Source organism: Mycobacterium sp. IS-2888, from assembly GCF_001954215.1.
GTDB lineage: Bacteria > Actinomycetota > Actinomycetes > Mycobacteriales > Mycobacteriaceae > Mycobacterium.
The window spans coordinates 1-57,671 of sequence record NZ_MBET01000067.1; the positions used below are offsets into that span (position 1 = coordinate 1).

Here is a 57,671-nt window from a genome sequence, read left to right on the forward strand (position 1 = left end):
CAGGAGCAGGCCGAGCATGTAGGCCGCGCTGGTCTTCGCCGGTGCGTGCACGACGGCGCCGCCCCGGTTGCCCCGCCGGACCGAGACGAGTCCCTCGGTCTCGAGGATGCGCAGGGCCTCGCGCAGGGAGACCAGGCTGACGTTGAACTGTTCGACGAGCACCTCCTGGCGGGGCAGCAGATCGCCGTCGGCGAGCTCGCCGTCGATGATCTGACGGCGCAACTCGTCGGCTACGATTTCGGCGATCCGCGGCGCCGACAACCGGCGCCTTGCGTCGGTCCCAATTCCCAAGGCGGTCATCCGATCCTCGATACAAGCAACTGGCTGGCTTAGCTATCTTAGCAGTAATGGTATAAATAGCTGGGTGAGTCGCGGATCCGACGCCCGGCCGACACCGCTGCACGACCTGCGTGTCGTCGAGATCAGTGACCGGATAGCCGGCAGCTACTGCGGCAAGTTGTTGGTCGACGCCGGGGCGCAGGTACGGAAATTCGAACCACCGCAAGGGGATTCGTTGCGCCGGTATTCCGCGACCTGTTCGCGGGTGCCAGAGGGCTCCACGTCGCCGTTGTTCAGCTACCTCAACGCGGGCAAACGCAGCATGACCATCGCCGAGGATGCTGAAGATTTGGCGCGCTATCGCGCCGAACTGGCCGCCGCCGATGTCGTGATCGTCACCGCCGGCCGGGCGCGGGCCGCGGCGCTGGGGATCGATCCGGATGCGCTCCTGGCCGACTCGCCGCGGGCGGTCATCGTCACCATCTCCGACTTCGGCTGGACCGGACCGTACGCCGACCGCGCCGCCACCGAGTTCACCTTGCAAGCGTGGGCCGGCTCGCCCGGCTTCCGCGGCGATCCCGCCGGGCCCCCGATCACCATCGGCGGCGACCTCGGCGAGTACATGGGTGGTGTGTTCGCCGCGTTCGGTGCGCTGGCGGTGCGCCGCCGCGTCGAGTGCGGCGGGCCCGGCGAGCATCTCGACCTGTCTATGCTCGAAGCGATGACCCTGATGCAAAGCAGCGAGTGGCTGCACTCGCAGCTGCTGCGGGTCCCTCCCATCAGCCGCACCACCGAGGTCCCGTCGATCGAACCGGCCAAGGACGGCTACGTCGGGATCACCATGGTCACCGGCCAGCAGTGGCTCGACTTCCTGGCGATGGTCGAATGCCCCCGGCTCGAGGAGATCGAGCAGCTGCGTTTTCAGATCGGCCGGTGGGAGTACCGCGACCTGATCCGCGAGCAGATTCACCCGTGGCTGGCCGAACGGACCGTCGCGGAGATCGTCGAACTCGGGCAATTGTTCCGGCTGCCGATCGCGGAGCTGGGCAACGGCTCCACCATCCGCGACATGGAGTACGTGACGCAGCGTGGGGTGTTCGTCCGCAACCCCGCGGGCTTCCATCAGCCCCGCGCGCCGTGGCTGATGGCCGCGTGCGCCCCCGCCCCACCGGCCGCCACCGCTGCCGTCGGCGCGGACAACGACGAGTCACCTTGGCGGAAAAGCGAATTCGATCCCGAGCCTGCGCCCAGGACGCGGCCACTCGAAGGCGTTCGCATCGTCGACCTGACCGCGTTCTGGGCCGGGCCGGCCGCAACCCATTTGCTGGCCGCCTTTGGCGCCGACGTCGTCAAAGTGGAGTCGATACAGCGGCCCGACGGCATTCGTTACTCGGGCGGGATGCGCAAAGACGTGGATGACTGGTGGGAGTACGGGTGGGTGTTCCACGCGATGAACACCAACAAGCGTTCCGTCACACTGGATTTGGGTTCAGATGAGGGTCGCCGCGTCTTCAAGAAGCTGGCGGCCGGCGCCGATGTCGTGATCGAGAACTTCTCGCCACGCGTGATGGACCACTTTGGGCTGACCGCCGAGGTGCTGTTGCAGGTCAACCCCAAACTCGTCGTCGCCCGGATGCCCGCGTTCGGGCTGTCCGGTCCGTGGCGCGACCGGGTCGGATTCGCCCCGACCATGGAACAGATTGCCGGCTTGGCCTGGGTGACCGGGCTGCCCGATGCTGCGCCGGTGGCGCCTCGGGGAGCGTGCGACCCGCTGGCCGGCGTGCATGCCGCCTTCGCCGTGCTGGCCGCGCTGAACTTCGCCGAGCGGACCGGGACGGGACAGCTCGTGGAGCTGCCGATGCTGGAAGCCGCGTTGAACGCCACCGCGGTACAGGCGATCGAATCCGAGGTCTTCGGGGTGACGCTGAGCCGCCGGGGCAACCGCGGGCACTGCGATGTGATCCAGAACCTCTACCGCTGCGCCGGCCCGGACGATTGGATCGCGGTCACCGTGCAAGACGACCGGCAGTGGCGCGCCCTGGTCGAGCTGATGGATCGGCCCGCGTGGTGTGACGCGGGCCTGTGCACCGTCGCCGGCAGGCGCGAGCGAGCCGACGACATCGATCGCCGGCTGGCGGAGTGGTTCGCCGCCCAGCCCCTGGACTCGGCGGTGGAACGACTGGCCGGCGCGGGAATTCCGGCCGCGCCCGTGGTGTCGCCGTCGCTGGTGACCGACAACCTCCAACTCCGTCATCGGGGATTCTTCGAGGCGCTGGACCATCCGAGCACGGGGGCCGGTCTCTATCCGTGCCCACCGTTCGCCGCGCTGGCCGGTCAGGAAAGGTGGCTGCTGCGTCCGCCGCCGCGGCTGGGCGAGCACAATGGGGAGATACTGCGCGATCGGTGCGGGCTGACCGACGACGAACTAAAGAAACTTGCCACCGATGGGGTGATCGGGACCCGTCCCAAAGGCCTCTAGGAGTAAGGGGACATCTGATGCGCGTCACCGTTGACGAGAACCTGTGTGAAGCCAACGGCTTCTGCGAATCCATCGCGGCCGACATATTCGAACTGGGCGACGCCGACGTCGTGCAGATCGCGGACGGCCCGGTGCCGCCCGAGCGGGAGATCGACGTCCGCGCCGCCGTCGATCAATGCCCGAAGGCCGCGCTGCGGCTGCTCGACTGATCTAGCGCTCGGTCAGCGAGACCGCCATCTCGTCATAGATCGACATGTTGGTGATCAGATTCGGATAAGTTACTGTGGCCGGGCCGATTTCGATGTCGTCGCAGCGCAGCAGCAGTTCGTCGAACACCGCGCGAAGTTCCGCGCGCGCCAGCATCGCGCCGAGGCAGTGGTGCGCCCCGCCGCCGCCGAAAGCCACGTGCGGGTTGGGCTGACGGCCGATGTCGAAGGTGAACGGCGAGGCGAAGACCTCCTCGTCGCGGTTGGCCGAACGCAGCATCGATACCACCCGGTCGCCCCGCGGGATGTGCTGACCGTCCATCTCCACGTCGACCTTGGCGGTGCGCGTCCAGTACGCCACCGGCGACGCCCAGCGCAGCACCTCCTCGACGGCGGTGGGCCGCAGTTGCTCGTGCTCGCGATACCGCTGCGCCTGTTCCGGGTTGGCGACGAACGCCTGCAGCCCGATGGCCAGAGCGTTCTTGGTGGTGTCGCTGCCGGCGAAGGTCAACACGAAGAAGAAGAACTCGAGTTCGTTGGCGGGCAAGCTGAACTCTTCGCCGTCGTCGCCGGTGATCACCGCGGAAGCCAGCGTGCTCCAGATGTCGTCGGCGGGATTGCGCCGCTTTTCCGCGGTGAGCTCCATCGCGTACCCGAAGATGGTGGCGTAGAGATCCGTATAGTCCTGCCGGCTCTGTCGCGCCCCTGCCGAGTTGGCCTTCAGGATGCGGTCCAGTGAATCGAAGATCCGCGGCCGGTCTTCTTCCGGTATGCCGATGATGTCGCCGATGACCGTCATCGGCAGCGCATCGGCGACGTCGGAGATCCAGTCCCCGCCCCCCTCTGCGAGCAGGTGGTCGATCATCCGCGCCGCACGCGCCCGGATGCCGTCCTCGAGTTTGGCGATCGCGCGCGGGTTGAACGCGTGCGAGATCAGCTTGCGGCGCTTGTTCAGCCCCGGCGGGTCCATGTTGATGATCGTCGGATACGACGAAAACATGCCGACCGGCTGGATCAGCGGGCCGTCGACCGCGGTGAACGAATCGGTGTCCCGGTGCAGGCGAACCGTGTGGCGATGCTTGGTGGCCACCCAGAAATCGCGCTGAACCGTCTTGACGACGCCCGGCGTCAGCTCGTGGCGGAAAAGCGGCCTGGTGCGCCGCAGCTCGGTAAACAGCTCGTCCGGAAAGCCGTTGCGCCACAAGGCGAGATCGGATAGATCCACCGCCGCAGCCGTCATTTGCAACCTCGCTCTGTCCGGACCTGCCTCGCGCCGCGTTGACGTTCAATGCTTAAGATAGTAAAAATAGATCCAGACGTCGAACCGCGGTCGGCCCAGTAGCGCTCGGCTCCTGCTGGCCAGGCGGGATACGGAGTACTCGTGACGCATACGATTTCAGACCCAACCGAGTCCGATCCGTCGGAACGGGAGTTCGGACAGGGTGGCATCGCGCTGTCGACCTACCGGTTCCCGACGGGCTGGTTCATCGTCGCCTTCGCCTCCGATCTGCAGGCCGGCCAAGTCAAGCGGCTGCACTACTTCGGCGAGGAGCTGGTGCTGTTCCGCACCGAGTCCGGCGAGGTCCATGTGATGGACGCCTATTGCCAGCATCTCGGCGCCAACCTGGGCGTCGGCGGCACCGTCGAGGGCGAGAACATCGTCTGCCCCTGGCATGGCTGGCGCTGGCGCGGCGACGGCACCAACGCGCTGATCCCGTACAGCAAGATCGGCTGCAAGAACAACGTCCGCATCCGCACCTACCCGAGTCAGGAGTGGTACGGCTTCATCGTCGTGTGGCACGAACGTCATGGCCGGGCGCCGTACTGGCAGCCGCCGGTGCTGCCCGAACTCGAAACCAACGAGTACTACCCACTGCACCCGCACACCCAGATGCTCAATCGCGTCAAAGTGCACCCGCAGATGATCATCGAGAACGCGGCCGACCCGTACCACGTGCAATACGTGCACAAGGCCGCCAATCCCGCGACGACGGCCTCATTCGAGGTATCGGGCTATCACCTGCACGCCACCGTCAACGCGCATTTCGGCGGCGGACGGGCGTCGACCTGGTTGACCCCGAACGGGCCGGTGGATGCAAAGATCATCTACGACAACTACTCGCTGGGACTGGGCATCGTACGGTTTCCCAGCGACTTGGTCGGCACCATCCAGGTCACCGGGCAGACGCCGGTCGACGAGGACTACACCGACTACTTCTACACGCAGGCGTCCGTTCGCGAGCCGGGCGACACCGGCGACGTGCCCACCGGCCGTGCCGCCAAATTCCTGGCCCTGCAGCAAGAAGTCATCAAGCAGGACTTCTTCACCTGGGAAAACATGAAGTATCTGGAAAAGCCGAACCTGGCGCCCGAGGAGGCACACGACTACGCCGCCCTGCGCCGCTGGGCGCACCGCTTCTACCCGGGCGCGCAACCCTCGCCGAACGACTTCGGGTACACCGCCGCGGGTGAGCCCGACCCGGCGGCTGCCAAGGCCTGAGACTTGCTCGAGCCTTCCGATTTCGGCGTCGATCGTTTCACCGTGCCGGCCGTGCTGGATCGCCGGGCCGAGCAGTACCCCGACCGGGTGATGATGTCGATCGCCGGCGTCGACGTGACCTTCGAGCAGATGCGCCAACGATCCTGCGCTGCCGCTCATGTGCTGACCGAAATGGGCCTTGGCCCAGGGGAATGCGTGGCGCTGTTCACCGCCACCTGCCCCGAGTGGGTCTACTTCTGGCTGGGTGCGGCGCGCATCGGCGCGGTCAGCGCCGCGGTCAACGCCGCGAACAAGGGCGACTTCCTGCTGCACACCCTGCGGTTGGCTCAGGCGAAGGTGATTCTCACCGACCCCGAGCGACGCCCGCGTGTCGACGAGGTTGCCGACGGGTTGGACACGGTGACTCACGTTGTGGTGCAAGACGATTCACTCACCAATGCGCTGAGGGCCGCGCCGGCGGGCGGCGGTGGTGGTGGGCCCGACGTGACCACAAGCGCCGCCGAGCTGGGATCGCTGTTTTACACCTCGGGTACCACCGGGCCGTCGAAAGCTGTTGCCACCACGTGGCATTACCTGTTCTCGGTGGCGGCAACCGCAGCCGCGGCCTGGGAATTTGGCGCCGGGGAGGTGCTGTGGACCGCGATGCCGTTGTTCCACCTCAGCGCCGCGCCCAGCGTGCTGGCCCCGATGCTGGTCGGCGGCACGACCGTGCTGGCGCAGGCTTTCCATCCCGGCGAGGTGTGGGACGACATCCGCGCCCGCGGCGCCATCGGCTTCGCCGGCGCCGGCGCGATGGTCTCGATGCTGCAGAATCTCCCGGCCGACTCGCGCGACGCCCAGCTGCCGTTGCGGTTCATCTCGGCCGCACCGATCGACGCAAACGCCTACCGTGCCATCGAAAAGCGTTACGGCTGCCGCATCGTCACGATGTACGGGATGACCGAAGCCTTCCCGATCGCCGTCAAGAGCGTGGCCGACGAGGGGGTTCCCGGGACGTCGGGCCGGCCCAACCCCAACTTCGAGGTGCGCATCGTCGACGAGGACGGCAGCCCGGTGCCCGCCGGTGCCGTCGGGGAGATCACCTGCCGGCCCAAGTACCCGCACGTGATGAGCGAGGGCTATGTGACCGAGGGCCTGAAGGTTGAACCCCACCAGGAGTGGTTCCGAACCGGTGACCTCGGCCGGCTCGACGCCGACGACAACCTGACCTATGTGGACCGCATCAAGGATTCGCTGCGCCGGCGCGGCGAGAATATCTCCTCGGTTGAAGTGGAAGCCATTGTCATGCGTCATCCCGCGGTGGCCGAAGCCGCCGCGATCGCGGTGCCCAGCGAGTTGGGCGAGGACGACATCCTGCTGATCGTGACGCTGCGCCCCGGCGCGACACTGGATTACACGGAGTTGCTGGACTTCTGCGCCGCCCGCATGCCGTACTTCTGCGTGCCGAGGTTTGTCGAGACGATGGATGAACTTCCAAAGAACGTCATCGGACGAATACGTAAAGACCTTTTGCGAACTCGGGGATTGAATCCCGACGCCTGGGATCGTGAAAGGCACGGTTATATCGTTGCCCGTTGAATTAAGTTAGCGTTACATACATGCAATTTGCCCCGCGATTTCCCGGAGAGGCTGGAGAGCCAAAATGACCCTGACGTATCAGCAAGAGCAGTTCCTCCACGCCGCGATTGCCCGGGCAGCCATCCTCGACCTGACCGCCCGGCACAACCGGGCCTACTCCGACGGCGACCGGGAGCGCTGGGTCGCGACGTTCCGTCATTCCGGTGGCCGCTACATCCGCGATGGCGAGGTGTTCACCGATCTGCTCGCGGCCTTCGACGGCGGCGACAGCCAGCGCCTGGTGAGCGTCGATCACGAGATCCGCATCGACGGGGTCCACGCCACTCAGCGCTGTGTAGCCGTGCTGTACGCCGCCCACTACGGCGACACCACGCTGCGCGCGACCGGGATGTTCCGGGACCACCTGATCTACGAACGCGGCGGCTGGTATTTCGAATCCCGGGAGCTCTCTTGGGATTCGGTGCCCAGCCGGCACCCGCTGGTGATGTAAGCGGCACCGATACGTGGACTCCGACCTCAGCTATCAGCTGACTTTCGGCACCTACGAGGATGCGCTGCGCATGGTCGGCGCGGCGGGCAAACCGCGAACCGCGAGAACCCCCGTCAGCGGCGCGCGCATCCAATTGTTCGCCGCGATGGTGCACGACGGCAATCGTTCGTACTGGGATGCCGAGTTCGCCCGGCGGAAGTGGGGCGGCCTGCTGGCCCCGCCGGCCCTGTTGATGGGCTGGCTGATACCTCCGCCGTGGGAACCGGGCGGCAGACCGCCGGCGGCGTCGATGGTGCTGAGGGTGCCGTTGCCCGGAACCACATTCATCAACGCGGCCAACGACGTCGAGTTTTTGGAGCCGATTATCGAGGGCGATCTGCTGACCGTCGTCGAGGAACTGGTGTCGGTGTCACCGGAAAAGCGGACTCGACTCGGCGTCGGTCATTTCGTCGAAACGCTGGAGACCTATCGCCGTCAGGACGGGACCGTCGTCGCCACGTGTCGCAATACCCTGTTTCGGTTCACTCCGGGCGGCGCATCGTGACCGATCTGGACTGGAACGACATCAGCGTTCCCGTGGAGCTGCCGGAGGTGGTCGACCACATCAGCTACCAGCGGGTCGTCGAGAACGCCGGAGCAACGTGGGATTACTTCCCGGGCCACTTCGATCCGAACTATGCCCAAAATCAAGGCAACCCAACGATTTACGTCAACACCATGCACCTCGCCGGATTCGCCGACCGCGTCGCAACCGATTGGGCGGGCCCGAGCAGTCGCGTGGTGCGCCGCTCACTGCGACTTGCCAGCCCGGTCTACGCCGGAGACACCATCACCGGCCGCGGCCAAGCGGTCGCCAAACGCCGGGACACCTCGGTGGAGCCCGCACGCTGCCTGGTGGACATCAAGATCGAGGTCACCAATCAGCATGGCGCCCTGTGCTGTCCGGTCGAGCTCACGGTGCAGTTTCCCCATGGCTGACGGCGTGGCCGAACTGCATCTGGCGGTGTGCCGGCGGTTCGGCGAGGCGGTGCGGTCGGCCGATGGCAAATGGGACCACCGCTCCCCGTGCGAGCAGTGGGATGCCAGGGGAGTGCTGGAGCACGTGATCGGTTTTCACGACGTGCTCGTCCTTCGTCCCCTCGGGCTGAAACCCGCCCGCCCACGCGAAGATCCGCAGGCGCGATGGCAACTCACCTACGACTCGCTGACGAAGGCCTTCGGCTCCGGCAGGATCGCGGAGCTCGTCGCGTACAAGCTGATACCGAGCCTTTCCCGCGACGTCTTGGTGCACACCTGGGACCTCGCGCGTGCCGTGGGTGCCGACGACCGCCTCGACTCCGGATGGTGTGAGCTGTTCTACGCCGACTTGCCCGCGGATCTCAAGGCTTTGGGCCCACCCGGAATGTTCGGCGCACCGGTCGCGGTGCCCGACGAAAGCGACGCGCAGGCAAGGCTTCTCGCGCGGCTTGGCCGCGATCCTTCGTGGAATCTGCTATAGCGGTGGCAACTGCCCCTTGCAGACCAACGTCTGCAGCTCGACGTACTCGTGCAGGCCCTCGGGACCGAACTCGCGACCGATGCCCGATTGCTTGAAGCCGCCGAACGGCGCACCGATGTCGAGGGTGTACATGTTGATGCCGTAAGTGCCGGTGCGAACGCCGGCCGCGACCTCGAGACCATGCGCGATGTCGGCCGTCCACACGGAACCGGCCAGGCCGTAGTCGCTCTCGTTGGCGATGCGGATCGCGTCGTCCTCGTCGCGGTAGCGCAGCACGGTCAACACCGGGCCGAAGATCTCCTCCCGGGCGATGCGCATGTCGTTGGTGGCGTCGGCGAACAGCGTGGGCCGCACGTACCAACCGCGATCGGCCGGGCTGTCCTCGCCGCCGACGATGACGCGGGCGCCCTCGCTTTGGCCGGCCCGGATGTAGTCCTGGACGCGGCGTTGTTGCCGTTGGGCCACAAGCGGTCCGATGTCCGTCGACTCCTCGGCCGGGTCGCCGACGTTCAGGCCCGACATCATGCCGGCCAGCGCGTCGACAACCTCGTCGTGGCGCTTCTCGCTGACCAGGATGCGGGTCTGGGCGACGCACGCCTGCCCGTTGTTCATCAGGCCGGCGGTCTTCAGGCCCGCTACCGTCTTGTCGATGTCCGCGTCGTCGAGGATGATCGCCGCCGACTTGCCGCCCAGTTCCAGGCTGTAGCGCTTCAGCTGCTCGCCGCACAGGGTGGCGATGCGGCGCCCGACGGCGCTGGACCCGGTGAACGCGACCTTGTCCACACCGGGATGGCGAACCAGCGCCTCGCCGACGTCGGTGCCGCCCGGGAGTACAGACACCACGCCTTCGGGCAGGTCGATCTGCTCGATCATCTCCGCCAACCACAAAGCGTCCAAAGGCGTTTCGGGTGCCGGCTTGACGATGACCGCGCAACCCGCGATCAGCGCCGGGATCAGCTTGGGCATGATCAGGAATTGCGGCACGTTCCACGGCACGATCGCCGCGACCACTCCGACCGGGGCCCGGCGCAGGTGCACTTCGCCCAGCACCCCCTGGCGGCGTTCGACCCATGGGAAGTCGCGTGCGGCGGCCAGCGCGAGGTGGATCAGCGTCGCCGCGGCCGCCCCCTGGCCCATCCGGCTGAAGCTGCGCGGCGACCCCATCTCGTCGGTGATCAGGTCGGCCATCTCGTCCATGTGGCCGGCGTAGATCGCAGCGAGCTGTTCGACTTTGGCCATCCGGTCCGCGTGGCTCATCCGTGGCCACGGGCCGTGGTCGAACGCGTGCCGCGCCGCGGCGACGGCGACGTCGACGTCCTCGGGTCCGGCCACCTGGACATGGCCGACCGGCTCCTCGGAGTGTGGCGAGATCACGGCGAGCTGCTGCGGGTTGGCGGGCTTGCGCCACTGCCCTCCGATGAACAGTTCGTCATAGGAACGATGGTCGGATTTTCCTGTCATCGGGGCACTTCCTCGGGGATGGGACCGCGACCGCAACTTCGCTATTGACGCTAACATAGCGAAGAAAGCAGGATTGCGCCGTGGCAAGGAAGCGCACACCGTGAGCGACGACTGGCGCGATTATCCGTTTCGGTTGGTGCCCGGCGACAGCCAGTTGGAGTTTCCCGCCGCCGAAGGCGAACACCCCGACCAGGAATCGGACACCTGGTTCATCGCCGGGCAGCTCGACGCCACCGACAGCGACCGCTCGTTCGCCTTCCTGACCATCTTCAACAAGAACCGGCCCGGGGGGACCATCGTCGCGGACTTCTACACGATGGCGCTGTTCGATCTGGATTCCGGCGACTACGGCACGTATACGGATTACGACATGCCACCGGCCAACATGGAACCGGGAGCGCAGCGCAAGCTTGCGATGGCGGTGGGCCATCTGGACATCAGCTATCACTGCAGCACGGGCACCGCGTCGTGGACCGCCTGCCGCGACGCCGACGGCGAATTGCTGCCCTACACCTACCGGGTCAGCCTGGTCGGCGAGGACCACCGCGGCCGGCCCATGCGACTGGATTTGGCCGTAACCCCCACGCGTGCACCGACGCCGGTGGGCGCGTCGACGTACAACGGCAAGATCGTCTGCTTCGGCCAAAGCGATACGTACTCCTACTTCCAGACCGGAATGGCGATGACCGGGACCCTGCGCTGGGGCGACGTTGTCGAGGAGGTGTCCGGCAGCGGCGGGCATGTCGACCGGCAGTGGTTTCCGAAATACGCCGGCGGCGGCGGAAGCGGGGGAGACCCGCGGGCCCGGTCGCACGAATGGCGCACCATCAATCTCGACAACGGTGTGGACCTGAGCATCTGGCGGCAGTTCGACCGCACCAACGGCAATGCGCTGCAACCGTTTACCGGCGCGACGACGAGCTATCCCGACCCGGCCATGCCGCCGGAGTGCGCCGAGGACGTCGAGGTCACCGTCAGCAGCTACGTGCGATGGCCGGAAACGGTGCGGCCCCTGGTGCGCCCCCTTGCGCGGGCCCGATACCTGCCCGATCGGCACCGGATCACCTGCGCCACACTAAAATTGGATCTCGTCGGGGAACCTTTGGTCGCGGCGCCCGCGCACGGCCTGCCGATCGAATACATGGAAGGCCCATACCGCTACAGGGGGACCCTGCGGGGCGAATCGGTGACCGGCTTCGCGTTCAACGAGCGTTCGCTGGCGCTGTACCGGGATTGGGAGCTGGTCGAGGTGCTGGCCACCACCGTCGCGAACGCCGAACCGCCGATCCCCGAGGCGCAGGCGATCGTGGATCAGCTGGTGCCGTTGATAGCCGCGGGAAAGCGCAGCGAAGCGCTGGAACTCCTGGCCGGCGCGCGTCCCGGCCAAAACGATACGCTGACAACCCTTTTCGAAGACCTCGTCGCGGTGCTATCCGACTAACCTGTGCGCCGAGCCTGTAATTTTGCAGGCCTCTACTCGCACTTTCCCTGCAAAATTACAGTTTCGGCGTGGCTGAGCGGGCCAGCGCATCCGCCCAGGCGATGTGGCGATGCTGCAGTCCGGGTTCGTTGCGCCCGAACCGAAGCCGATCGCGCGCGCCCGACTCGAGGTTGGCCTGCAGCCCCTCGACCAGCTTGTAGTCCTCGTCGCGCACGGTGGCGTGCGCGTACTCGAACACGGCCTGCGCGCCGGCGGCCACGGATTCCTCGGACAGGTCCAGCGGTGTCGAGTTCTGGTGCACGGTGATCGACCGGCCCGGTCGGTCGCCGGGGTAGATCCGGAACAGCTCGCCGTTGGCGATCGTCACCGACAGCACGATGTTGGGGAACAGCGCGTAGATGACGACCATGTTGTGGAAGGGGTCCCACTGCTCTTCGGGAAGGTTCTCCAGTTCGAGAATCGTGTTGAGCGGGAAGATCAACCGGTGATGCGGCCCGTACGAGTCGAACACCGTGCAATTGCTGCGCGCGATCCTGGCGAAGGTCTGCTGATGGACGGTGGCGAAATGGTAGTTCTCCGCGAACGTGTCGACCGCCAGCTTCCAGTTGATCGGGCAGTCGAGGACCTTCTCGCCCAGCGGAGACCACCGTCCGATGCCCCACGAGTCGAGTTCGTCCGCCAGCGGACCCAGGTGCCCGGCTACGTCCAGGGTGGCGCCGGAATCCAGTGCCACCCAAAGGAATCCGGCGAATTCGCCAGCCGGAAGCTCCGTCAGGCCGTCGGACTTGGCGGTTACCCCCGGGAAGCCCTCGCGGCCCGGCAGCCCGACCAGCTTGCCGCTGTTGTCGTAAGTCCAGGCGTGGTACGGGCAGGTGAACCGCTTCGCGCTGCCGCATCCCGCCACCACCTGCGACTGGCGGTGCAGGCAGACATTGTCGAACGCCTTGACCGTGCCGTCGGATGTTCTGGTCAGCAGGACCGATCGCCCCATCACCGTCTTGGTGCAGTACGCGCCGGGAGCGGGAAGCTCCGAGGCGTAGCCGACCAATTGCGGAGTGGCCAGCAGCAGGGCCCGGTCGCGGTGGTGTCGCTCGAGCGACGTGTAGTCGGTCGCGTCGACCGTGTGCTCGCCGGGCGCGAGGTCGGTGGTCTTGTCGCGGGCCAGTTTCAGGGCCCGCCGGGTCAGGTCGATGAGCTGGTCGCGATCCATCGTCCCAGTACAGACCTTGCGACGGTTGTAAGGTCAAGGGGTGGCTGAGCAGTTGCTGATCGGCGACGTCGCGGCCTTGACGGGTATCGCCTCGGGTCGCATCCGCCACTACGAGAAGATCGGGCTGCTGCGCGCGGAGCACCTCTCCAACGGCTACCGGGTCTTCGACGTCGAGCAGGTCCTAGACCTCTTGCGCATCGACCTGATGCGGAGCCTCGGCATCAGCATCAACGACATTCAGCGGCTGGTCGACGGTGGGCAGACCACACTGGCCGGCCTGCTCGACGAGCACCGCGCGTTGTTGGTGCGGCAGCGGGATCGGCTTGATCAGCTGATCGCGGCCATCGACGAAGCCACCGGGCCTGGCGCCGCGGCCGTCAACGAACAGATTCTCCGCCGGCTGGCCACCACGCACCGGGACAGCATCGGCGTCATCGGGCGGCTCAGCGCACCGTTGTCGGCGCCCGTCGCCGCGATGTATGCCGACCTGTTCGACGAATGGCAATTGCCCGTACCGGCCCTGTTCGGTCAGATGGTGCTGCCGCCCGCGGCCAGCACCCTGTTGGAAGGGCTCGCCGCGACGCCGGGACGCCGGGTGCTGTTCGACCGACTGCGCAACCTCGCCGGCGACGTCGTTGCGTTGGGCGAAAATCTCACGGCCGCAAAAGAACTCGCGCACGCCTGGATCGATCAGCAGGTGGCCGACCCGCTGCCCGACGACGTGGCCGGCGCGCTGCGCGGCGTGCGACCGCTGCTGGAGCACGACCCGGTGATTGTGCAGGGCTTCCGCGCGTGGGCGGCTTCGATAAACCCGGCGGCCGCCCACTTCATCGATGAAATCGCCATCCAGACCGCGCGGCGCGGGTTGGAGGCGGTCAGTGTCATCGTCCTGCCGGCCTCGGATTCGACCAGCCCCGGCACCGACGTTGCTGCAATGTGATACAGATGTGACTGGTGTGGTCAATGTGTCTGGTGGTGTTTCTGCCGTACCCTGTGGCTTGTGTCATCGGTTTCGCGACGTGACCTGCTCAAATTCGCGGCCGCAACCCCAGCGTTAGTCAGCCTGGGCGTCGCGGCGTCGTCGTTGCGCGCCGCCCCGGCGTCGGCATCACTCGGAACCCTGCTGGACTACGCGGCCGGTGTGATCCCGGCGAGTCAGATCAGGGCTGCCGGCGCCGTCGGGTCCATCAGGTACGTGTCCGACCGGCGTCCCGGCGGCAACTGGATGCTCGGAAAGCCGATCCAAGTCGCCGAAGCGCACGACCTCAACAGCAACGGGCTGAAGATCGTGTCGTGCTACCAGTACGGCAAGGGCAACACCGCCGACTGGCTGGGCGGTGCCGCCGCCGGGCAGCAGCACGCGCAGCGCGGGATGCAGTTGCATGCCGCGGCCGGCGGGCCCGCCAGCGCCCCGATCTACGCGTCGATCGACGACGATCCGTCCTATGACCAGTACAAGAACCAGGTCGTCCCCTACCTCCGGTCCTGGGAGTCGGTGGTCGGGCATCAGCGGACGGGCGTTTACGCCAACTCGAAGACGATCGACTGGGCCCTGCACGACGGCCTGGGCTCGTATTTCTGGCAGCACAACTGGGGCTCGCCGAAGGGATTCACCCATCCGGCCGCAAATTTGCACCAGGTGGAGATCGATAAGCGCAGCGTCGGCGGGGTAGGGGTGGACATCAACGAAATCCTCAAGCCTCAATTCGGGCAGTGGGCCTAGCCGTCGCGCGTCACCCCAAAGGCTTCTCGGCGCGACCATCGCCCCCAGCGGGCACCGACGCCATGCGATCCAGCAAACACTCGTTCGCCGTTCGTTCGGTGCCACGCCCGCCCCGCCTCGCGCCGTGGCCCGCCGCGCACGCCGTCGGATGCCCGCCGCGAGTGCTAAATTTTAATATAACGATTTGATAACAATACTGCGTTAACCAGCGCAGTTATAGCTACTCGACCGTAACCACCTGCATGCAGGACGTTTGATTGCGGCGTTCGCGGCCGCGGTTGCGCCGGGTGTTACCCATGACACGGTTACCCGCGCGTAGAACTCACCAGTAACTGCTCAGCTTGCGAAAAGGGGCTTGATTCTTATGACACTCTTAGTACAGCCGATGCAGTCCGTCGCGCCGCTCGGATCCATCTCGGTTCAAGGGGGCGGCCCGCCGACAAGACACCGGTCAGCCATTTCTTGGCTTGCGATTCGACGCGGAATCGCCTGGAAGCGACAGGCCACGCGCGCCGGTGCAGAACCGGCCAGCGAACCGAGACGTAAAGACGCATACAGGGAGAAATAGAAGGTGACGATCCACGAGCCCGACCGGGTGTCCGCTGACCGCGACGGGAACAGCCCCCAGGCCACGCATGCTCTGGTCGACCGACTGACGGCTGGCGAGCCGTACGCCGTCGCCTTCGGCGGCCAGGGCAGCGCCTGGTTGGAGACCCTGGAAGAACTGGTGTCGTCGGCCGGGATTGAAACCGACTTGGCGACGCTGGTCGGTGAGGTGGAGCTGCTGCTCGAGCCCGTGGCGAAGGAACTGGTCGTGGTGCGTCCGATCGGTTTCGAGCCGCTGCAGTGGGTGCGTGCGCTGGCGGCCGAAGATCCGATTCCGTCCGAGAAGCACCTGACGTCGGCCGCGGTGTCGATACCCGGCGTGCTGCTCACCCAGATCGCGGCCGGGCGTGCCCTGGCGCGACAGGGCATGGACTGGACCGCGACACCCCCGGTGGCCGTCGCCGGGCATTCGCAAGGCGTCCTGGCCGTCGAGGCGTTCAAGGCGGCTGGCGCGCGTGACGTCGAGCTGCTCGCGATAGCCCAGCTCATCGGCGCGGCGGGCACCCTGGTGGCCCGCCGGCGCGGCATTTCCGTGCTGGGCGACCGTCCGCCGATGGTGTCGGTCACCAACGCCGACCCCGAGCGCATCCGCCGCCTGCTCGACGAGTTCGCACAAGATGTTCGCACCGTGCTGCCGCCGGTGCTGTCGATCCGCAACGGCCGGCGCTCGGTCGTGATCACCGGGACCCCGGAGCAGTTGTCCCGATTCGAGCTCTACTGCCAGCAGATCTCTGAGAAAGAAGAGGCCGACCGCAAGAACAAGATCCGCGGCGGCGACGTCTTCGCTCCCGTCTTCGATCCGGTGCAGGTTGAGGTCGGCTTCCACACGCCGCGGCTGGCCGACGGCATCGACATCGTCGGAACCTGGGCCGAGAAGGTCGGCATCGATGTGGCGCTTGCGCGGGAGCTGACCGAGGCCATCCTGGTGCGCGGCGTCGACTGGGTGGACGAGGTCACGCAGGTTCACAACGCCGGTGCGCGCTGGATTCTCGACCTGGGCCCCGGCGACATCCTCACCCGGCTGACCGCGCCCGTGATCCGGGGTCTCGGCATCGGCATCGTGCCGGCGGCGACCCGCGGCGGTCAGCGCAACCTGTTCACCGTCGGGGCCACCCCCGAGGTGGCCCGGGCGTGGTCGAGCTACGCGCCGACGGTGGTGCGTCTTCCCGACGGCCGGGTCAAGCTGTCGACGAAGTTCACCCGGCTGACCGGACGGTCGCCGATCCTGCTGGCAGGCATGACCCCGACCACCGTGGACGCCAAGATCGTCGCCGCCGCGGCCAACGCGGGCCACTGGGCCGAGCTGGCCGGTGGCGGGCAGGTCACCGAGGAAATCTTCGCCGACCGGATCGAGGAGATGTCCGGGCTGCTCGAGGACGGCCGCACCTACCAGTTCAACGCGCTGTTCCTCGACCCGTACCTGTGGAAGCTCCAGGTCGGCGGCAAGCGTCTGGTGCAGAAGGCCCGCCAGTCCGGCGCGGCGATCGACGGCCTGGTGATCAGCGCCGGCATCCCGGATCTCGAGGAAGCCGTCGAGCTGATCGAGGAACTCAACGACGTCGGCATCAGCCACGTCGTGTTCAAGCCGGGCACCATCGAGCAGATCCGCTCGGTCATCCGCATCGCCACCGAGGTGCCCACCAAGCCGGTGATCATGCACGTCGAGGGCGGGCGCGCGGGCGGCCACCATTCCTGGGAAGACCTCGACGACCTGCTGGTGGCGACGTATTCCGAGCTGCGTTCGCGCCCCAACATCACCGTTTGCGTGGGCGGCGGTATCGGGACTCCCGAGCGGGCGGCCGAATACCTGTCCGGACGCTGGGCGCAGGCCTACGGCTTCCCCCTGATGCCGATCGACGGGATCCTGGTCGGCACCGCGGCGATGGCGACGCTCGAGTCCACCACGTCGCCATCGGTCAAGCGCATGCTGGTCGAGACGCAGGGCACAGACCAGTGGATCAGCGCCGGAAAAGCCCAGGGCGGCATGGCTTCCAGTCGCAGCCAGCTCGGCGCGGACATCCACGAGATCGACAACACCGCCTCGCGGTGCGGCCGGCTGCTCGACGAGGTCGCCGGCGACGCCGAGGCCGTCGCGGAGCGCCGCGACGAGATCATCGCGGCGATGGCCAACACGGCCAAGCCGTACTTCGGCGACGTCGCGGAGATGACCTACCTGCAGTGGTTGCGACGCTACGTCGAGCTGACCATCGGCGAGGGCAACTCGACCGCCGACACCGCTTCGCCGGGCAGCCCCTGGCTGGCCGACACCTGGCGCGACCGCTTCGAGCAGATGCTGCAGCGCGCCGAAGCTCGTTTGCACCCAAAGGATTTCGGCCCGATCGAGACGCTGTTCGGCGATCAGGCGCTGCTGGAGAACCCCGACGAGGCCATCGCTACCCTGCTCGAGCACTACCCGGACGCCGAAAAGGTGCAACTGCATCCGGCCGACGTGCCGTTCTTCGTCACGCTGTGCAAGACGCTGGGCAAGCCGGTCAACTTCGTGCCGGTCATCGACAAGGACGTCCGGCGTTGGTGGCGCAGTGACTCGCTGTGGCAGGCGCACGACGCCCGCTACGAAGCCGACCAGGTGTGCATCATCCCGGGCACCGCGTCGGTCGCCGGCATCACGCGGATGGACGAACCCGTGGGTGAATTGCTCGACCGCTTCGAGCAGGCCGCCATCGACGAGGTGCTGGAGAGCGGCGCCGAGCCGCAACCCGTCCGCTCACGCCGGCTGGGCCGCCCCGACGTCACCGGACCCTTGGCCGTCGTGCTCGACGCCGCCGACGTGTTGTGGGCCGGTCGCACCGCCACGAACCCGGTTCACCGCATCGCCGATCCGGCGGACTGGCTGGTGCACGACGGACCCGAAAGCCTCCGTGCCACACACTCATCCACCGGCGCGCGGCTGCAGGTCAAATCCGACGACGGGGCCGGCACCGAGCAGGTCGTGCTCAGCGTGCCGGTGTCCGGCGTATGGGTGGATATTCCGTTTACGTTGCACTCCAACACGCTTGACGGCGGTATTCCGGTGGTCTCCACCGAGGCCGCCGCCACCGCCATGCGCGCGGTGCTGGCGATCGCCGCCGGCGTCGACGGGCCGGAGTTCTTGCCGCGGGTCGCCGACGGGACGGCCACCGTGAGCGTCGACTGGGATCCCGAGCGCGTCGCCGACCACACCGGCGTCACGGCCACCTTCGGTGAGCCGCTGGCGCCCAGCCTCACCACCGTGCCCGACGCGCTCGTGGGACTCTGCTGGCCCGCGGTTTTCGCGGCCATCGGCTCCGCGGCCACCGACGCCGGCGTCCCGGTGGTCGAGGGGCTGCTGAGCCTGGTGCATCTCGACCACGCCGGCCACGTCGTCGGCGACCTGCCGAGCGTCCCGGCCCAATTGACCGTCAGCGCAACGGCTTCGTCGGCCACCGACACGGACATGGGCCGCGTCGTTCCGGTCTCGGTGACCATCGCCGACGCCGACGGGGCCGTGATTGCCACCCTCGCCGAGCGTTTCGCGATCCTCGGTCGCACCGGTGCGGCCGAGCTGGCCGATCCGGTGCGGGCCGGCGGCGCGGTCTCCGAGAACGCGACCGACACTCCGCGCCGTCGCCGCCGCGATGTCACCCTGACCGCGCCCGTCGACATGCGTCCGTTCGCGGTGGTGTCCGGCGACCACAACCCGATTCACACCGACCGGGCGGCCGCGCTGCTGGCCGGCCTGGAATCGCCCATCGTGCACGGCATGTGGCTCTCGGCCGCCGCGCAGCACGCGGTGACGGCCACCGACGGCCAAGCCCGCCCACCGGCCCGGCTGATCGGCTGGACCGCGCGGTTCCTGGGCATGGTGCGTCCGGGTGACGAAGTGGACTTCCGTGTCGACCGCGTCGGAATCGACCGGGGCGCAGAGGTTTTGGAAGTGGCCGCGCGCATCGGATCGGATCTGGTGATGTCGGCCACCGCCCGGCTGGCCGCGCCCAAGACCGTATACGCGTTCCCCGGCCAGGGCATCCAGCACAAGGGCATGGGCATGGAGGTGCGGGCCCGGTCCAAGGCGGCCCGCAAGGTGTGGGACACCGCCGACAAGTTCACCCGGGACACGCTGGGCTTCTCGGTGCTGCACGTGGTCCGCGACAACCCGACCAGCATCATCGCCAGCGGCGTGCACTACAACCACCCCGAGGGCGTGCTCTACCTGACGCAGTTCACTCAGGTCGCGATGGCGACGGTGGCGGCGGCCCAGGTCGCCGAGATGCGCGAGCAGGGCGCCTTCGTCGAAGGTGCCATCGCGTGCGGGCACTCCGTCGGCGAATACACCGCCCTGGCCTGCGTGACGGGCATCTACGAGCTGGAAGCCTTGCTGGAGATGGTGTTTCACCGCGGCTCCAAGATGCACGACATCGTGCCGCGCGACGAGCTGGGCCGCTCCAACTACCGCTTGGCGGCGATCCGGCCCTCGCAGATCGACCTGCCCGACGAAGAGGTGCCCGCGTTCGTCGCCGGAATCGCCGAGAGCACCGGTGAATTCCTGGAGATCGTGAACTTCAACCTGCGCGGTTCGCAGTACGCGATCGCCGGCACGGTGCGCGGTCTGGAAGCGCTGGAAGAGGAAGTCGAGCGTCGCCGCGAGCTCAGCGGCGGAAGGCGGTCGTTCATCCTGGTGCCCGGCATCGACGTGCCGTTCCACTCGCGGGTGTTGCGAATCGGGGTGGCCGAATTCCGTCGCTCGCTGGAGCGGGTCATGCCGCGCGACAAAGACCCCGACATCATCATCGGGCGCTACATCCCCAACCTGGTGCCGCGGCCGTTCACGCTGGACCGCGACTTCGTTCAGGAAATCCGGGACCTCGTGCCCGCCGAGCCGCTCGACGAGATCCTCGCCGACTACGACACGTGGCGTAACGACAAGCCGCGCGAGCTGGCCCGCAAAGTGCTGATCGAGCTGCTGGCGTGGCAGTTCGCCAGCCCGGTGCGCTGGATCGAAACCCAGGACCTGCTCTTCACCGAGGAGGCCGCCGGCGGTCTGGGCGTGGAGCGCTTCGTCGAAATCGGCGTGAAGTCGGCGCCGACTGTCGCCGGGCTGGCCACCAACACCCTCAAACTGCCCGAATATGCCCACAGCACAGTCGAAGTGCTCAACGCCGAGCGCGATGCCGCGGTGCTGTTCGCCACGGACACCGACCCCGAACCCGAGCCCGAAGACGAGGCACCGGTCGCCGAGGCCGCACCGGAAGGCGCCGCCGTGGAGGCCGCACCGGCGGCCCCGGCTCCCGCCGCAGCTCCGTCGGGTGCTCCGCGGCCCGACGACATCGGGTTCGACGCCGCCGACGCAACCCTGGCCCTGATCGCGCTGTCGGCCAAGATGCGCATCGACCAGATCGAGGAACTCGACTCCATCGAGTCCATCACCGACGGCGCGTCGTCGCGACGCAACCAGCTGCTGGTGGACCTGGGCTCGGAGTTGAACCTGGGCGCCATCGACGGTGCCGCGGAGGCGGACCTGGCCGGGCTGCGGTCGCAGGTGACCAAGCTGGCCCGCACGTACAAGCCTTACGGCCCAGTGCTTTCCGATGCGATCAATGATCAGCTGCGCACGGTTCTCGGTCCGTCGGGGAAGCGGCCGGCGGCCATTGCCGAGCGGGTCAAGAAGACCTGGGAGCTCGGTGACGGTTGGGCCAAGCACGTCACGGTCGAGGTCGCGCTGGGCACCCGCGAGGGCACCAGCGTTCGCGGCGGCGCGATGGGCCACCTGCACGAAGGCGCACTGGCCGACGCTGCATCGGTCGACAAGGTCATCGACGCCGCGGTCGCTTCGGTCGCCGCGCGCCGCGGGGTTTCGGTGGCGCTGCCGTCCGCCGGAGGCGCCGGCGGGGGCGCGACCATCGACGCGGCCGCGCTGAGCGAATTCACCGATCAGATCACCGGTCGCGACGGCGTGCTCGCCTCGGCGGCCCGACTGATCCTCGGCCAGCTGGGCCACGACGACCCGGTCAGCGTGTCACCGGCGGCCACCGATGCCGAGCTCATCGACCTGGTCACTCTCGAACTGGGCGCCGACTGGCCACGCCTGGTGGCTCCGGTGTTCGACGCCAAGAAGGCGGTCGTGTTCGACGACCGCTGGGCCAGCGCCCGCGAGGACCTGGTCAAGCTGTGGCTGGCCGACGACGGCGACATCGACGCCGACTGGTTGCGCTTGTCCGAAAGGTTCGAGGGCGCCGGACACGTCGTCGCCACCCAGGCCACCTGGTGGCAGGGCAAGGCGTTGGCTGCGGGCCGCCAGGTCCACGCGTCGCTGTACGGCCGCATCGCCGCCGGCGCCGAGAACCCGAATCCGGGGCCCTACAGCAGCGAAGTCGCGGTGGTGACTGGCGCTTCGAAGGGCTCGATCGCGGCGTCGGTTGTCGCGCGGCTGCTCGACGGCGGCGCCACCGTCATCGCAACGACGTCGAAGCTCGATGGCGAGCGCCTGGCGTTCTACCGTTCGCTCTACCGCGACCACGCCCGCTACGGCGCCGCCCTGTGGGTGGTCGCGGCCAACATGGCGTCCTACTCCGATATCGACGCCCTGGTCGAATGGGTCGGCACCGAACAGTCCGAAAGCCTTGGGCCACAGTCGATTCACATCAAGGACGCGCAGACCCCGACGCTGCTCTTCCCGTTCGCGGCGCCGCGCGTGGTCGGGGATCTGTCGGAGGCGGGATCGCGCTCCGAGATGGAGATGAAGGTGCTGCTGTGGGCCGTGCAGCGGCTGATCGGCGGGCTGTCGAAGATCGGCGCGGAGCGCGACATCGCGTCGCGGCTGCACGTGGTGCTGCCGGGTTCGCCCAACCGCGGCATGTTCGGCGGTGACGGCGCCTACGGCGAAGCCAAGTCGGCGCTGGACGCCCTGGTTAGCCGCTGGCACGCCGAGTCGTCGTGGGCGGCGCGAGTCAGCCTGGCGCACGCGCTGATTGGCTGGACGCGTGGCACCGGGTTGATGGGCCACAACGACGCCATCGTCGACGCGGTCGAGGAGGCCGGCGTCACAACCTATTCCACCGACGAGATGGCCGGCATGCTGCTCGCCCTGTGCGACGTGGAATCCAAGGTGGCCGCCGCCGGAAAGCCGATCAAGGCGGACCTGACCGGCGGGCTCGGCGAAGCCGAGCTGGACATGGCCGAGCTCGCCGCCAAGGCGCGCGAGGAGATGTCGACCGAGGCGGCCGACGACGAGGATGAGACCGAGGGCACCCTTGCCGCACTGCCGTCGCCGCCGCGCGGGTACACGCCCGCCCCGCCACCGGAATGGGACGACCTCGACGTCGACCCGGCCGATCTGGTGGTGATCGTCGGAGGCGCCGAGATCGGACCGTACGGCTCGTCGCGCACCCGGTTCGAGATGGAGGTCGAGAACGAACTCTCGGCGGCCGGCGTCCTCGAACTCGCCTGGACGACCGGAATGATCCGCTGGGAGGACGACCCCCAACCGGGTTGGTACGACACGCAATCCGGCGACCTGGTCGACGAAGCGGAACTGGTCGAGCGCTACCACGACGCCGTGCTCGAGCGCACGGGCATCCGTGAGTTCGTCGACGACGGCGCGATCGATCCCGACCACGCCTCACCGTTGCTGGTGTCGGTCTTCTTGGACAAGGACTTCAGCTTCGTGGTGTCGTCGGAGGCCGACGCCCGCGGCTTCGTCGAATTCGACCCCGAACACACCGTCATCCGGCCGGTGCCCGACTCGACCGACTGGCAGGTAATACGCAAGGCGGGCACCGAGATCCGGGTTCCGCGCAAGACCAAGTTGTCGCGCGTCGTCGGCGCCCAGATTCCGACCGGGTTCGACCCGACGGTGTGGGGCATCAGCCAAGACATGGCCACCTCGATCGACCGGGTGGCGTTGTGGAACATCGTCGCGACCGTCGATGCATTCCTGTCCGCCGGGTTCAGCCCGGCCGAAGTGATGCGCTACGTGCACCCGAGCCTGGTGGCCAGCACGCAGGGCACCGGGATGGGCGGCATGACGTCGATGCAGACCATGTATCACGGCAACCTGTTGGGCCGGAACAAGCCGAACGACATCCTGCAGGAAGTGCTGCCGAATGTTGTTGCCGCGCATGTGGTTCAGTCCTATGTCGGCAGCTATGGCTCGATGATCCACCCGGTGGCGGCCTGCGCGACGGCCGCGGTGTCGCTCGAGGAGGGCGTCGACAAGATCCGGCTGGGCAAGGCCGAACTGGTTGTGACCGGCGGCCTGGACGACCTGACGCTGGAGGCCATCATCGGCTTCGGTGACATGGCGGCCACCGCCGACACCGCGATGATGCGCGGCCGGGGCATTGACGACTCGAAGTTCTCCCGGCCCAACGACAGGCGCCGGCTGGGCTTCGTCGAGGCCCAGGGTGGCGGCACCATTCTGCTGGCGCGCGGCGACCTGGCGCTCAAGATGGGCCTGCCGGTGCTTGCGGTGGTGGCTTACGCACAGTCGTTCGGCGACGGCGTGCACACCTCGATCCCGGCCCCGGGCCTGGGTGCGCTGGGCGCGGGGCGCGGCGGCACGGATTCGCCGCTGGCGCGCGCGCTGGCCAAGCTCGGTGTGGGCGCCGACGACGTCGCGGTGATCTCCAAGCACGACACCTCGACGCTCGCCAACGATCCCAACGAGACCGAGCTGCACGAGCGGCTCGCCGACTCGCTGGGCCGCTCCGAGGGCGCCCCGCTGTTCGTCGTGTCGCAGAAGAGCCTGACCGGGCACGCCAAGGGCGGCGCGGCGGTGTTCCAGACGATGGGCCTGTGCCAGATGCTGCGCGACGGAGTGATCCCGCCCAACCGCAGCCTGGATTGTGTCGACGACGAACTGGCCGGCTCCGCGCACTTCGTCTGGGTGCGTGACACGCTGCGGCTCGGCGGGAAGTTCCCGCTCAAGGCGGGGATGCTGACCAGCCTCGGGTTTGGCCATGTGTCCGGGCTCGTCGCGCTGGTCCACCCGCAGGCGTTCATCGCCTCGCTGGACCCGGAGCAGCGTGAGACCTACCAGCAGCGCGCCGAGGCACGCCTGCTGGCCGGTCAGCGCCGGCTGGCCTCGGCCATCGCCGGCGGTGCGCCGATGTACGAGCGGCCGGCGGACCGCCGCTTCGACCACGGCGCCCCGGAGAAGCGGCAGGAGGCGGCGATGCTGCTGAATCCGGCCGCCCGGCTGGGTGACGACGAGGCCTACGAGGTCCCCGCCGAATGACGTCAGTCATCCGTTAACCTGGCCAGCCATGGGCATTGTCGGAGTGGGGATCGACCTCGTCTCCATCCCTGATTTCGCGGAGCAGGTCGACCAGCCGGGAACCGTCTTCTCCGAGACGTTTACGCCGGGTGAGCGTCGCGACGCCTCGGACAAGAGTTCGTCGGCTGCGCGTCACCTGGCGGCGCGCTGGGCCGCCAAGGAAGCCGTGATCAAGGCCTGGTCGGGGTCGCGGTTCGCCCAGCGCCCCGTGCTGCCGGAGGACATCCATCGCGACATCGAAGTGGTCACCGACATGTGGGGTCGACCGCGGGTGCGGCTGACCGGGGATATCGCCAAGCACCTGGCCGATGTGACGATCCACGTGTCGCTGACCCACGAGGGGGATACCGCCGCCGCGGTGGCCATCTTGGAGACCCCTTGAGCGCGAGCAGACACAAAATCGCACGAATTCCTCCCGATCCAGGCGATTCTCCGTCTGCTCGCGCGATAGATGAGCGGGTCCGCGAGGTGTTGCCGTCGGTGCGCCGCGACCTCGAGGACTTGGTCCGCATCGAATCGGTGTGGGCCGACCCCGGCCGCCGCGCCGAGGTGCACCGCAGCGCCCAGGCGGTGGCGGACCTGTTGTCGCAGGCGGGTTTTGGCGATGTAAGCATCGTCAGCGAGGGCGGTGCGCCCGCGGTCATCGCGCATCATCCTGCGCCGGCGGGCGCGCCCACCGTGCTGTTGTACGCCCACCACGACGTGCAGCCCGAAGGCGACCGCGGCCAATGGACGTCGCCGCCCTTTGAGCCCACTGAGCGCGACGGGCGTCTCTACGGTCGCGGCAGCGCCGACGACAAGGCCGGCATCGCAACGCATTTAGCGGCGTTTCGGGCACACGGCGGGCGGCCCCCGGTGGGTGTGACGGTCTTCGTCGAGGGCGAAGAAGAATCCGGGTCGCCATCACTGGGCCGGTTGCTGGCCGCCCACCGCGATGCGCTGGCCGCCGACGTGATCGTGATCGCGGACTCGGACAACTGGAGCGTCGACACCCCGGCGTTGACGGTGTCGCTGCGCGGCTTGGCCGACTGCGTGGTCGAGGTCGCCACGCTCGACCACGGGCTGCACTCGGGGTTGTGGGGCGGTGTTGTTCCCGATGCGCTGAGCGTGCTGGTGCGGCTGCTGGCCAGCCTGCACGACGACGACGGCAACGTGGCGGTCGCCGGTTTGCACGAAAGTAGCGCCGCGCCAGTCGATTACCCGACCGAGCGGGTGCGCGCCGATTCCGGTCTGCTGGACGGTGTGTCCGAGATCGGCTCGGGTTCGGTGCCGCAGCGGCTGTGGGCCAAGCCGGCGATCACCGTGGTCGGTATCGACACCACATCGGTTGCGGCCGCGTCGAATACGCTGATCCCGCGGGCCCGGGCCAAGATCAGCATGCGGGTAGCGCCCGGCGGCGACGCGGCGGCCCACCTGGATGCGTTGACCGCGCATCTACAGGAACATGTGCCGTGGGGCGCCCGGGTGACCGTCACGCCCGGCGACATCGGCGAGCCGTACGCCATCGATGCCAGCGGAGCGGTCTACGACGCCGCGCGGGCCGCATTTCGGCAAGCGTGGGGCGTCGACCCGGTCGACATGGGCATGGGCGGCTCGATCCCGTTCATCGCCGAGTTCGCCGCCGCGTTCCCGCAGGCCAAGATTCTCGTCACGGGTGTCGAAGATCCCGGGACCCAGGCACACAGCGTCAACGAGAGCCTGCACCTGGGTGTGCTGGAACGCGCGGCGATCGCCGAAGCGCTGCTGCTGGCCAACCTGGGTTAGGTTGCTGCGGGAAAGGTTTCAACGGCCGCTCGGGCGTTGGGTAACGATGTCGTTGTTTCCGGTCTTGTTGATTGTCGGCGCGCCAGAGTGGTAGGTGACGACGTTGTCGTCGCCTATGACACCGATGGTGTCGGCGCTGTCAACGCTGACTTTGTTTGCGCTACCGGCGATTTCCAGCCTGCGGCAGTGGCCGGTGACGGTGTACGTGTTGTTGTCCCCGTCCAGCTTCAGGTCTCCCTCGTTGCAGTTGATCGTGTCTTTGGCGCCGCTGTTGATCATGATCAGGTTTCCCTGCACCGTGGTCCCGGAGTGATTCGCCACGATCACCCCGATCGCGATCGCGGCCGCGGCCCCACACCCCAACAGCAGCCGCCCGGGAGTCGATTTCGCAAGCCGCGCGAGACCCTCGAGCCGCCGTGAGGTCCCGCCGGGCGCAGGCTTCTCGCGAGGGGCGCCAAATGGTCGACCGGGCTGCGCCCCCGGCTGGCCGCCCCCGTGTTCCAGGCGGCGGATGTACTCCTCCGGGTCCTCTGGCTTCATCGCCGAAAGACCCGTTGGAGAGTGACAAGGGCGTCCACGGCCGGCTCCTTTCGCTCCTCATCGGGAGCGCGCCGTTATTGTGCCGCAGATCGCTTGCGGGATTGTTGTATTCGCCTTATCAGACCTAGACCGACAGGTCGCGGCGCAGCTTGGCGACGTGGCCGGTGGCCTTCACGTTGTACTGCGCGACGGCGATCTTGCCGTTTTCGTCGACCACGAAGGTGGAGCGAATCACGCCCTGCACCGTCCGGCCGTACATCTGCTTCTCGCCGTAGGCGCCCCAGGCCGTCAACACCTTGCGATCCGGATCGGACAGCAGCGGGAACGTCAGCTTCTCGGCGTCGCGGAACTTGGCGAGCTTTTCCGGCTTGTCCGGGGAGATGCCGATGACGTCGAGGCCGGCGTCGTTGAGGTCGCGCAGGTTGTCGCGAAAATCGCAGGCCTGCTTGGTGCACCCGGGCGTGGAAGCCGCCGGATAGAAGTACACGACGACGCGGCGCCCCCGGTAGTCGGCCAGGGACACCTTCTTGCCGTCGGCGTCGGGCAGGCTGAAGGTCGGCGCTTTGTCGCCCGGGGCAAGCCGCGTGGTCTCGGTCAACGTGGGTCCTTTCGGTTCACCGGATCGTGGGGGTTATCGCCAGCTGATCTAGGGTAGTGCGTCAGGTGCACAAGGCGAGTTGGAGGAAGAGACGTGGCGGATCGGGACCCCGAGACCATCAAGCGGGACATCGACGTCGCCCGCGACCAGCTGGCGTCCACCGTCGACTCCCTCGCCGAGCGCGCGAATCCTCGTCGCCTGGCCGACGACCTCAAGGCCAAGGTGATCGGGTTCGTGACGAAGCCCGCGGTGGCCGTCTCGCTGGTGGGAATCGGCTCGGTGGTGGTCGTCGTGGTGGTCCGCAGGATCCGGAACCGCTGACGCGACGCCCTCGGAACCCGAGGGGTTTGATTGGGTGCGCCGTCAGGGTTTCGAACCCCGGACCCGCTGATTAAGAGTCAGCTGCTCTACCAACTGAGCTAACGGCGCCTTGGACGGCCGAGACCGCGTAGGCGACAATAACAGGCGTCCTGCCGCGGAGCGAAATCTCGACCCTTCCAGGGTAGCTGAGACAGCACATCAGAAAAGCGTCCCGCAATACGGTGCTCGTTCGGTACTGAACGCGGCATCCAGCTCGCGTAGGGCACCCCGGCGCACCTCGGTGATGCGGTTCGCCCGGACAAGCTCGGAGGCGCGGTGTGCGCCCATGTAGAGCGTCCCCAAGTCACCCAGGCTGAGTTCCACGTCCGCAGGCCCTTCGTGCGGCACGCATTTGCCCACACCATCGCGGGTCTGCAGGAGGAATCGGCCCCCGGCGAGTTTGAGCGGGTCCACCACTTCCAGCGCGACCTCGGCGTCGGCGAAGTACCCGCGGACACCGAGCGCCTCGGGCACATCGTTGATGCGTACCCAGAGAAAGTCGTTGACGCCCATGGTTCGAGCGGAACGCTGGTCACGCAGTTTGAGCGGCAGCGGGTCATCGACCGGCACGTCGATCTCGATGTCGTCGAACATCTCCAAAACCAACAACGTCTGCAACAGCTCGGTATGGGCTTCGTCGGTGATGGGGCAGAAGTCTTGCACGACAACGGTTCCCAGCGGCGGCCGAAACCCGTGCTGCGTCTCGGTGATGACGCGATACGTGAGGAAGCCGTCCGGATGAATCGTGCAATTCAGCGCGGATCGGTTGCCGCGCTGCGTTGATCGGTCTTCCAGATAGTCGGTCCACCACGCCTCGTTGCGCTCGACGGCCCCATCGGTTGCGGCGCACCACCGTTCGTAGATTTCGGGCAGATGTCGCCGCGCTTCGGCGGCGTTGACCTCGCGGCCCCGGTTACCACTGGGCGCGTCCCGCAACTTCGCCGAGCGCCGGTCGATCGAGTAAGTGCGGCTGTAGGTGGCCACGCCGGCGCCGAAGTTGTCGTACATCGCGGTTTGGGTCGGCACCCCGCACACGATCGGATAGCCGCGCTCCAACAGTTTGCCCAGCCCCTCGGCGCTGAGCTGCGCCCATATTCCCTTGCCCTGATGCGTTGACGCGACGGCGATCATCGACAGCCACGCGGCCCGCAGGCGGGCGCCACCGGGCACGGTGAGCCGCGAGCGGTAGATGATCGACGTCCCTACCAGGAATGGCCGCTGCGGATCGGAGAAATCCTCGGCGAGGAGAATGTCCTCCAATTCGACGCGACGTTTCCAGGCTTCGACGTCCCGCGCGCCCACCGGATCCCCGAAAGCGCGAGCCTGGTTCTCGTAGACCACCTGCCAGTCGTCTTCGGTTGGATGCCTGATCCTGATCGACTCGTCCGCCGTGTTCATCGCATATCCAATCCGCTTCTACCCCAGCCAAACCGATACCCGAGTGGCCGGGACTCAAACCTGGCCGCACTTCCGACGGGTCAGAACTGCCACGTTTGGGTATGGGATACGGCAATGCTGCAAGGAATCACTCGGCTCGATATCGCCGTTTTGCTTGCGCTGGGTTCCGCGCTGTGCATCGCGATCGGCGACGTGCTGCAGCAACGAGCGGCACACTGCGTCGCCGACGGGGCGGTCGGCCACATCGAGTTGTTCGCCAACCTGTTGCGCAGCCGACGATGGTGGTGGGGCACATTGCTGCTCGCGGCAAGCGTCGTGCTGCAGGCGGCCGCGCTGGGTCAGGGATCGGTGCTACTGGTGCAGGCGCTGCTCGTGCTTTCGCTGCTGTTCGCGCTGCCGATCAATGCCAGGCTGTATCAGCGCACGGTGAGCGGGGGCGAGTGGATCTGGGCGGGCTTGCTCACTGCCGCGGTGATCGTGATCGTGGTCGTCGGCAATCCGCAGGCCGGTCGTTCGAGCGCCCCGCTGCACACCTGGGCGGTCGTGGCCGTGGTCCTCGGGCCGCTGCTGGTCGCGTGCGTCGTGGCCGGGCGCTTCTGGGGTGGCTCCGTGGCCGCGGTGCTGTTCGCCCTTGTCTCGGGTTCGTTGTGGGGGGTGTTTGCGGTGCTTGCGAGGGAGGTCGTCGCTCGGCTCGGCGATCGCGGGTGGGCGGTAACCCAAACGCCCGAGCTCTACGCCCTCCTGCTGGCGGCGGCCGGGGGTGTGGTGTGGAGCCAGGCGGCTTTCCGGGCCGGGCCCTTGACCGCCTCGATGCCGACCCTGCAGATGTCGCAGCCGGTCGTGGCGGCGGTGCTGGGCGTCGTGGTGCTAGACGAGACGCTGAAAGCGGGTGGCGCAGGGACGGTCGCCTTGGCGGCGGCGGCGCTGGTCATGACGGCGGCCATCGTCAAACTCGCGCGCGTCGAAGCCGTCTCGACCCGCGACGGGGCCCAAATGGAGAACTTGTCGCGATTGTGACGCCCGTCGCCGGTCAATGTCGGCATGGGGAGCGGCCAGAACCCATTAGAATGCATGCACCGATTCCGGTCAGCGGTGACCAAACTCAGCCGATCTCATTGGAAGGCAGCTCGATGACGCCTTTGCGCAGACGCCGATCGTGGCTGCTTGTGGCCATGATCATGTTTGCTGTCATCGGTGTCGCCTGCAGCAGCAGACACACGGCCGCGCCCACGAAGGTCATCTTCGACAAGGGCACGCCGTTCGCCGATCTGCTGGTGCCCAAGCTCACGTCGTCGGTGTCCGACGGCGCCGTCGGCGTCACCGTGGACGCGCCGGTGACGGTCAGCGTTGCCGACGGGGTGCTCGCGTCGGTCAGCATGGTCAACGAGAACGGCAAGACGATAAACGGGCAACTCAGCCCCGACGGCCTGCGCTGGTCGACCACCGAGCCGCTCGGCTACAACCGCCGCTACACGCTGACTGCGAAGGCGCTCGGGCTCGGTGGTGCGGCGGCGAATCGCCAGATGAGCTTCGCGACCAGTTCGCCCGCGCACCTGACCATGCCCTACGCCGCTCCCGCCGACGGCGAGGTGGTGGGCATCGGCGAGCCGGTGGCAATCCGCTTCGACGAGAACATCGCGAATCGCGCCGCCGCCCAGAAGGCCGTCACGATCACGACCAACCCGCCCGTCGAGGGCGCGTTCTACTGGTTGAACAACCGCGAAGTGCGTTGGCGCCCAGAGCATTACTGGAAACCGGGAACCACCGTTGATGTGGCGGTGAACACCTACGGTGTCGACCTGGGTGACGGGATGTTCGGTGAAGACAACGTCAAGACGCACTTCACCATCGGCGACGAGGTGATCTCGACCGCGGACGACAACACCAAGATGGTGACCGTGCGGGTCAACGGTGAAGTCGTCAAGACCATGCCGACGTCGATGGGTAAGAACAGCACCCCGACGGCCAACGGCGTCTACATCGTCGGTGGGCGATTCAAACACATCATCATGGATTCCTCGACCTATGGGGTTCCGGTCAACTCGCCCAACGGGTATCGCACAGACGTCGATTGGGCCACGCAGATTTCCTACAGCGGCGTCTTCGTACACTCCGCGCCGTGGTCGGTCGGCGCCCAGGGCCACACCAACACGAGCCACGGGTGCCTGAACGTGAGCCCGAGCAACGCCGAGTGGTTCTACGACCACAGCAAGAGCGGCGACATCGTCGAGATCGTCAACACCGTGGGGCCGACGCTGCCGGGGACCGAGGGGCTGGGTGACTGGAACGTTCCGTGGCCGGTGTGGAAGGCCGGCAACGCCAACACCTGAGTATGTCGGGGCGCGGGCGCTCCGACAGTGGGGTGGCTGACGGGACTCGAACCCGCGACACCCAGGATCACAACCTGGTGCTCTACCAGCTGAACTACAGCCACCATGGCCGCGCCTAGACGCGCAGCGACTGTCGATACTAGCCGGTCGGTGGCTCGGCGGCCGAATCGATTGGCCCGGCCGCTTGCCCTCCGCCGCCGAGATCGGCGACCACCGCCTCGATTTCGCTGGTAGACGGGCCCGGCTGCGGCACGAATGCGGTCTGCCGGTAGAACTTCAATTCCCGGATGGATTCGTGGATGTCGGCCAGCGCGCGGTGGGACAGCCCCTTGACCGGCTGGCCGTAGTAAATGCGGGGGTACCAGCGCCGGCACAGTTCCTTGATCGAGCTGACGTCGATCATCCGGTAGTGCAGAAACGAGTCCAGCGCGGGCATGTCGCGCGCGATGAACGACCGGTCGGTGGCGATCGAGTTGCCTGCCAGCGGCGCGGTCTTGGGCTGCTTGACGTGGTTGCCGATGTAGTCCATAACCATTGCCTCGGCGGTCGCGAGGTCGACGGTCGATGCCCTCACTTCGTCGATAAGGCCCGAGCGCGAGTGCATTTCGGCGACCACGTCGATCATCGAAGTCAGCGCGGAGTCGTCGGCGTGGATCACCACGTCGACGCCGTCGCCAAGAATGTTCAGGTCGGCGTCGGTGACCAGGGCCGCGATCTCGATCAACTTGTCCGAACCCAGGTTCAGCCCGGTCATCTCGCAGTCGATCCACACCAATTCGTCGCGCACAGCGCTCAGCGTAGGCGCACGTCGGACCCCGTCGGGCCCTGCCCCCGCTTGCCGACGGGCAGTAGGGTGGGCGGTGCTTACCCAACGACCGAGGGGCGCGACACGATGAGCACCGAGTCGGCGGCGACACCCGCGCAGCGGATCGCGAGCGGTTACGCCGTCAAAGGCCAAGCGCTGGAATTGGGCACGGTCGTCGTCGACGGCACGGCCGACCCGACCGCTCAGATTCGCATCCCGCTGGCCACCGTCAACAGGCACGGCCTGGTGGCCGGGGCGACCGGGACCGGCAAGACCAAGACGCTGCAACTGATCGCCGAGCAGCTCAGCGCCGCCGGCGTACCCGTGCTGATGGCCGACGTGAAGGGCGACCTATCGGGCCTGGCCCGGCCGGGGGAGGCAAACGACAGGACCGCGGCACGCGCCAAAGACACCGGCGACGACTGGGCGGCGACGGGATATCCGGTGGAGTTTCTGTCGCTCGGCACCGGCGGAGTGGGCGTGCCGGTGCGCGCGACCGTCGCTAGCTTCGGTCCGGTTCTGTTGTCAAAAGTGCTGGGGCTCAACGCTACTCAAGAGTCGACGCTCGGGTTGATCTTTCACTGGGCGAAGGACAGACGCCCGCTGGTCACCCTGGGCGATCTGCGAGGTGTCATCAGCCACCTGGCGAGCGACGAGGGCAAGGCCGATCTAAAAGACCTCGGTGGCGTGTCGTCGACGACGGCGGGTGTCATCCTGCGCGCCCTGGTGAATCTCGCCGGTGAGGGTGGCGACACGTTCTTTGGCGAGCCGAAGCTTGAGCCGCAGGATCTTTTGCGCGTCGACGACCAGGGCCGCGGCATCATCTCGTTGCTGGAGTTCAGCGGTCAGACTTTGCGCCCGGTCATCTTCTCCACCTTCCTGATGTGGTTACTGGCCGACTTGTTCACCGTGCTGCCCGAGGTCGGTGACGTGGACAAGCCGAAGCTGGTGTTCTTTTTCGACGAGGCGCACCTGCTTTTCACCGATGCGTCCAAGGCGTTTCTCGAGCAGGTCGAGCAGACCGTCAAGCTGATTCGTTCCAAGGGCGTCGGGGTGTTCTTTTGCACGCAGCTGCCCACCGACCTGCCCAACGACGTTCTCTCCCAGCTGGGCGCCCGCGTCCAGCACGCCTTGCGGGCGTTCACGCCGGACGACCAGAAGGCGCTGTCCAAGACCGTGCGCACCTATCCGAAAACCGATGTGTACGACCTGGAGTCGGCGTTGACGTCGTTGGGAATCGGCGAGGCCGTCGTGACCGTGCTCTCCGAGAAGGGCGCACCCACGCCGGTCGCGTGGACCCGCATGCGAGTGCCGCGGTCGCTGATGGCCGCCATCGGCGCCGACGCGGTCGCCGCCGCGGCCAAATCCAGTCCGCTGCAGGCCAAATACGGCCAGACGGTTCAACAGCCGGAGCAGCCCCCGCCGCCCCCGCAGGCTCCGTCACCCCAGTCGGCTCCGCGTGGCCAGTACGATCAGCTGCCGTTACCGGAGCAGCTCGACGTGCCGCCGATGCCAGCGCCGTTCGAGCCCAAGGGCCCCGCGATGTGGGAGGAAATCCTGAAAAACCCGACGGTGAAAGGCTATGTCAACACCGGCATACGCGAGATCATCCGCAATCTTTTCGGCAGCGGACGGCGTCGGAAGTAACGACTACCCGCCGCCGAGCTTCTTGTAGAAGCTGCCCACGATCGGCGCGACAATGGCGCGGGGGCCATACCCGCTCGCCACCGACATTGCCTTCGACGTCAATCCAGGGACGACGCGCATCTTGTTGCGCGCCAACGCATCCAGCGATACCTGGGCGGTGTGCTCGGTGGAGATCCACAGGAAGTCCGGCACCAGCCGCTCGACCAGCGTGGCCTCGGCGTCGTCGGGCAGATCGGTGCGCACCGGGCCCGGGGCCAGCAGGGTGACATGCACACCGGAACCGCGGAGTTCGCCGCGTATCGATTCGCTGAAGGTGTTCACGAACGCCTTGGTGGCCGCGTAGGTCGCGTTGTAAGGGATCGGCGAATTGCCCGCCGCCGAACCGGAAATCAAGATGCCGCCGGCCTTGCGCTCGATCATGCCGGGCAGCACCGCCAGCGTAAGGTCGTGCACCCCAAGGACATTGAGCTGCAGCTGCGCCTTCTCGCCGGCCGGGTCGAGGGCCGCAAGCGGGCCGAACGTCGCGGTGCCGGCGTTGGCGCACAGGATCGAGATCGGGCGGGCGGCCAGCTCGTCGCACAGCTTCGCGCGATCCGCCGGGTCGGCAAGGTCGGCCGGTCGCACTTCCACGGTGACGCGATACTTGTCGGCCAGCCGCGCGGCCAGCTCGGTCAGGATGTCCTCGCGCCGGGCCGTGACGATCAAACTGTGGCCGCGCGCGGCGAGCTCGGTGGCCAGCGCTTCGCCGATGTTTTGCGAAGCTCCGGTGACAACGGCGCGCGCGTCAGGGCTGGGCGCGGGTATCGGCATGCGCCAATCGTAGACAGCCCCCCAACACATAGAGTGCCGGGCATGAGTCAGCCGGATTCGGGTTCGCGCACCGCTGCGCGATCCCGAATCGTGGCGTGGGCGCTGTGGGATACCGGATCCACCGGCCTGAACGCGATCGTGACGACCTTCGTGTTCTCCGTCTATCTGACCAGCAGCGTGGGGGTCGGCTTGCCCGGCCCGACCACGCCGGCGAGTTGGTTGGGTCGCGCTGGGGCCGTCGCCGGGCTGACCGTCGCGGTGCTGGCGCCCGTCGTCGGCGTCTGGGTGGAAGCCCCGCACCGCCGGCGCGTGGTCCTGAGCGTGTTGACGGCCCTGGCGGTGACGCTGACCTGTTCGATGTTCTTCATCCGCGACAGCCCGGGCTACCTGTTTGCCGGGCTGGTGCTGTTGGGGGCGACGGCGGCGTGCGGTGACCTGGCCAGCGTTCCGTACAACGCGATGCTGCGTCAGCTCTCGACGCCGGCGACGGCGGGCCGCATCTCCGGACTCGGTTGGGCGGCAGGCTATCTCGGCAGCGTCGTGCTGCTGGCGGTGATCTATACGGGATTCATCGCCGGATCTGGCTCCGGCCCGGGCGCGGTGCGTGGGCTGCTACGGCTTCCCGTCGCCAACGGGCTCTACGTCCGGGTGGCGATGCTGGCGGCCGCGGCGTGGCTGGCGGTGCTGGCGCTGCCGTTGCTGCTCGCCGCGCACCGGCTGCCCGATTCGACGCAGGCGCCCCCGCCCGCCGGTCTGCTCGGTGGCTACCGCAAGCTGTGGCGGGAGGTTTCCGCGGAATGGCGGCGCGACCGCAACCTCGTCTACTTCCTCGGGGCCAGCGCCCTGTTCCGGGACGGACTGGCGGCGATCTTCGCCTTCGGCGCGGTGCTGGGGGTCAACGTGTATGGCATCTCGCAGGCCAACGTGCTGATCTTCGGCGTCGCGGCCAGCGTGGTGGCCGCGGTGGGCGCCGTCCTAGGTGGGTTCGTCGACCACCGCATCGGATCCAAACCGGTGATCCTCGGGTCGCTGGTGGCGATCGTCGCCATGGCGCTCACGTTGATGGTGCTGTCCGGGCCCGTGCCCTTCTGGATATGCGGACTACTGCTGTGCATGTTCATCGGGCCGTCGCAGTCGTCGGCGCGCGCCCTACTGCTCCAGATGGCTCACCACGGCAGAGAAGGCGTGGCGTTCGGCCTCTACACCATGACGGGACGGGCCGTCGCATTCCTGGCGCCGTGGCTGTTCTCGGTGTTCGTCGACGCGTTCGGCGCCGTCCGCGCCGGCCTCGGCGGCATCGCGCTGGTACTGATCGCCGGGCTGCTGGGCATGGCGCTGGTTCGAGTCCCGCCGCGGCAACACACAACGGTGAGTAAGGCCAGGTAACTCTCAGTCGGTGGTGTGGACGAGCAGCACGTCGGTCTTCGCCCTGCGCAAGACGTTTCCGGGCACAGAGCCAAGCCATTTGTCGCTGCGCGTGGCTAGTCCCACGTTGCCAACCACCAACAGATCGGCCTTGACCTCCGCGGCGAGGCGGAACAGCGCGTGTACGGGATCACCCCGAATCGGTCGCGCCTCGATGTCCTTCGCTCCAGCCGCCCTGGCTCGGTCCTCGGCCTCCCGCAGGATCGCATAGATGGCGGCCATTCCGTGCACCTTGTAGTCCCCCTCGCTCCCGAGGGCGACTTCGGCGCGGCCATCAATCACCCGATCCGGCCGGGCTGGTCTTCCCCAGCCGCCCTTGTCTCCCTTGGTCAGATAAGACAAGTGGGCCATCGCGATGATCAATTTCGCATTGTTTGCCGCGGCGAACGCGGCTGCGTGGTCCACCGCATGAAACGATGTGTACGAGCCATCAGTGCCGACGACCAGGGTCTGATAGGCGCCCATATTCTCTCCCAGTCATGCGCGTTTACGTGGTGTCTGTAGCGCCCTCTTCCTTGGCGTAATGGATCATCCGCTCGCTCAGGCGGACGAGTGGGTCTTCGTGCCCGCTAGGCATGGTGTAGGCCAGCTGGCGCAGCTCGGTGGCGAATTCGCACAGATCCCGCTTTAGAGACGCATCATTCATAAGACGACTTCCCGCGTGTGGAATGTGTAATTGGAAATTCCCCGGCAAATGAAGCGCCCCTTGGGGTTCCTCCCGATCAGACCGTCGCCGGATGCGCTTACGTGCGCCGCATACCCGATCTGCCGGGGACGGCAAACCCGATTTTCACGATTCCCGATGTGAGTAACCCGCGCAGGCGCAACATGCTGTGCGCCACGCGGGGTTAGAACGGTCCTAGTGCTGCGCGGCGTCGCAGATGGTGATGCCCACTCCGACACGTTGGGTCACCTGGACCCCGTCCACCGTGAGCGTGCAGGTGACATTGTGGCCGATGTTGATGATCGTCACGCTGGCCGGATGAGCCGGCGACCGTGACAGGCTGACCTGCTTGGTCCATGGCAGCGCCACATTGAACTCCGTCTGTATGACGTCGCCGGTGTCCCAGTAGGTGATGCTGATCGCCCGCCCGTCGCCGTTGACGTCGTAGACGACGCTTTGCATCCCGGCGGGTCCGGTCGTGTCGGTCGGCGTGGTGGAGACGGAGGGCGGCGGCAGCGGGTATCGCGACCGCGGCGAGGTCCGCGTGGTCGGGGTGGTGGTTTCCGGGCTCGACCCCGGCATGGCGGGCAGCGGCGGCACGGCGGTCTGCGTTTTGACCGCGCCGTTGGCGAGCACCAGGGCGATTACCAGTGCGACGACCAACAGCACCGCCACACCGGCGGCGATCAACAGCCACCGCGGCGACTTCGGGCCTTCCGGCGGCGGGGGACCGGTGCCCTCGGGGGGCAGCTCGCCCGGCGGAGGCTGGCCGTGCTGCCAGTACGCAGGCAACTGATCGGTCGGGTTGGTCTCGTTCAGGCTCTGCGTCCATTGCGGGCCATACCCACCGCCGTAGGTGGGCGCGTAGGGCGCTTGCCCGGCGTACGCCGGATCGACGGGCGGCGGATTCGGCGGGCCCTGCGGCCCGGGCGGTTCGTATCCCGGAAGAGGGGGACTGAACCGCTCCGTCGGGCGTGGATCGTTCATGTCCGCCTCATGGCATGCAGGGTACCTGGCGCGACGCTACGGGCTCCGCTCACTGGCCAGCAACGCGGCGACCGTCATCGCCCGCATCACCGCACGTGACCGCGCCACCCCCGTCCCTCGGGTGCGCGAACTTTCGCCAGCCTTCATGCTGTGCGGCGTCGAGTTCAACAAGCCGAAGACGGCGTGCGCCGTCAGCCGGGCATCGGCTTCGGCCCGCCCGGGGTTCAGCTCGCGCAGCACGCTCACCCACACCTCTACATACTGGCGCTGGGCTTTGCGCACTTGCTTCTCGGCGGCCTCGGGCAGGCGGGCCAGGTCGCGGTCCTGGATGCGGATCAGATCCGGTTCGCCCAGCGCGAAGTCGAGATGAAAGTCGATCAGGCCGTCCAGCGCCGAGGCGGCGTCGGGGCTGCGGGCCTTCACATCTCGGGCGCCGGCGAGCAGCCGGGCGCTGATCCCGACCAGCAACTCGACGAGCAGAGATTCCTTGTTGGGGAAGTGCCGATAGATGGCCGGGCCGCTGACGCCGGCGGCCGCGCCGATGTCCTCCAGGCGCACCGCGAGGAAACCGCGCTCGGCGAACAGCCGTTCGGCGGCGGCCAGCAGTTGCAGGCGCCGATCTGATTTCAACTGGCTGCGGCGATTTCGCGCGTCAGCGGTACTGGGCCGGCCGTTCGGAACGGACGTCGTCATGACGGGCCTCCGTCCACTCGGTTAATTGCGGCTAACATAGCACGAGTTATCGGTTATTAACTCAGATTGCGGCATGGTCGTCGGTGTGGGCGACGGTCTAGGTTGATAGCACAACCGAGCCGGAGGAACCGTGGCAGCAACCGGAGCCGCAGACCTGCTGTCCTACGAGCGCGGTCCGAGCGAGCCTCCGCTGCTCGAGACGACCATCGGCGCCAACCTCGCCGCCACGGCCGCTCGGCACGCCCACACTGACGCACTCGTCGACGTCCGGGCCGAACGTCGCTGGACTTACGCCGAATTCCTGGTGTCCGTGCGGCGTTTGGCCACGGGGTTGGTGCGGGCGGGGATCGGTGTGGGCGATCGGGTCGGCATCTGGGCGCCGAACCGGTGGGAGTGGGTGCTCGTCCAGTACGCGACCGCCGAGATCGGCGCGATACTGGTGACCATCAATCCCGCCTACCGCGCCAGCGAATTGGAGTATGCGCTAAGGCAATCCGAGATCGCGATGGTAATCGCCGCTAGGAGCTTCAAGACCGGCGACTACGCCGCGATGCTGGCCGACGTGGCGCCGCGTTGCCCCCGCCTTAGCGACGTGGTGTTGCTGGACAGCGACCGCTGGAACGAACTCGCCGATACCGACGCCGACACGGACACGCTGAACGAGATCGCGGCGGGGCTGGACCGAAACGATCCGATCAACATCCAATACACTTCCGGCACAACGGGATACCCGAAGGCCGCCACACTGACCCACCGCAACATCCTCAACAACGGCTACCTGGTGGGTGAGCTGCTCGAGTACACCGCCGCGGATCGTATCTGCATCCCGACGCCCCTCTATCACTGCTTCGGCATGGTCATGGGCAATCTGGCGGCAACCAGTCATGGTGCGTGCATGGTGATTCCGGGGCCCGGCTTTGAACCGGCCGCCACCTTGTGGGCGGTACAAGCGGAGCGGTGCACCAGCCTCTACGGCGTGCCGACGATGTTCATCGCCGAGCTCGGCTTGCCGGAATTCGCCGACTACGAGCTGCGCAGCCTGCGCACCGGGATCATGGCGGGCTCGCCCTGCCCGGTCGAGGTGATGCGCGAGGTGATCGAGCACATGCACATGCCGGGCATCTCGATCTGCTACGGCATGACCGAAACATCGCCCGTCTCTTGCCAGACGCGCACCGGCGATTCGCTGGCACGGCGCGTCGGCACCGTCGGCCGGGTGGGCCCGCATCTGGAAGTCAAGGTGGTAGACCCCGCCAACGGTGCGACCGTGCCCCGCGGCGTCGCCGGCGAGTTCTGCACCCGGGGCTACTCGGTGATGGCCGGCTATTGGCGCGACCCCGAGCGGACCGCGGAGGTCATCGACGCCGACGGCTGGATGCACACCGGCGATCTGGCCGCCATGGACGCGGACGGCTACGTCCGGATCACGGGCCGGATCAAGGACATCGTCGTTCGCGGTGGGGAGAACATCTCGCCGCACGAGATCGAGGAATTCCTGCACACCCATCCCGACATCGTCGACTGCCACGTCATCGGGGTGCCGGATGAAAAGTACGGGGAGGAGATCATGGCCGTGGTCGTGCTGCGCGACGGCGCGCCGCGGCTCACCGTCGCGCGTCTGCGGGAGTTCTGCACCGGCCGAATCGCCGGGTTCAAGATCCCACGGCATCTGTGGATCGTCGACGAGTTCCCGATGACGGTCACCGGCAAGGTCCGCAAAATCGAGCTGCGGGAGCGAGCCGTCGAGCACCTCCGCAACCAGGCCTGACCTCCCTGGACGCGACGGTACGGGTAATGGTATTCTCACCCAGTTAATGAAAATTAACTGAAATCCGCTGACGCAGCGAGGAGGCTTTGCGGCAATGGACAAGGTGTTCGCGACCGCTGCCGAGGCAGTGGCGGACATCGCCGACGGGTCGTCGTTGGCGGTGGGAGGATTCGGGGTCTGCGGCATCCCCGAAGCGCTGATCGTTGCGCTGGTCGATAGCGGTGTCACCGATCTCGAGACGGTGTCGAACAATTGCGGCATCGACGGCGCCGGGCTCGGGTTGCTGTTGCAGCACAAGCGGATTCGCCGGACCACCGGGTCCTATGTGGGCGAAAACAAGGAGTTCGCCCGCCAATTCCTCTCCGGCGAGCTCGAAGTGGAACTCAACCCCCAGGGCACGCTCGCCGAGCGGCTGCGCGCCGGCGGCATGGGAATTCCGGCGTTCTACACGCCAGCCGGGGTCGGCACCCAAATCGCCGACGGCGGGTTGCCCTGGCGCTACGACGCCTCCGGGGAGGTGGCCGTGGTGTCGCCGGCCAAGGAGACCCGCGAGTTCGACGGCGTCACCTACGTTCTCGAGCGCTCGATCCGCACCGATTTCGCCCTGGTGCACGCCTGGAAGGGGGATCGCCACGGCAACCTGGTCTACCGCGAAGCGGCGGCCAACTTCAACGCCGACTGCGCGGCGGCCGGACGGATCACCATCGCCCAGGTCGAACACCTCGTCGAGCCCGGAGAGATCGACCCCGCCACGGTCCATACCCCGGGGGTGTTCGTGCAGCGGGTGGTGCACGTACCCAATCCCACCAAGCTGATCGAGAAAGAGACGGTGCGCGAATGACGTGGAGCAGAGACGACATGGCCGCCCGCATCGCCGCGGAGTTCGAAGACGGCCAATACGTCAACCTGGGCATCGGGATGCCCACCTTGATCCCCAACCACATTCCCGAGGGCGTGCACGTGATCCTGCACTCGGAGAACGGGATCCTGGGCGTCGGGCCATACCCCAAGCGCGAGCAGCTCGACCCCGACCTGATCAACGCCGGCAAGGAAACGGTCACCACGCTTCCCGGCGCGGCGTTCTTCTGCTCCTCAACGTCATTCGGGATCATCCGCGGCGGGCACCTCGACGTCGCGGTGCTGGGCGCCATGCAGGTCTCGGCCACCGGGGATCTGGCCAACTGGACGATCCCGGGAAAGATGATCAAGGGCATGGGCGGCGCGATGGACCTGGTGCACGGCGCCCGCAAGGTGATCGTGATGATGGAGCACGCCGCCAAGGACGGCAGCCCCAAGATCCTCGAGCGCTGCACGCTGCCGCTGACCGGGGTCGCCTGCGTGAATCGCATCGTCACCGAGCTCGCGGTCATCGACATCTGCGACGACGGACTGCACCTGATCGAGACCGCCCCCGACGTCTCGGTCGAGGAAGTCATCGCCAAGACCCAACCGCCCCTTACGATTCGAGCGGCCGCACAGTGACCTCCCTGACTGCTGCGCCGTCTTTCGCCGATGAGCACCGCAGGCTGGTCGCGGAGCTGAATTCGAAGCTTGCCGCCGCGGCCCTCGGGGGCAACGAACGTGCGCGGGAGCGTCACGTCAGCCGCGGCAAGCTGCTGCCCCGCGAACGGGTGGACCGACTGCTCGACCCGGGCAGCCCGTTTTTGGAGTTGTCCCCGCTGGCGGCGGGCGGCATGTACGACGACGAGTCGCCCGGCGCCGGGATCATCACCGGGATCGGCCGGGTGTCGGGTCGCGAGTGCGTGATCGTGGCCAACGACGCCACGGTCAAGGGCGGCACCTATTACCCGATCACGGTCAAAAAGCACCTGCGCGCACAGGAAGTCGCGCTGCAGAACCGGCTACCCTGCATGTATCTGGTCGACTCCGGCGGCGCCTTCCTGCCGCGCCAGGACGAGGTGTTTCCCGACCGGGAGCATTTCGGAAGGATCTTCTACAACCAGGCCACCATGAGCGCCAAGGAGATTCCGCAGGTGGCCGCGGTACTCGGCTCGTGCACGGCGGGCGGCGCCTACGTGCCGGCGATGAGCGACGAGGCCGTCATCGTCCGCGAACAGGGCACGATCTTTCTCGGCGGCCCACCCCTGGTCAAGGCGGCCACCGGCGAGATCGTCTCGGCCGAAGAGCTCGGCGGCGGTGACCTGCATTCACGGGTATCCGGGGTCACCGACCACCTCGCGGACGACGACGAACACGCGCTGCGGATCGTCCGCGCGATCGCGGCCACCTTCGCGCCGCGTCAGCCCAGCCAATGGGAGGTGCGGCCCTCCGTCGAGCCCACGCATCCACAGTCCGAGCTCTACGACGTCGTGCCGCCGGATCCGCGGGTGCCCTACGACGTGCACGAGGTCATCGTGCGGCTGGTCGACGGCAGCGAATTCAGCGAATTCAAGGCCAACTACGGCAAGACCCTGGTGACCGCCTTCGCGCGCATCCACGGCCATCCCGTCGGCATCGTCGCCAACAACGGCGTGCTGTTCAGCGAATCCGCTTTGAAGGGCGCGCATTTCATCGAGCTGTGCGACAAGCGCAAGATCCCGCTGCTGTTCCTGCAGAACATCGCCGGGTTCATGGTCGGCCGCGACTACGAGGCCGGGGGCATCGCCAAGCACGGCGCCAAAATGGTCACTGCTGTGGCGTGCGCACGGGTGCCCAAGCTGACCGTTGTGATCGGCGGATCCTATGGCGCGGGCAACTATTCGATGTGCGGTCGCGCCTACTCACCGCGCTTCCTGTGGATGTGGCCCAACGCGCGGATCTCGGTGATGGGCGGCGAGCAGGCCGCGTCCGTGCTGGCCACCGTGCGCGGCGAACAACTCGCCGCGGCGGGCAAACCGTGGTCACCCGACGACGAGGAAGGATTCAAGGCGCCGATCCGCGAGCAGTACGAGGACCAGGGCAACCCGTACTACTCCACCGCACGCCTCTGGGACGACGGGATCATCGATCCGGCCGACACCAGAACATTTGTCGGGCTTGCTCTTTCGGTGTGCGCGCACGCGCCGCTGGAACCGGTCTCGTACGGCGTCTTCCGGATGTGACGATGTTCGAGACCGTGTTAGTGGCCAACCGTGGCGAGATCGCGGTGCGCGTGATCCGCACCCTGCGCCGGCTCGGCATCCGGTCGGTCGCCGTCTACAGCGATCCCGACGCCGCCGCACGGCACGTGCTGGAGGCCGACGAGGCGGTGCGGCTGGGGCCCGCCGCCGCGCGCGAGAGCTACCTCGACATCTCCCGTGTGCTGGACGCGGCGGCGCGCACCGGATCGCAGGCGATCCACCCGGGCTACGGGTTCCTTTCCGAGAACGCCGATTTCGCGGCGGCGTGCGAACGCGCCGGGGTGGTGTTCCTGGGTCCGCCGGCGCGTGCGATCCAGGTGATGGGCGACAAGATCACCGCCAAGAATGCGGTCGCGGCCTTCGACGTTCCCGTGGTGCCCGGGGTGGCCCGGCCGGGCCTGACCGACGACGAACTCATCGCGGCGGCCGACGAGGTCGGCTATCCGGTGTTGATCAAGCCGTCGGCCGGCGGCGGCGGCAAGGGCATGAGATTGGTCGACGACCCGGCCCGGCTGCGCGAGGCGCTGCAGAGCGCGCGCCGGGAGGCGGCCTCCTCGTTCGGCGACGACACGTTGTTCCTGGAACGATTCGTGTTGCGGCCCAGGCACATCGAGGTGCAGGTGCTCGCCGATGCGCACGGCAACGTGATCCACCTCGGCGAGCGCGAGTGCAGCCTGCAGCGGCGTCACCAGAAGGTCATCGAGGAAGCGCCCTCGCCCTTGCTTGATCCCGAGACCCGGGCGCGGATCGGCGCGGCGGCCTGCAACACCGCGCGCAGCGTGGATTACGTCGGCGCGGGCACGGTGGAGTTCATCGTGTCCGCGGACCGGCCGGACGAATTCTTCTTCATGGAGATGAATACCCGTCTGCAGGTTGAACATCCGGTCACCGAGGAGGTCACCGGGCTGGATCTGGTCGAATGGCAGTTGCGGGTCGCGGCCGGCGAGAAGCTGGCGTTCGCGCAGGACGACATCGAGCTGCGCGGACACGCGATCGAGGCCCGGGTGTACGCGGAAGATCCGGGACGCGGATTTCTGCCCACCGGCGGGCGGGTGTTGCAGGTCTTCGAACCCGCGGGCGCGGGGGTGCGGGTGGACTCGTCGTTGTTGGCGGGGACGATGGTGGGCAGCGATTACGACCCGATGCTGAGCAAGGTGATCGCCTTCGGCGCCGACCGCGACGAGGCCCTGGCACGGCTCGACCGGGCGCTGGCGCAGACCGCCGTCCTGGGCGTGCAAACCAACGTCGAGTTCCTTCGCTTTCTGCTTGCCGGCGAGCGGGTGCGCGCCGGCGACCTGGACACCGCGCTGCTAGATGAGCGGCTCGTCGACTTCGCGCCGCTGCCCGCCCCCGACGACGTGCTCGCCGCGGGCGGCCTGTTCCGGCAGTGGGCGTTGGCCCGTCGCGCCAACGGCGACCTGTGGGCGGCGCCGACGGGATGGCGCGTCGGCGGCAATGCCGCGCCGGTGCGCACTGCGATGCGCACCCCGCTGCGCACCGAGACGGTATCGGTTTGGGGGCCGCCCGAGGCCGCGACGGTCCAGGTCGGTGACGGTGAGAAGTCTTCCGCGAGTGTGCAAGTCGAGCGATCGCGGCTGAGCGTGACGCTGGATGGCCTGCGCCGCGATTACCGGTGGGCCGAGGCCGACCGGCACCTGTGGATCGCCGACGAGCGCGGAACGTGGCACCTGCGGGAGGCCGAGGAGCAAAAGATCCATCGTGCGGCCGGCGCGCTACAGGCGGAGATTGTCAGCCCGATGCCGGGCAATGTGATCGCCGTTCAGGTGGATTCCGGTGCCGAGGTCTCCGAAGGCGACGTCGTCGTGGTCGTCGAGGCGATGAAGATGGAACATTCGCTGAGCGCACCGGTTTCGGGACGAGCCGAGGTGCTGGTCTCGGTGGGCGATCAGGTGTCAGTGGACCAGATTTTGGCCCGGCTGATTCCGGACGAAGAGAGTAAGGACGAGGCATGACCACAATCACCGCGGGGACTTTGCCCAAGGAATACGAGGATCTCCGCGACACCGTTGCCGACTTCGCGCGCACCGTCGTTGCGCCGGTGTCGGCCAAACACGATGAGGAGCACAGCTTCCCGTACGAGGTCGTCGCGAAGATGGGCGAAATGGGGTTGTTCGGGCTGCCGTTCCCGGAGGAATACGGCGGCATGGGCGGCGACTACTTCGCCCTGGCACTGGCCCTCGAGGAGCTCGGCAAGGTCGACCAATCCGTGGCGATCACGCTGGAAGCCGGGGTAGGTCTCGGCGCGATGCCGATCTACCGGTTCGGCACCGAGGAGCAGAAGCAAAAATGGCTGCCGGACCTGACGGCCGGGCGGGCGCTAGCCGCTTTCGGGCTCACCGAGCCGGGCGCGGGGAGCGACGCCGGCGGCACGCGCACCACAGCCCGGCTCGAGAACGGGGAGTGGGTGATCAACGGGAGCAAGCAATTCATCACCAACTCGGGCACCGACATCACATCACTGGTCACCGCCACCGCGGTCACCGGAACCATCGCCGAGAACAAAAAAGAAATTTCGACGATCATCGTGCCCAACGGCACACCGGGATTCACCGTCGAGCCGGTCTACAACAAGGTCGGCTGGAACGCGTCGGACACCCATGGGCTGACGTTCGCCGACGCGCGCGTCCCGGAGGAGAACCTGCTGGGCGCCCGCGGGACCGGCTACGCCAACTTCCTGTCCATCCTGGACGAGGGGCGGATCGCGATCGCCGCGCTGGCCACCGGGGCCGCGCAGGGCTGCGTGGACGAGAGCGTCAAGTACGCCAAGGAACGCCAGTCGTTCGGCCAACCGATCGGCTCCTACCAGGCGATCAGCTTCAAGATTGCGCGGATGGAAGCCCGGGCGCATGTCGCGCGCACGGCATACTACGAGGCGGCCGCAAAGATGTTGGCGGGCAAGCCATTCAAGAAGGAGGCCGCGATCGCGAAGATGATCTCGTCGGAGGCGGCCATGGACAACGCCCGCGACGCCACCCAGATTCACGGCGGCTACGGCTTCATGAACGAATATCCGGTGGCACGTCACTACCGCGACAGCAAGGTGCTCGAGATCGGGGAGGGCACCACCGAGGTGCAGCTGATGCTCATCGCGCGATCCCTGGGGCTTTCATGACCCGCGCCGGCGACGATGCAGTGGGGGCACCTCCCGCTTGCGGGGGACGGAGCGATGAGGAGGAGCGGCGCGCATGACCGAAGGCAAGTCAATTGTCCAGCGGGGCTTGTGGTTCGAGGAATTCGAGATCGGCACGACATACCTGCATCGGCCCGGCCGCACCGTCACCGAGGCCGACAACGTGTTGTTCACCACGCTGACCATGAACACCCAATCCCTGCATCTCGACGCGGCCTGGGCGGCCGAGCAGCCCGGCTTTCGCGGTGAGCGCCTGGTGAACTCGATGTTCACCCTCTCGACGCTGGTCGGGCTGTCGGTTGCGCAGCTGACGCTGGGCACCATCGTGGCCAACCTCGGCTTCTCCGAGGTGTCGTTCCCTAAGCCCGTCTTCCACGGCGACACCCTCTACGCCGAGACCGTGTGCACCGGCAAGCGCGAATCGAAGAGCCGGCCCCGCGAAGGCATCGTCACCCTCGAGCACACCGGGCGCAACCAGGACGGCGATGTCGTCGCGCGCGCGGTGCGCACCACGCTCGTACAGAAACGGCCCGCCGAGGAGACGCAATGAACCTGCGCGCCGCCGGCCCGGCGTGGCTGTTCTGCCCGGCCGACCGGCCCGAGCGTTTTGCGAAGGCCGCGGCCGCCGCCGACGTGGTGATCCTCGACCTCGAGGACGGCGTTGCCGAGGGCGACAAGCCCGCGGCCCGCAAGGCCCTGCGCGAGACCCCGCTGGACCCCGAGCGCACCGTGGTGCGCATCAACGCCGCGGGCACCGATGAGCATGCCCGCGATCTCGATGCCCTGGCCGAGACCGCTTACACGGCCGTGATGCTGTCCAAGACCGAATCGGCCGCGCAGGTGACCGCGCTCGCGCCGCGTGAGGTCGTGGCGCTGGTGGAAACCCCGCGAGGCGCGGTGTTCGCCGCCGAAATCGCCGCGGCCGAGGGCACCGTGGCGATGATGTGGGGGGCCGAGGACCTCGTCGCCACGCTGGGCGGCAGCTCCAGCCGTCGGCCCGACGGCACCTATCGGGACGTCGCCCGCCACGTTCGGTCGACGATCCTGCTCGCGGCGTCCGCGTTCGGCCGGATCGCGCTCGACGCCGTGCATTTGGACATCGGCGACATCGAAGGCCTGCGGGCCGAGGCGGACGATGCCGTCGCGGTGGGCTTCGGAGGAACTGTGTGCATCCATCCGACCCAGATCCCGGTGGTGCGGGAGGCGTATCGCCCCAGCGAGGAGAAGCTGGACTGGGCGCGAAGGGTTTTGGCGGCCGCGCGGACCGAGCGCGGGGTGTTCGCGTTCGAAGGCCAGATGGTCGACTCGCCGGTGCTCAAGCACGCGGAAATGATGCTGCGGCGGGCCGGCGAGCTCGCCTGAGAATTCACACGCACCTAACTTCGCCGATTCACCCTAGCCGCAGCGCAGCCCATCCGATCACTCGAATGCGATGACACCGCGGATGTTTTTGCCCGCGCGAAGGTCTTTCATGGCTTCGTTGATGTCGTCGAGCTTGTACTTCTGAGTGACCAGCTCATCGAGTTTGATAAGCCCTGCCTCGTACATAGACAGCAGCTTCGGCATGGCCTCCCGCGGATTCATCTCGCCGTAGAGCACGCCTTTGAAGGTCTTGCAGGAATTGACCATATCGCCGAGGATCATCGGCACCATCATGTCGGTGACTTTCGCCATTCCGGTCAGCACACAGGTTCCGCCCTTGCGCAACAACATCATCGCCATCAACACCATGTCCACGGGTACGACGCCGGGAGTGAGAACGACCCGGTCGGCCATGACACCCCACGTGATGTCCTTGACCAGTTCCAGTGCGGCGGCGGTGTCAACCGCGGTGTGCGTGGCGCCGAACGTCGGTGCGGCGTCACGTTTGAATTCGCTTGGGTCCACCGCGATAATGTGCTTTGCACCTGCGACCTTCGCGCCCTGCACGGCATTCATTCCGATTCCGCCGACACCGACGACCACGACGGTGTCGCCCGGTTCGGTGCCTGCTGCGACCGAGCCGGAACCGAATCCCGTTGTCACACCGCATGACACTAGGGAGGCGGCCTCCAGGGGGATCCAGTCATGGACTTTGACCAATGAGCGCTCGGACGCCACCACGTACTCGGAGAAAGTGCCGACCTGCATCATCGCCATGAGATCCTCGTCTCCGAGGTGGCGACGCGTTGTGCCGTCGGTGGTCATCGCCTTGCTGTAGATGTCGGCACCCACATCGCACAAGTAGCTATGGCCACTAGCGCACCATCTGCAGTTACCGCAAGCGGGCAGGAACGAGATGGCAACGTGATCGCCGGGTCTCAGCGTGGTGACCTCTGGTCCGACAGCTTCGACGACGCCGGAACCCTCGTGGCCGCCGAGCATGGGGAACCATTCGGGCACCGGAAGGCCTGCGGCCCGCATCATCTCTTCCATCTCTGCGGTCGGCACGCTGTCGCCGGTGTAGAAGTGCTCGTCGGAGTGACAGATTCCCGCGTAGGCCATCTTGACCAGAACTTCACCTGCGTGCGGTGGATCGAGTTGTACTTCGGTGACTTCCCAGTCCACGCCGACACCGCGCAATACCGCTGCCTTGGATTGCATCGTGTCCCTTTCGTTGCGGAGCCAGGTCAGGAGGCCTGCCGGCCGACGGTCTGTGTGTCGGTGAAGATTTCGAGGCCCGTCATGCCGCACTGCCGGCCGCCACCGGACCGCTTCTCATGGCTCCCGGAAAGATGCTTGGGGACCCGATGACGGATTCGTGATTCGTGATTCACCATTGCCGGAGTTCCTTCACCACGTCGGAGGCACGCGGGGCCAGGGTCAGGGAGGGAATGAAACTGCTATTGCCGCAGCGGATGACGGCATTGACGACTTCGGTCAGATGCTCGGCGTCAACTAGACCGCCCTGCATGTATTTGTTCTCCATCCAGAACTTGATGGCTGACTCGAGAACGTCGGGATCCCAGCTCTTGTTGAACTCGGTCTGCGCGTCGCCGGTGCCGCCGAGGCTGTCGCCCACGGCCAGACGGGTGAAGCCGATCTCCGGATGTTCGATACGCCAGGCCTCGACGAGTTTGTCCAGCGCGCCCTTGGTAACCGCGTATGCTCCGAGCAGCGGCCACGGAGTCGTGTAGGACGCGCTCAGCGACGAGAGGTACACGGCCGAGCCGGCCGCCGCGGCCAGGTGTGGCGCGGCGGCAGCGGTGATGAGCGACGCGCCGGTGACGTTGGTGGCGAACAACTGCGCCCATTGTTCTGGGGTCACTTCACGCAATGGTGCGAGCACGCCCATGCCGGTCGTGTACACCAGGGCGTCGAGGCCACCGAGCGCGCCAACCACCTCGGAGATCGCCTGCTGGCAATTGCCGGTTACGGTGACGTCGCAGGCGACTGCCACCGCACCGTTGCCGGCTTCCTTGGCGGCGTCGACCAACCTGTCGTATCGACGCGCCAGCAGGGCGACGTGCGCACCCCGCTGGGCAAGCCCGGCGCCGATGCATCGGCCGAGGCCAGACGAGGCGCCGACGACCGCGACGCGCAATTGCCTTTCTACCTTGTCAGACATCGAGTTTGGCGCCGATGGAGCCGAGGGTCGCGCCGGCGGTGCGTTTGGGAGGATCCACCAACTGGTCGTCGACGCTCACCAGGATCATGTCTTCAGGCTGCATGGGTCTCCTCGCACTGAGTTGAGAGTGAGGTTATCAGAAAGTTAGAGCACCTATTCCGCTGTACGGAAATCATTATTTCCAGAAACGGTGATGATGGTCGTTAAGCACTGCACCAGGATCACCGCCGCAGGACTTTTTGGGGCTCGACGGCAAATGAGAGCAGGAGACGGTCGAGGATTTTGGCGGCCCGCCGGCGCGCCCTGCTGGGGTTTGCGGCATGCGCCACCAGAAGCGAGGCCTCCTCGAGCGCGGCGACGATCATATGCGTGAGCTCCCCGACGGGCTGGTCGTCGATGATTCCTTCAGCAATCGCCTCGCGGACCACGTCGTTGATGAGGGCGATGCTGTTGCCCTCCTGGATTTTGCGTAGGGTTTGCCAGCCCAGTACCACCGGTCCGTCGACGAGTATCACCCGCTGCACTGCGGGCTCCTGTGCCGCTTCGAGGAATCCGTGCAGACCCCTCGTGAGCCGCTCCCAGGGGTCTGCCCCCGGCGGGGGAGCAGCGATGGACCGAAGCGTGAGGTCGTTCTCGACGTCTTCGAACACGGCCCTGAACAGCTCGGCCTTGTCCTTGAAGTGGTGGTAGAACGCGCCCCGAGTCCCGACGCCCGACTTGGTCACGATGTCGCTGATGCTCGTGTTGAAGAATCCGTATTCCACGAAGAGTTCGCGACCCGCGTCGATGAGGTCCAGACGAGTCCGCTCCCCTCGGGCCCTCCGCTCGTCGTCCGCCCCACCGCGCTTCGCCATGCCGGCGATCGTAGCAACATTCAGATTGAATGTTGAGTGGCCCGGCTGGTTCTTTTTCTCAGAGCACGGCGAGATCCGTGGTCGGTGGGACAACCTTCATCCGGTATGTTGCCGCTATGGCAGACGACGAGGTTCGCGCATACGGTTCGGTCGCTCCGCTGAAAGTTGGCTTGCTCAACGATTATCCGACCACTGGCGACACCGACAACGACAGCATCGATGCGCTGCGGCTGGTGATGGATGAAGCCGTATCCTCGGGGCTGATCGACCGGCCGATCGAACTCGTCACCCGCAACGTGGTCGGCCTGCCCAACGGAACCTACCTCGCGGTCGAGCGGGCCTTCGACGAGCTTGTGGCGGAGGGGTGTCTGGCGATCTACGGGCCGTGGGTGTCGGACAACGTGGTGCCCCTGCGTTCGCACGTGGAGGCTACCGCGCGGGTTCCGATAGTCACCCTCTCAGGTTCGGAGGGTGCGCTCGGCGAGTGGTGCTTCGCGCTGAACAACGGTTCGATGGCCGAGGAGCCGGTGATGCTGGCCGCGGTGATGATCGGCGACGGCCGGTCGCGGATCGCGATTGCCTACGAGTCATCGCTGATCGGCAAGGAGTACCTCGCCTTCGCTCAGAAAGCCTACGACGCAGCCGGTTTGAATGTCGTTGCGACCGTGGCGATTCCGCAGGTGGAGGCCGACAAGACTGAAGCGGTGGCAGCGCTGCGCGCGTCGGATCCCGACGCGCTCGTGCACGTCGGGTTCGGGCACGGTCTGTGGGGCTTTACGGATGCGCTTCTAGCTAGGGGCTGGGATCCGCCGCGGTACACGACGACGGCCTTCGAAATGGCCCACATCAACGCGGAGTGGATGCGGCACCTGTCCGGCTGGATCGGTCTCGACAGCTACGACGAGCGCAATACCGTCGGGCAGGCGTTCCTCGACCGGTTCGAGGCCCGATACGGACGCCGGCCCCGACATTCGATGCCGGGCTTGTCGCACGACGCGGCCACCGTGATCGTGCGCGCTATCGCCGCGGCGCGCCCGCTCACCGGAGAGGGTGTGAAGAACGGGATGGAGCAGGTGAAGCTCGTCCCGTCGGCCAGCGGCGCCCCGGGGACGTTCTTGCGGTTCGGCCGGTTCATCCGGCAGGGCTGGATGGGTTCGGACTATCTCGTGGCCCGACGGGTGCTGGCTGACGGCACTGCACACGTGTTCCATGCGGCGCCCAGCGACCATATCGCACGCGCGGTCGCACTCGGCTCACGCTAGTTGGATCGCACCGAACACCGACGCGGTCACGATGCCGGGCGGTTGGGCAAGCACGTAGGGGATGGCGCGAACCGCGCTCATCGCGATCATCAGGTGACCCGGGATGGCGTGCTGGCCCGCCGGCGCTGAAGCATCGGATCCGACGTCGAGCTGCAATTCGAAGTTCGGCTGGCCTTTGATGACCGCGCGGATGAGCGGCGCCTTCTCGCCGGGCGCCAGCGGTGCCATATTCCACTGGGGAAGGCCGCGGGTGAGCACCCACTCCTCGTGGATGGCCAGCAGCGCGCGACCCGACCAGTGACCCGTCCACGAGAACCGCTGCCCGACAACCGTTCCCGCCTCGATCGTGCCCGCGAGGACCTCGATGTCATGAGGCAGCGTGGTCGCGTCGACCGTCACGTCGATGTGCGACAGGGTGATCCCGAGGACGTCGGCTGTGGCGTTGAGCGCCTGGCGGTAGGCCATGTCGAGCTTCTTGATGATCGGGGAATCGACGGTGACGTCTTCGGGTGGCCTGCCCATGCCCATGAGGTCGACGAGCATCGGCCGGCTGTCGACGACAGAAACGTCGGTGGCTTCATAGAGGTCGATCCGGTCGATGGTCTTGCTTAGCCCCGTGACTGTGGCGACCAGGCGCTCGAACATGAAACCGGGGTTCTCGCCCGCGGCGTGAAACCGTGACCCGCCCCGTCGGCAGGCGGCGAGGAACGCCGACTCGGTTTCCGCGCCGTAGGTGGGCAAATGGTTGTACGACGTCGTGGTGATGACGGTGCTGCCCGCCTCGAGCAGGCGGCAGATGTCCTCGGCGTTCGTTTCAATCGCGTGCGCCTTGCTAGCCGCGTGCACGACGACGTCGGCGCCCAGGCCGATGATCTCGTCCTTGTCCGACGTGGCGATCACCCCGGTCGTCGGCGGCAGCCCGCACAGAGCACCGGCGTCGAGGCCAGCCTTCTCCGGGTCGTAGACCAGCACGCCGACCAGTTGATAATGAGGATTCTCGATGAGCTCCTGCAGCGCCGCGCGACCAACCGCGCCCGTCGCCCATTGAGCGACTCGAATAGCCAATCGAATTCTCCAGGTTGTGCTTTCGCGGTTTACAGGTCTTCTGGTTCATTCAACCTACATGATGTACGTTTGCAACCGACAGCATGTAGGTTGATCGAGCGTACGCGAGGTGGCAGTTGGTCGAGCCGGTGGTTACTGAGGACGTCGAGCAGCGCATCCGCGAGGCGCAGGAGAAGTTCAACGCCGGAATGGGTGCCGACGGCGACGCGACGCCCTATCCGCTGCTGCGCGAACTGCGCAGCAAGGCGCCCGTCCACCCAGGCTGGCCGGAGATGGGCGTCCCTGAGGACGGGCCGGCGGGCAAGAAGACCTTCACGGCGTACTCGTTCGACGCCGTCAAAGCCGTGTTCACCGACAATCGCACCTTCAGCACGCGAATCTACGAAGACATGGTGCGGCCGCTACAGGGACCGACCATCCTGGAGATGCAGGAGCCGGAGCACGCCACTTACCGCCGGTTGCACGAGTTCGCCTTCGCCAAGTCCTCGATGAAACGTTGGGACTCCGAACTGGTGGGGCCCCTGGTGGATCGCACGATCGCGAAGTTCCGCGACGACAAGCGTGCCGACTTGGTCGACGCGGTGTTCATGCCGATCCCGGTGCGGGTCATCGCGGCGCTTCTCGGATTGCCCGAATCAGATATCGGAGAGTTTCACCGGCTGGCGATCGACCTGCTCGGCTTTCGTGCCGACATGGAGACCGCCATGAAAGCGTCGGCGGAGATGAAGGAGTACTTCGTCGGCGTGCTCGCCGACCGGCGCAAGTCGCCGAAGGACGACATGGTGACCATCCTGTCGCAGGCCGAGATCGACGGCGTCAAGATGTCCGACGAGCAGATCTACGGATTCATGCGCAATCTTCTGCCGGCAGGAGCGGAGACCACGTCGCGATCGACCGCCAGCCTTGCGTTGGGATTGCTGACCCACACCGACCAACTGGACGCGGTGCGCGCCGACCGCAGCCTGTTGCCGCAGGCGATCGAGGAGGGCATCCGGTGGGAGACGCCGCTGCTGAACTTCATCCGGGAGGTCAGCACCGACACCGAATTCTTCGGGCTGGACATCCCGAAGGGATCGACCATGATGGTGAACCTCGGCAGTGCCAACCATGACGAGACGCGCTGGGTGGACGCCGAGTCCTTCAATATCTTTCGGGAACGAAAGCCGCACATCGGGTTTGGTCACGGAGCCCATCTATGCCTGGGAATGCACTTGGCACGGTTGGAGAGCACCAAGTTCTTCAACGCGCTCTTTGACCAACTTCCGGGCCTGCGGCTCGATCCCGACGCCCCGCCGCCCTATGTGAGCGGCACGATGTTCCGGTCGCCGCCGCGGCTGGACGTGGTATGGGATTGAGGTTCGCCTGATATGACTCGCGTGATCCAATGGGCGACCGGGGTGACCGGCATGATGTCGCTGCGTCACGTCTTGAGCCGGCCGGATCTGGAATTGGTCGCCGTGCGTGTGTACGACCCGGCGAAAGCCGGCGTCGACGCGGGCACCCTGTGCGGGGCTCCCGATGCGGGTGTGCTGACCTCTGCCGACCGCGACGCCGTGATCGCCACCGACGCCGACGTCGTGCTGTACATGGGAAAGGTCGAAACCGACACGCCCGGCTGTTTCGCCGATGTCTGCGACTTGCTGGCTTCGGGCAAGAACGTGGTGGCCACCGGCAGCCGGTTCATCCATCCCCGGTCGCTGCACGAATCCCTGGCCGACGGCATCGAAAGGGCCTGCAGGGCGGGCGGTTCCTCGTTTCTCGGGCTGGGCCTGTACCCGGGATTCGTCGGTGAGTCGCTGGCGCCGATCCTGTCGCGGCTGACCGAGCGCACCAGCCGCATCAATGTGCGGGAGGTGCTGAACTACTCGACATACGCCAGCCACGACCTGATTTTCAATGCTATGGGTTTTGGTCACGCACCGGACGACACGATGCCGCTGCTGACCAACACCGACTACGCCGCGAGCGCCTGGATCGGCAGCGCGACGGTGCTCGCGCAGGCCCTGGGGCTGGAAATCCGCTCCGTCGAGGGCTTCCGTGAGGTCGCGACGACACCGAGGGCGCTGACGGTGGCGGCCGGGGAGATTCCCGCGGGAACCGTGGGCGCCATGCGATTTGGTGTGGTGGTCGACTGCGGCGAAACCACGATCGCGGTAGAGCATCTCACCAGGATGGCCGACGATCTGGCCCCCGACTGGCCGACCGATATCGGTTATGCGGTGACTTTCGAGGGCAGGCCCAACATGAGTTTCCATCTCGTGATCGGCTCCCACGACGAGGATCACGCCGAGCAGGGTTGCCTGGCAACCGCCATGCATGCCATCAACGCCATCCCGGCCGTGATTGCGGCTGAGCCGGGGCTTTACGACCTCTCAACGATCACTCCGTTCGTCGCGCACTGGACCGAACGCGGCGCCGTGCCCACAACGTAGCCGGGCATCTTTCGAGGGTATTCGTGCCAGGCAGCATCTTCGAGGAGATGGAGTATGCGTTCACCGCGACACCGTTTGCGTCAGGCGCGGGTTCCTGACCGCCGACGCCCAGGCGCTCACTTCCACCGCGTCAGTCTCTGACGACGATGGGCCCGTCGCCAAAACCCGTATAGCTGCGGACCAGCGGCAGGTCCGCCATCGTGGCGAAACCCGTGGGCGCGGAACATATCGCGGGTATGGCATTGACGACCTGCATCGCAACGGCGACAAGCCCAGCCCGCACATGCTCCTCGACCGACGCCGGCCGCGTGTAGCTGGCCAGGCAGAAGAAATGCACCCGCATGGACGGGTCCCCTTCGAGCGTGAGGGTCCAGCCGTCTTCCGGTGTCGGCCAATGCTTGGGGTATTCGCCGCCGACCGTCCACAGCGTCTCGAACTCGATGAGCGGCTCGCCGTTGCGGTGTCCAACAAAGTTCCAGCGCTGACCGGCGGTCGTGCCGGCGCGCACCTGATGGTCGAAGATCTGGAAGTCCTTCGTCGCCGGTACCGCGTCGACGGTGACCGTGACATCGTCGATCGCGGCGTTCAAGGTGTCGGCGATGAACCAGGTCTGCTGGGTGAACAGAGCGGTATTAAAGGTCAGGAACTCGTTAGCCGTGGGGGTGATGTCCTCGGGAGGTCGCCCGAACCACATTCCGTCGAAGGTGATTCCAGTGCTTTCCCACAGCGACCAGTCGGCGCGCTCCTGCAGGGTGAACCGGTCGATGGTGCGGCTCATCCCGGAAAGGGCCAGCGGCAGCACGCCGGACAGGTTGCCCGGGTTGAGACCGCTGGCGTGGATCGTGCTGTTGCCCTTCTTGCATGCCGCCAGCAACCGCCGGCGGTCGGCTTCGCCGATGCGCCGGGGGTGGAACAGGAACGAGACCGTCGCGACGTTCTTTCCGCTCTCCAACAGCGCGCACACATCGTCGAGGCTTGTGAAAGATGGTGCGTAGAGCACGATGTCGGCGTCCGTCGCCAGAATTTCGGCGACATCGGTGGTGGCGGTTACGCCGATCGGGCTCCGGTCGGCCAGCGTCCCGACGTCGACACCATCTTTGAAGTCGGAATACACCCGTGCCCCGACCAATTCGAGATCGGGCCGATGGTCGAGGATCGTGCTGATCATCTCAGTGCCCACAGCCCCGGTCGCCCACTGAATGACTCGAAGCCGTCGGGAATGCGCGGTCAATTTCTGGGCTCCCTTCGCACCATAGCGGCATGCCCACCCTTCCACATTGATAACGATTATTCTCGATTCTTATTAGGTCACATTCTCGGACTCGCTAGGTCGCCGGGGAAGGAAGGGCCGATGGCCCCTTTGCTGCCGAAGGCCTACTGGTCCTTGATGACTCTGGGCGCCAGATGCACGATCTCGCTGACCACGGAGGGGTTCGCGCGTGAGATTGAAATCAGGGAAAGCATCGCATTGGCCACGTCCGCGACCGCGGACATCTTGGCCGGAATCTGACCTTCCAACGCCCAGGCTCGATACAGCTCGGCTAGCAGGTCGCGGTCGGCGCCCCTCAGGATCTCGGTGCCTTCGGTGGGACCGACGCTGACCCGGATCACGGCGAGGTCGGGATGTTCGGCCCGCCATGACCGCAGGATCTCGTCGAGCGCGGCCTTGCTCGCGTGGTAGGCGGCCACACCGGCGCGGGGCCGGCCGACGTCGTGACTCGACGCGACAACCACTACCGCGTTGTCGCTCAGGTGGGGTTGGGCGACGCG

The 57,671-nt window shown here is 66.9% G+C and carries 49 protein-coding genes, 2 tRNA genes and 1 pseudogene (1 of these 52 running past the window's edge); 31 read left to right on the forward strand and 21 right to left on the reverse strand.

Annotation, left to right across the window (positions count from 1 at the left end):
* A partial coding sequence (locus tag A5745_RS12745) for a FadR/GntR family transcriptional regulator (protein WP_139329583.1) occupies nt 1–300 on the reverse strand: 300 nt, incomplete at its 3' end.
* A gap of 64 nt (nt 301–364) precedes the next feature.
* Here A5745_RS12745 and A5745_RS12750 point away from each other — a divergent pair.
* Together A5745_RS12750 and A5745_RS12755 are read left to right on the forward strand one after the other, a co-directional pair.
* Nucleotides 365–2,758 (forward strand): CoA transferase, encoded by a 2,394-nt coding sequence (locus tag A5745_RS12750; protein ID WP_076116294.1) that lies wholly within the window; start codon nt 365–367, stop codon nt 2,756–2,758.
* Between the two features lie 17 nt (nt 2,759–2,775).
* On the forward strand, nt 2,776–2,967 hold the full coding sequence (locus A5745_RS12755) for a ferredoxin (RefSeq protein ID WP_076060457.1): 192 nt from the start codon (nt 2,776–2,778) through the stop codon (nt 2,965–2,967).
* A 1-nt stretch (nt 2,968) separates the two neighbouring features.
* On the opposite strand, the gene A5745_RS12760 is transcribed toward A5745_RS12755, so the two are convergent.
* Nucleotides 2,969–4,204 (reverse strand): cytochrome P450, encoded by a 1,236-nt coding sequence (locus A5745_RS12760; protein WP_076116296.1) that lies wholly within the window; start codon nt 4,202–4,204, stop codon nt 2,969–2,971.
* Nucleotides 4,205–4,345: 141 nt separating this feature from the next.
* Here A5745_RS12760 and A5745_RS12765 point away from each other — a divergent pair, with 141 nt between their 5' ends.
* The 6 genes from A5745_RS12765 (at nt 4,346) to A5745_RS12790 (ending at nt 9,030) form a co-directional block, all read left to right on the forward strand.
* Nucleotides 4,346–5,464, forward strand: a complete 1,119-nt coding sequence (locus A5745_RS12765; protein WP_076060461.1) for an aromatic ring-hydroxylating dioxygenase subunit alpha — start codon at nt 4,346–4,348, stop codon at nt 5,462–5,464.
* A gap of 3 nt (nt 5,465–5,467) precedes the next feature.
* Nucleotides 5,468–7,042, forward strand: coding sequence for an AMP-binding protein (locus A5745_RS12770; RefSeq protein ID WP_076116298.1), 1,575 nt, complete (start codon nt 5,468–5,470; stop codon nt 7,040–7,042).
* 64 nt (nt 7,043–7,106) lie between these two features.
* The gene (locus tag A5745_RS12775; protein ID WP_076116300.1) at nt 7,107–7,532 is read left to right on the forward strand and encodes a nuclear transport factor 2 family protein; all 426 of its coding nucleotides are present in this window, start codon (nt 7,107–7,109) and stop codon (nt 7,530–7,532) included.
* Nucleotides 7,533–7,602: 70 nt separating this feature from the next.
* Entirely contained in the window at nt 7,603–8,076 is a 474-nt protein-coding gene (locus A5745_RS12780) for a MaoC family dehydratase N-terminal domain-containing protein (RefSeq protein WP_139329587.1), read from the forward strand.
* Nucleotides 8,070–8,510: a MaoC family dehydratase gene (locus tag A5745_RS12785; protein WP_076116495.1), complete on the forward strand. Its 441-nt coding sequence runs from the start codon at nt 8,070–8,072 to the stop codon at nt 8,508–8,510. The genes A5745_RS12780 and A5745_RS12785 overlap by 7 nt, the downstream gene beginning before the upstream one ends.
* A complete protein-coding gene (locus A5745_RS12790) occupies nt 8,503–9,030 on the forward strand; it encodes a maleylpyruvate isomerase family mycothiol-dependent enzyme (RefSeq protein ID WP_076116304.1) in 528 nt (175 codons plus the stop codon). Before A5745_RS12785 ends, A5745_RS12790 begins: the two co-directional genes overlap by 8 nt.
* On the opposite strand, the gene A5745_RS12795 is transcribed toward A5745_RS12790, so the two are convergent.
* Entirely contained in the window at nt 9,025–10,491 is a 1,467-nt protein-coding gene (locus tag A5745_RS12795) for an aldehyde dehydrogenase (protein WP_076116306.1), read from the reverse strand. The genes A5745_RS12790 and A5745_RS12795 overlap by 6 nt on opposite strands.
* Nucleotides 10,492–10,591: 100 nt before the next feature.
* On the opposite strand from A5745_RS12795, the gene A5745_RS12800 reads away from it, so the two are divergent.
* Nucleotides 10,592–11,932 (forward strand): lipocalin-like domain-containing protein, encoded by a 1,341-nt coding sequence (locus tag A5745_RS12800; RefSeq protein ID WP_076116497.1) that lies wholly within the window; start codon nt 10,592–10,594, stop codon nt 11,930–11,932.
* A gap of 55 nt (nt 11,933–11,987) precedes the next feature.
* On the opposite strand, the gene A5745_RS12805 is transcribed toward A5745_RS12800, so the two are convergent.
* Nucleotides 11,988–13,142: an aromatic ring-hydroxylating dioxygenase subunit alpha gene (locus tag A5745_RS12805; protein ID WP_076116308.1), complete on the reverse strand. Its 1,155-nt coding sequence runs from the start codon at nt 13,140–13,142 to the stop codon at nt 11,988–11,990.
* Nucleotides 13,143–13,182: 40 nt separating this feature from the next.
* Here A5745_RS12805 and A5745_RS12810 point away from each other — a divergent pair, with 40 nt between their 5' ends.
* The 5 genes from A5745_RS12810 to A5745_RS12830 all read left to right on the forward strand — a co-directional run bounded on the left by A5745_RS12810 (nt 13,183) and on the right by A5745_RS12830 (nt 26,485).
* Nucleotides 13,183–14,082, forward strand: coding sequence for a MerR family transcriptional regulator (locus tag A5745_RS12810; protein WP_076116310.1), 900 nt, complete (start codon nt 13,183–13,185; stop codon nt 14,080–14,082).
* Nucleotides 14,083–14,142: 60 nt separating this feature from the next.
* Complete coding sequence (locus A5745_RS12815; RefSeq protein WP_076116312.1) at nt 14,143–14,865, forward strand: DUF1906 domain-containing protein; 723 nt, start codon at nt 14,143–14,145, stop codon at nt 14,863–14,865.
* A 571-nt stretch (nt 14,866–15,436) separates the two neighbouring features.
* On the forward strand, nt 15,437–24,682 hold the full coding sequence (locus tag A5745_RS12820) for a type I polyketide synthase (RefSeq protein ID WP_076116314.1): 9,246 nt from the start codon (nt 15,437–15,439) through the stop codon (nt 24,680–24,682).
* A gap of 28 nt (nt 24,683–24,710) precedes the next feature.
* On the forward strand, nt 24,711–25,103 hold the full coding sequence (locus tag A5745_RS12825; protein WP_066815041.1) for a holo-ACP synthase: 393 nt from the start codon (nt 24,711–24,713) through the stop codon (nt 25,101–25,103).
* Complete coding sequence (locus tag A5745_RS12830; protein ID WP_139329585.1) at nt 25,100–26,485, forward strand: dipeptidase; 1,386 nt, start codon at nt 25,100–25,102, stop codon at nt 26,483–26,485. The genes A5745_RS12825 and A5745_RS12830 overlap by 4 nt, the downstream gene beginning before the upstream one ends.
* An 18-nt stretch (nt 26,486–26,503) precedes the next feature.
* Here the strand turns inward: A5745_RS12830 and A5745_RS12835 are convergent, their stop codons facing one another.
* A complete protein-coding gene (locus A5745_RS12835) occupies nt 26,504–27,025 on the reverse strand; it encodes a DUF3060 domain-containing protein (protein ID WP_083662914.1) in 522 nt (173 codons plus the stop codon).
* Nucleotides 27,026–27,149: 124 nt separating this feature from the next.
* The gene (gene bcp, locus A5745_RS12840; protein WP_076116319.1) at nt 27,150–27,623 is read right to left on the reverse strand and encodes a thioredoxin-dependent thiol peroxidase; all 474 of its coding nucleotides are present in this window, start codon (nt 27,621–27,623) and stop codon (nt 27,150–27,152) included.
* Between the two features lie 93 nt (nt 27,624–27,716).
* Between bcp and A5745_RS12845 the strand changes: the two genes are divergently transcribed.
* Nucleotides 27,717–27,944 carry a DUF3618 domain-containing protein gene (locus A5745_RS12845; RefSeq protein ID WP_076060487.1) on the forward strand — a complete coding sequence of 76 codons (228 nt, stop codon included), beginning with the start codon at nt 27,717–27,719 and terminating at the stop codon, nt 27,942–27,944.
* Between the two features lie 35 nt (nt 27,945–27,979).
* Here A5745_RS12845 and A5745_RS12850 read toward each other — a convergent pair.
* Nucleotides 27,980–28,052, reverse strand: a tRNA-Lys gene (locus A5745_RS12850).
* Between the two features lie 90 nt (nt 28,053–28,142).
* On the reverse strand, nt 28,143–29,381 hold the full coding sequence (locus A5745_RS12855) for a GNAT family N-acetyltransferase (RefSeq protein WP_076116322.1): 1,239 nt from the start codon (nt 29,379–29,381) through the stop codon (nt 28,143–28,145).
* Nucleotides 29,382–29,495: 114 nt separating this feature from the next.
* On the opposite strand from A5745_RS12855, the gene A5745_RS12860 reads away from it, so the two are divergent.
* Nucleotides 29,496–30,398: a DMT family transporter gene (locus A5745_RS12860; protein ID WP_371336933.1), complete on the forward strand. Its 903-nt coding sequence runs from the start codon at nt 29,496–29,498 to the stop codon at nt 30,396–30,398.
* A 113-nt stretch (nt 30,399–30,511) separates the two neighbouring features.
* Complete coding sequence (locus A5745_RS12865; RefSeq protein ID WP_076116504.1) at nt 30,512–31,711, forward strand: Ig-like domain-containing protein; 1,200 nt, start codon at nt 30,512–30,514, stop codon at nt 31,709–31,711.
* A 28-nt stretch (nt 31,712–31,739) separates the two neighbouring features.
* On the opposite strand, the gene A5745_RS12870 is transcribed toward A5745_RS12865, so the two are convergent.
* A tRNA-His gene (locus A5745_RS12870) sits at nt 31,740–31,815 on the reverse strand.
* A gap of 35 nt (nt 31,816–31,850) precedes the next feature.
* Nucleotides 31,851–32,498, reverse strand: a complete 648-nt coding sequence (orn, locus tag A5745_RS12875; RefSeq protein WP_076116324.1) for an oligoribonuclease — start codon at nt 32,496–32,498, stop codon at nt 31,851–31,853.
* A 105-nt stretch (nt 32,499–32,603) separates the two neighbouring features.
* On the opposite strand from orn, the gene A5745_RS12880 reads away from it, so the two are divergent.
* Nucleotides 32,604–34,163 (forward strand): helicase HerA-like domain-containing protein, encoded by a 1,560-nt coding sequence (locus A5745_RS12880; protein ID WP_076060492.1) that lies wholly within the window; start codon nt 32,604–32,606, stop codon nt 34,161–34,163.
* Nucleotides 34,164–34,166: 3 nt separating this feature from the next.
* Here the strand turns inward: A5745_RS12880 and cmrA are convergent, their stop codons facing one another.
* A complete protein-coding gene (gene cmrA / locus A5745_RS12885; RefSeq protein WP_076116326.1) occupies nt 34,167–34,973 on the reverse strand; it encodes a mycolate reductase in 807 nt (268 codons plus the stop codon).
* Between the two features lie 42 nt (nt 34,974–35,015).
* Here cmrA and A5745_RS12890 point away from each other — a divergent pair, with 42 nt between their 5' ends.
* Nucleotides 35,016–36,359 carry an MFS transporter gene (locus A5745_RS12890; protein ID WP_076116328.1) on the forward strand — a complete coding sequence of 448 codons (1,344 nt, stop codon included), beginning with the start codon at nt 35,016–35,018 and terminating at the stop codon, nt 36,357–36,359.
* A gap of 3 nt (nt 36,360–36,362) precedes the next feature.
* Here A5745_RS12890 and A5745_RS12895 read toward each other — a convergent pair whose 3' ends face one another.
* From A5745_RS12895 to A5745_RS12905, 4 genes are all read right to left on the reverse strand, one after another.
* On the reverse strand, nt 36,363–36,863 hold the full coding sequence (locus tag A5745_RS12895; RefSeq protein WP_076060497.1) for a universal stress protein: 501 nt from the start codon (nt 36,861–36,863) through the stop codon (nt 36,363–36,365).
* A gap of 22 nt (nt 36,864–36,885) precedes the next feature.
* Nucleotides 36,886–37,044, reverse strand: a complete 159-nt coding sequence (locus tag A5745_RS24695; protein ID WP_170874457.1) for a hypothetical protein — start codon at nt 37,042–37,044, stop codon at nt 36,886–36,888.
* A 213-nt stretch (nt 37,045–37,257) separates the two neighbouring features.
* Entirely contained in the window at nt 37,258–38,049 is a 792-nt protein-coding gene (locus A5745_RS12900) for an MmpS family transport accessory protein (protein WP_076116330.1), read from the reverse strand.
* Between the two features lie 36 nt (nt 38,050–38,085).
* Nucleotides 38,086–38,742, reverse strand: a complete 657-nt coding sequence (locus A5745_RS12905) for a TetR/AcrR family transcriptional regulator (protein ID WP_076116332.1) — start codon at nt 38,740–38,742, stop codon at nt 38,086–38,088.
* A 130-nt stretch (nt 38,743–38,872) separates the two neighbouring features.
* Here A5745_RS12905 and A5745_RS12910 point away from each other — a divergent pair, with 130 nt between their 5' ends.
* From A5745_RS12910 to A5745_RS12945, 9 genes and pseudogenes are all read left to right on the forward strand, one after another.
* The gene (locus tag A5745_RS12910) at nt 38,873–40,510 is read left to right on the forward strand and encodes an AMP-binding protein (protein WP_076116336.1); all 1,638 of its coding nucleotides are present in this window, start codon (nt 38,873–38,875) and stop codon (nt 40,508–40,510) included.
* A gap of 94 nt (nt 40,511–40,604) precedes the next feature.
* Complete coding sequence (locus tag A5745_RS12915; RefSeq protein WP_076060505.1) at nt 40,605–41,351, forward strand: CoA transferase subunit A; 747 nt, start codon at nt 40,605–40,607, stop codon at nt 41,349–41,351.
* A complete protein-coding gene (locus tag A5745_RS12920; protein WP_076060507.1) occupies nt 41,348–41,992 on the forward strand; it encodes a CoA transferase subunit B in 645 nt (214 codons plus the stop codon). The genes A5745_RS12915 and A5745_RS12920 overlap by 4 nt, the downstream gene beginning before the upstream one ends.
* Nucleotides 41,989–43,572: a carboxyl transferase domain-containing protein gene (locus A5745_RS12925; protein WP_076116349.1), complete on the forward strand. Its 1,584-nt coding sequence runs from the start codon at nt 41,989–41,991 to the stop codon at nt 43,570–43,572. The genes A5745_RS12920 and A5745_RS12925 overlap by 4 nt, the downstream gene beginning before the upstream one ends.
* Before the next feature lie 2 nt (nt 43,573–43,574).
* Nucleotides 43,575–45,563: an acetyl/propionyl/methylcrotonyl-CoA carboxylase subunit alpha gene (locus A5745_RS12930; protein ID WP_076060511.1), complete on the forward strand. Its 1,989-nt coding sequence runs from the start codon at nt 43,575–43,577 to the stop codon at nt 45,561–45,563.
* Nucleotides 45,560–46,723: an acyl-CoA dehydrogenase family protein gene (locus tag A5745_RS12935; protein WP_076116352.1), complete on the forward strand. Its 1,164-nt coding sequence runs from the start codon at nt 45,560–45,562 to the stop codon at nt 46,721–46,723. Before A5745_RS12930 ends, A5745_RS12935 begins: the two co-directional genes overlap by 4 nt.
* A 2-nt stretch (nt 46,724–46,725) precedes the next feature.
* Nucleotides 46,726–46,800, forward strand: a pseudogene (locus tag A5745_RS25055) (16S rRNA (guanine(966)-N(2))-methyltransferase RsmD); the annotation flags it as partial.
* The gene (locus A5745_RS12940; RefSeq protein ID WP_076116354.1) at nt 46,797–47,291 is read left to right on the forward strand and encodes a MaoC family dehydratase; all 495 of its coding nucleotides are present in this window, start codon (nt 46,797–46,799) and stop codon (nt 47,289–47,291) included. The pseudogene A5745_RS25055 and the gene A5745_RS12940, both read left to right, overlap by 4 nt.
* Complete coding sequence (locus A5745_RS12945) at nt 47,288–48,103, forward strand: CoA ester lyase (RefSeq protein ID WP_076116356.1); 816 nt, start codon at nt 47,288–47,290, stop codon at nt 48,101–48,103. Before A5745_RS12940 ends, A5745_RS12945 begins: the two co-directional genes overlap by 4 nt.
* 57 nt (nt 48,104–48,160) lie before the next feature.
* Here A5745_RS12945 and A5745_RS12950 read toward each other — a convergent pair whose 3' ends face one another.
* From A5745_RS12950 to A5745_RS12960, 3 genes are all read right to left on the reverse strand, one after another.
* Nucleotides 48,161–49,324 (reverse strand): NDMA-dependent alcohol dehydrogenase, encoded by a 1,164-nt coding sequence (locus A5745_RS12950; RefSeq protein ID WP_076116359.1) that lies wholly within the window; start codon nt 49,322–49,324, stop codon nt 48,161–48,163.
* 169 nt (nt 49,325–49,493) lie between these two features.
* On the reverse strand, nt 49,494–50,288 hold the full coding sequence (locus A5745_RS12955) for an SDR family oxidoreductase (protein ID WP_076116361.1): 795 nt from the start codon (nt 50,286–50,288) through the stop codon (nt 49,494–49,496).
* A 221-nt stretch (nt 50,289–50,509) separates the two neighbouring features.
* Nucleotides 50,510–51,142 carry a TetR/AcrR family transcriptional regulator gene (locus A5745_RS12960; protein ID WP_076116364.1) on the reverse strand — a complete coding sequence of 211 codons (633 nt, stop codon included), beginning with the start codon at nt 51,140–51,142 and terminating at the stop codon, nt 50,510–50,512.
* A gap of 116 nt (nt 51,143–51,258) precedes the next feature.
* Here A5745_RS12960 and A5745_RS12965 point away from each other — a divergent pair, with 116 nt between their 5' ends.
* Entirely contained in the window at nt 51,259–52,404 is a 1,146-nt protein-coding gene (locus A5745_RS12965; protein WP_076116366.1) for an ABC transporter substrate-binding protein, read from the forward strand.
* Here the strand turns inward: A5745_RS12965 and A5745_RS12970 are convergent.
* Nucleotides 52,396–53,469, reverse strand: coding sequence for a dihydrodipicolinate synthase (locus A5745_RS12970; RefSeq protein WP_076116368.1), 1,074 nt, complete (start codon nt 53,467–53,469; stop codon nt 52,396–52,398). The two genes, A5745_RS12965 and A5745_RS12970, sit on opposite strands and share 9 nt — an antisense overlap.
* Before the next feature lie 116 nt (nt 53,470–53,585).
* Between A5745_RS12970 and A5745_RS12975 the strand changes: the two genes are divergently transcribed.
* On the forward strand, nt 53,586–54,824 hold the full coding sequence (locus A5745_RS12975; RefSeq protein WP_076116372.1) for a cytochrome P450: 1,239 nt from the start codon (nt 53,586–53,588) through the stop codon (nt 54,822–54,824).
* A 12-nt stretch (nt 54,825–54,836) separates the two neighbouring features.
* On the forward strand, nt 54,837–55,901 hold the full coding sequence (locus tag A5745_RS12980; protein WP_076116374.1) for a dihydrodipicolinate reductase: 1,065 nt from the start codon (nt 54,837–54,839) through the stop codon (nt 55,899–55,901).
* A 130-nt stretch (nt 55,902–56,031) separates the two neighbouring features.
* Here A5745_RS12980 and A5745_RS12985 read toward each other — a convergent pair whose 3' ends face one another.
* Together A5745_RS12985 and A5745_RS12990 are read right to left on the reverse strand one after the other, a co-directional pair.
* Nucleotides 56,032–57,069, reverse strand: a complete 1,038-nt coding sequence (locus A5745_RS12985; protein WP_076116377.1) for a dihydrodipicolinate reductase — start codon at nt 57,067–57,069, stop codon at nt 56,032–56,034.
* 206 nt (nt 57,070–57,275) lie between these two features.
* Nucleotides 57,276–57,671, reverse strand: partial view of an SDR family oxidoreductase gene (locus A5745_RS12990; protein WP_076116379.1) — the 3' portion only. Its footprint extends 363 nt past the window's final position; only the last 396 of its 759 coding nucleotides appear in the window; its start codon lies off the right edge, out of view; the stop codon is at nt 57,276–57,278.

What these genes read in the sequence shown, in the direction of transcription:
- A5745_RS12755 (WP_076060457.1), top strand. Translation starts at nt 2,776, where the DNA reads ATGCGCGTCACCGTTGACGAGAACCTGTGTGAAGCCAACGGCTTCTGC.
- A5745_RS12760 (WP_076116296.1), bottom strand. Translation starts at nt 4,204, where the DNA reads ATGACGGCTGCGGCGGTGGATCTATCCGATCTCGCCTTGTGGCGCAAC.
- A5745_RS12775 (WP_076116300.1), top strand. Translation starts at nt 7,107, where the DNA reads ATGACCCTGACGTATCAGCAAGAGCAGTTCCTCCACGCCGCGATTGCC.
- A5745_RS12780 (WP_139329587.1), top strand. Translation starts at nt 7,603, where the DNA reads ATGGTCGGCGCGGCGGGCAAACCGCGAACCGCGAGAACCCCCGTCAGC.
- A5745_RS12790 (WP_076116304.1), top strand. Translation starts at nt 8,503, where the DNA reads ATGGCTGACGGCGTGGCCGAACTGCATCTGGCGGTGTGCCGGCGGTTC.
- A5745_RS12795 (WP_076116306.1), bottom strand. Translation starts at nt 10,491, where the DNA reads ATGACAGGAAAATCCGACCATCGTTCCTATGACGAACTGTTCATCGGA.
- A5745_RS12805 (WP_076116308.1), bottom strand. Translation starts at nt 13,142, where the DNA reads ATGGATCGCGACCAGCTCATCGACCTGACCCGGCGGGCCCTGAAACTG.
- A5745_RS12825 (WP_066815041.1), top strand. Translation starts at nt 24,711, where the DNA reads ATGGGCATTGTCGGAGTGGGGATCGACCTCGTCTCCATCCCTGATTTC.
- A5745_RS12835 (WP_083662914.1), bottom strand. Translation starts at nt 27,025, where the DNA reads ATGAAGCCAGAGGACCCGGAGGAGTACATCCGCCGCCTGGAACACGGG.
- A5745_RS12855 (WP_076116322.1), bottom strand. Translation starts at nt 29,381, where the DNA reads ATGAACACGGCGGACGAGTCGATCAGGATCAGGCATCCAACCGAAGAC.
- A5745_RS12860 (WP_371336933.1), top strand. Translation starts at nt 29,496, where the DNA reads ATGCTGCAAGGAATCACTCGGCTCGATATCGCCGTTTTGCTTGCGCTG.
- A5745_RS12865 (WP_076116504.1), top strand. Translation starts at nt 30,512, where the DNA reads ATGACGCCTTTGCGCAGACGCCGATCGTGGCTGCTTGTGGCCATGATC.
- A5745_RS12880 (WP_076060492.1), top strand. Translation starts at nt 32,604, where the DNA reads ATGAGCACCGAGTCGGCGGCGACACCCGCGCAGCGGATCGCGAGCGGT.
- cmrA (WP_076116326.1), bottom strand. Translation starts at nt 34,973, where the DNA reads ATGCCGATACCCGCGCCCAGCCCTGACGCGCGCGCCGTTGTCACCGGA.
- A5745_RS12890 (WP_076116328.1), top strand. Translation starts at nt 35,016, where the DNA reads ATGAGTCAGCCGGATTCGGGTTCGCGCACCGCTGCGCGATCCCGAATC.
- A5745_RS12895 (WP_076060497.1), bottom strand. Translation starts at nt 36,863, where the DNA reads ATGGGCGCCTATCAGACCCTGGTCGTCGGCACTGATGGCTCGTACACA.
- A5745_RS24695 (WP_170874457.1), bottom strand. Translation starts at nt 37,044, where the DNA reads ATGAATGATGCGTCTCTAAAGCGGGATCTGTGCGAATTCGCCACCGAG.
- A5745_RS12900 (WP_076116330.1), bottom strand. Translation starts at nt 38,049, where the DNA reads ATGAACGATCCACGCCCGACGGAGCGGTTCAGTCCCCCTCTTCCGGGA.
- A5745_RS12905 (WP_076116332.1), bottom strand. Translation starts at nt 38,742, where the DNA reads ATGACGACGTCCGTTCCGAACGGCCGGCCCAGTACCGCTGACGCGCGA.
- A5745_RS12915 (WP_076060505.1), top strand. Translation starts at nt 40,605, where the DNA reads ATGGACAAGGTGTTCGCGACCGCTGCCGAGGCAGTGGCGGACATCGCC.
- A5745_RS12920 (WP_076060507.1), top strand. Translation starts at nt 41,348, where the DNA reads ATGACGTGGAGCAGAGACGACATGGCCGCCCGCATCGCCGCGGAGTTC.
- A5745_RS12930 (WP_076060511.1), top strand. Translation starts at nt 43,575, where the DNA reads ATGTTCGAGACCGTGTTAGTGGCCAACCGTGGCGAGATCGCGGTGCGC.
- A5745_RS12935 (WP_076116352.1), top strand. Translation starts at nt 45,560, where the DNA reads ATGACCACAATCACCGCGGGGACTTTGCCCAAGGAATACGAGGATCTC.
- A5745_RS12940 (WP_076116354.1), top strand. Translation starts at nt 46,797, where the DNA reads ATGACCGAAGGCAAGTCAATTGTCCAGCGGGGCTTGTGGTTCGAGGAA.
- A5745_RS12945 (WP_076116356.1), top strand. Translation starts at nt 47,288, where the DNA reads ATGAACCTGCGCGCCGCCGGCCCGGCGTGGCTGTTCTGCCCGGCCGAC.
- A5745_RS12950 (WP_076116359.1), bottom strand. Translation starts at nt 49,324, where the DNA reads ATGCAATCCAAGGCAGCGGTATTGCGCGGTGTCGGCGTGGACTGGGAA.
- A5745_RS12955 (WP_076116361.1), bottom strand. Translation starts at nt 50,288, where the DNA reads ATGTCTGACAAGGTAGAAAGGCAATTGCGCGTCGCGGTCGTCGGCGCC.
- A5745_RS12960 (WP_076116364.1), bottom strand. Translation starts at nt 51,142, where the DNA reads ATGGCGAAGCGCGGTGGGGCGGACGACGAGCGGAGGGCCCGAGGGGAG.
- A5745_RS12965 (WP_076116366.1), top strand. Translation starts at nt 51,259, where the DNA reads ATGGCAGACGACGAGGTTCGCGCATACGGTTCGGTCGCTCCGCTGAAA.
- A5745_RS12980 (WP_076116374.1), top strand. Translation starts at nt 54,837, where the DNA reads ATGACTCGCGTGATCCAATGGGCGACCGGGGTGACCGGCATGATGTCG.
- A5745_RS12985 (WP_076116377.1), bottom strand. Translation starts at nt 57,069, where the DNA reads ATGATCAGCACGATCCTCGACCATCGGCCCGATCTCGAATTGGTCGGG.